Here is a 57,671-nt window from a genome sequence, read left to right as displayed (position 1 = left end):
AAGACTATTTTTAAAACAATTGCAATAACAATAACAGCCCAAAATATTCTACGGAAATTCCGGGAACCCGCCGTTTCTTGTTTTCCACCAGATCCACCGCCGAATAATTGTTCCAGCCATGTAAATTTCCCAAATCCATTTCCTCTGGAAGTCCCCATAATATCCAAAGGCACACCTAATTCAATAGCTCTTTCAGGATATTTTTCTATGTATTTTAAATATTTTTCAATTTCTTTTTTGTTTCCCGCCATTACTTTTTTCAGGTCAAATGGCAGGCTGTTCATCCATTCTTCTTCGGTTTGAGGTTTCTGTAATGCTTCGAGCATTTTTTCCTCATCCATTTCAACCGTATAACTTTTTATGGTTTGGGGGATTTTAACACCGTTCGATGGTTTTTTGATAGTTTCTTCTATTTTTCCTAGCTCCTGGATCAGCTCCAGCCAATCAATCTGTTCTGATAATTTCACCAGTCCGAATTCAGGATGCATGATGAGAAAATCTGAATCTACCGTGTCCCAATCTTCAGGGTTAACTTTTGGATAAAACGCTGTATTTTCCGGAATAAATAATCTGTTGTCTACACATTGAAAATAAGCATTTCTTCCTATTTCCTGTGGAGCATGATCGCTGAATATAAGAAAGCAGCCGTACAGTATATTGGGACTGTCAGCCGGAACAGCATAGGACTTTACCATATCCAGATTTATTCTCAGTGTTTCCATTTCCTGAAGCCATATCACAGGTGAAGAACCTTTTATTAAAAGTCCTTTTTTAGGATAGCTGTTTTTCGGGAAAGGTTTTATTCTAAGCTCCATAATCCAAAATCTGACTTATAAACGGCGTTAAGTATTGGTTATACATTTCTTCCATGGTTCTTATTTTCAATAAGGTCTGTTCCGGAAGATAATATTCCGATCCTCCGAATTCTGTATGGGTAGCCAGGGCAAGAAATCCGTATGTTGTAGTGGGCATATAAAATTCTTCTATGCCTTTATTACTGCTTCTGAATGTCAGCATTCCGCGGGAATCTGTGATGATTTCACTCCCATCCGGGAAGGTATATTTATTTTTGTTCTGCTCTGCAAAAATTTTGATCTCGAATCTGTTTTTATAAAGGCTCATGGTGTTCTCATAAACACTATTTATTTCACATCCTGAAAAAACCAGATTGTCTTTAGCGTTAATACCTATTTTATTAAAATTACCTATAATTTTTAATCCACTTCGGTTTAGCTTGGCTACTTCCGTATTCACTTTTGTGGTATTTTTATCTATATCATCATATTTATTATCAAGAGGTTCTACAGAGGTATTTCCTTCAATATTGATCTTATAAAGTAAAGGATTGTCAAACTGATGAAGATAAAAGCTTTTTCCAAAATAGATTAACGCATAGTTTTCCGGAATATTCAGCCCGGTGACATTCATCTCAGAATATTCTCTTGTATTCAGATTAAGCTTCGATACTAATTTTTTAGCAGGCTGATATTGACAGAGAATAAAATGCTGCTGTTTATTTTTGGCGAGTGCAAACTGTCCGGCTGGCTTTACGGAAATATTCTGAATCATTACTTCGCAGCCATGAAAAGTCTTATAATAATCATAGGAATGCCTGTCATAATAATTATCAGAAAGATAAGTTTTCAACAATTGTTTTTTTGAACTCAGGATAAAAAATTCACCCTCGTATAAAAACCTGGCCATCTGGTTAACAGGGACAGGAAACAGGATTGGGTAGTTCAATGGAAGATCAGTTTTCTTTCCATTCAGATTGATTTCTGCTCTTTTCTGCTGTGGCGGATTGGCCCATAATTCCTGAAGAGGAAGTTTTATTTTCTGTATATGCTTTCTTGCTCCTTTATGATGTTTATAAAAATTAATTTCCCCATCTGAAAGGGTGGTTACCAAAAACTTAAGTCTGTCTCTGTTTTGATGAACGACCTTTTGGATTTTTTCGTCTTCAAGGTTTTCCTGATGAGTTATAAAAAAGACTTCCATATCTTTTTGTGGATACTCTTCATTAAAAAATTTTTCCAATGCATCGGAAACTTCCAGCACCGGACTCACTTGATTAAGGTTTTCAATTACATTTTCCACCTGATCCAGGGAAATAGGAATTGCAGCCTGCCCCAATGCCATCACTTTACATTCCGAATGGGCCTTTGGATGCTTAATTATGGCAATCGCAGATGCAAAAGCCAGTACTTTTGGTGTTCCCCAGTTTCTTAAGGAAGTGTCAATCAGGATGATTCTTTCAAAGATATTTTCTTCAGGGGGTATTTCTCTCTGGATGTATAAGGCTTCATTATTGGCTACACGGTTTATGAATACCTCATCTTCATTGGCAAATTCTGACAGAAGCATTCTGTGAAAATCTCCCTTATTGGTCATATCAGAAATTCCACCAATGGGCTGCTCTCCCGGAGAAAGATGGCGCATAGGAATTTTTAGTCCGCTCCAAATCCTTTTGATAAGGCTTCCCACCTGGAATGTTTTAGGTTCTTCAATCAATTCCCTGATAAAATCTTTATCTGTATCCGCGGTAGCTTCTTCCTCTACCACCTCATCATCCAGTTCTGGCTCTTCAATTAACCCTTTCATGGCATCAATGATGGATTGTGCGGTTGGAAATCTATCATTAAGGTCCAGCGCTTTTAAGTCTCTGCTTAAAACACTTTGTTGAGCAGGTTGTTTTTCTGCACAGACAGACAGTTCGTGAGTTCTTTTATAATAAATTCTGAGATAAGATTCAGCATTAGCAGAAGATACTCCGTTGTGAATATCTTTAAATAAAGTCTGCAGCAGTACAATCTTATTCTGCTTTTGTTTGTAGACTTTAGGAAGTGATTTTATTTTTTCGAGAAATTCAATTGCTCTTTCTGCATTGAACTCAAAGTTTCCAATGCTGTAAATTTTTGCGGTATGTCTTAGAGGGCCGGCAAAGTCTGTATACCCTTCCTGCATTGCATATACAGCCATCAGTAAAGCTCCGAACGGCGGCCATCCCTGTGGCAGGAGTTCTTTAAGAATTTCTATCACATAAGGCCTGTAAGCAATTGCCCCCACTCCCGGGATGGAGAGGAGGTTATTTTCATGATACCCGGAATCTCCGGGAACGTCTTCATCGGTTTTCCACTCCCAGAAATAGTTTTCATAGGATTGAAAATATACCTTTAATTCCATTCTCTTGATTTTTCAGTAAGACGGAACGAACTTACGGACAAGGGACGAAAATCTGTTTTTTTAATGGCAAGGTAATTTCCGTTCTCATCCCATAACAGCCAACCATCTGATTCTTCATTATATTTTTGCTGTAAAAATGTACTCAGATTTTTAAACTCAAAATCAAAACCGGATGGCAAAAGATGTCCGTCTTTTGCCCAATATGTTTTTCCCGGCAGACTTAATAATGGGGTTCCTAAAAAAAGAGCTTTATCTTCTATCACAGTCCATTCTAATTTTTCCAGTCTGAACTTTGGCAACGCTGCAATACTCTCTTTAATGTCTTTAATTTTGCTTACCAAAGCAATGACCGGGTGTTCTTCGTTACTTTCTTTTATTCTGACCCTAACTTTTTCACTGATCCCGAAATAGTTTTGATTGGAAGCCGGAAAACTTAGGCGCAGTGCCTTATCAATCGGCATCCAAAGCAATGCTGTTCTCACTTTTTTACTGGGAACTAATGCTTCTTTTTTAAATAACAGCCCATCCCGCAGCTCATACAGCAAAAAATTGGGTAGCTGATGAAGTTCTGAAGCGCATACCTGTTCTTCCGTAAAGCCTTTAAGCCATAGAATTTCTTCGTCCGTTGAGATCTGAACATTTTTCCAGTCACGGATAGAGCCCAGATAATCTTCATCGGCCCGCGGGATTTCTGCCCAGAATTCTTTTATATTGTCTGAAGGATTTTCTGCCATAAGCTTTCAATTTCCTGTTGGATGTATTGCTTTTGTTCAGGATTTCTGATCCAGTCGCAGCGTGTCTGCAGGTATCTGAGTTTATCTTTGATTACGTTTTGCTCTTCAAAGCTTAGTGATCCCTGGTTCCATTTATCTACAAGGATTTTTACATCCTTCATCACTTCTTCCGGATTGGGAGTTTTGTTCTGCATGGCTTGTGGATGAGAGTCCGGATGATTATCTTTCTCAATGGTCCGGTTAATGATCCCTTCCAGAATTTCAATCTGTTCTTCGGTATCCCAGATATGTTTTAAAACCCAAAGATCCGAAAGAATGGCTTCATTTCTTCCACAAATAAGGGCACTTGCAGCAATGAGGTTCTGAAGTTTTACTGCTCTACGGTCCGAAATGGCAATTCCGGTATTTCGCAGGCTCATGATGGTATTCAGATAGACTTCATAAATTGGTTTTAAATCTACTGTTCTGCACAGATTCTGTAATTCTCTGATCTCATTGGCATGAATTTCCGGAAATTCTGTTTCTTCTTCGTTTTCCAGTTTTCTTCCTGCCAAAAGTACTTGCTGTAAAAGTTCAGGATTCACATAATCAACATTGATCCTTACCAGAAAACGGTCGAATAATGCATTCAATGCTTCATCTTCCGGAAGGACGTTACTCGCTCCCACGAACATTAAAGCAGGTAAATGTTTTGTTTCTTTTCCTCTTTTGAATATCTTTTCATTAAGAGCCATCAGAAGAGAATTCAAAATAGCGGAATTGGCATTGAAGATCTCATCCAGGAAAACCATGGAAGCTTCAGGCATCATCCCTTCGGTATTGGTCAAAAGTTCACCTTCTTTTAATTTTCTGATATCAAAAGGACCAAATATTTCGTTCGGCTCTGTAAAACGGGTTAAAAGATACTCGAAATTCTTCCCGTCTTTTACAGTTTTGGCCAAAGTTCTTACAATAGCTGATTTTGCAGTACCGGGAGGACCGTATAAAAAGGCATTTTCTCTTGCCAAAAGGCAGATTCCCAGTAGATCTACAACATCATTTTTACCAACAAAGGTATCTTTTACGTAGTTCAGAACTGTATTGAGTGTATTGATATGCTGCATCATTGATTTTCTTCAGTTATTATTTTTAATTCTCTCCAAAATGCTTCTTTATGCATTCCAAATTCTGCCATAAGCAGTTTATTGATGAACGGAATTTCCGCAAGTTTATAATCTTTTTTTTCAACAATTCTTTCCAGGTATAATTTCCGGTAGGTTTTGTCTTTCAGCTCTTCTTCCCAGTTTACTTTTCCCAGATCCAGATCATATCCAACTCCTGAATAATGAAATTCTGTGAGAATTTCTTCAAGTATTTTAATGAGTGGATCTTCGGGATCTGCTGAGTTCAGAGCAAAAATAATTTCCGGTAGAAATCTCAATGATAAATCAGCAGATAAGATGGAGGAAATATCTCGCGTTCCTTTAAATTCCGGAATTAAATTATCCAAATTATCAGCAGTTTTTTCCCTTACCAGATAGAGTTGAGCACTATAGTACAGCACTTTTGCAGCCCAGACCGCTGTTGTTTTATTACATGTTAGCTGATCGGACAGAAATTCCAGTCTCTCTTTTTCAAATTCTGCTTCAAAATACACTTCTGCTTCCTGCTCTTCCGTTAACGAAATAGCCCGGATATTGGAAAAAAGAGTAATGCATTCATTTTTCCTCAGCAAAAATACTGTATCTAAAAATGGTGATTTGGTTTCCATCATCTAACAAAAATAGAATTATTTCATTGAGAATAAAATTTTTAAGAAGAGGATTGATGTTAAATTATGCTGTTGATGAGAAAATGTGGTCTTTACAGATTTAAAAGTGCAAATTTCAATTAAAAACTGATGAAATTATTATGTTGGAAAATGCAAAGGCACAAGTTTTTTCTTTTCACATGTTTTAAGGCACTAGGATTTTATCTGCGATAAATTGGTTACTGCTAATAATTGCCACGAATTCTTTTTTTATTCATGTATTCGTGGTAAAAAAATAAAGCAATATCCTTACTCTTGCGCCTTAAAATGTGCATAACGTTAATCAAAATCTTTCGCCCTTGCGTTTTCCAACAAAAAAGTTTAGAGATTGCTTCGTGGCTTCGTTCCTCGCAATGACTGGCTAAGCTACTATTTCAATGATATTGTTTTCCGGATCAAGGATAACGCTTTCATAATATCCGTCGCCTGTTGTTCTTGGTTCTCCGGCAATAGTATAGCCATCTTTTCTTAAAGTTTCTGTAAGCTCATCCACTTTTTGCTTACTTCCTGCAGAAAATGCAAAATGAATGATTCCAAACTGCTGAAACTCATAAGAACTTCCATTTTCTCTAATATTCGGCATGGTCATGATTTCAAGGCGGCATCCATTCTCAAAACTGAGAAAGTAAGATTCAAAATTTCTGACGGGATTGGTGTATTTTTCATTGGAAACTGCTCCAAAATATTTTTGATAAAATGTTCTGATTTTCTCCAGATCTCTTACCCAAACGGCAATATGTTCTATTTTCATTTTTTAATTTATATGATTACTATTGCAAAAGTAGCCTGCTCAGCGATGGGATTTCCGCTCTCTGTTATTCTATCTTTGTTCTGTATTTACCTGTTTTTCCCGGAAGGAAGGCCAAGGCTGGAAGACATTAAACAAAATACTTATATACAATTATTTACTTATTATATTCTTAAATAGCAACATTCTCTTTTCACTTCTCAAATGATGGGGTCAATATAAAAGTTATTATCTTTGTGCCATTCAAAATAAAATTATGAGTATTCACATCAGTGCAAAAAAAGGAGAAATTGCTAAAGTAGTATTGCAGCCGGGGGATCCGCTTCGCGCACAGTATATTGCTGAAAATTATTTAGAAAATGCAAAACTGGTAAGTAAAACCAGAGGTATCTTTTATTATACAGGACTTTACAAGGGGAAAGAAATCACTGTAGGAGCTAGTGGAATGGGATTCCCAAGCATCGGAATCTATTCTTTTGAACTATTTACAGAATATGAAGTAGATACGATCATCAGAATCGGAACATGTGGGGCTTACAATACAGACCTTAAGCTTTTTGATATTTTAAATATTGAAAATGCTGCCAGCGAAAGTACATATGCCAAATACGCATGGGGAATTGAAGAAGACATTCTTCCTCACCAGGGAAATATCTTCAACATCATCAATGAAACTTCTAAAGAATTATCTATAGACGCTAAAGCGATCAATATCCACAGTAGTGATATCTTCTACAGAAAAGATCCTAACACTCCTGAAATTGCTACAAGATACAACTGTCCAGCAGTGGAAATGGAGGCTTTCGGACTGTTTGCAAATGCTCAGCACTTAGGTAAAAATGCAGCTACGATTCTAACGGTAACTGATATTATCCCTACTCATGAAAAGATCTCTGCTGATGAAAGAGAAACTGCTTTAAAGCCAATGATGGAGCTGGCTTTAGAATCTGCTGTCAAAAGTTTATAAAAAAAAAGAATAAAGGCAAATTTGCTTATCTTTCTACATAATTAAAAAGAGCTTTACTGATTCAGTAGAGCTCTTTTTTATATTCTGAAAAAGTTTTTAGCAGTTTCTGTAGTTTCATCCGCTACTTCAGAAATACTGATCTTCTTTAAATGGGCAATAGTCTGTGCCACATAGGGCAGAAAGGCCGGTTCATTTCTTCTGTTCTGCATTCCCCGCATATTCTTCGGCAGCATGAAAGGGGCATCTGTTTCAATCATCATCCTGTCTATCGGAACGTATCGGATAACTTCTTCTAAATGTTTAAATCTTTTTTCATCACTGATGGCTCCTGTAAAGCCTAAATAAAATCCTTTGTCCAAATATGTTTTTGCTTCATTTAACGTTCCTGTAAAACAGTGTACAACGACTTCCGGTAATTTGGAAAGATACTCATCTGTAATTTCATTGAATCTTTTAAAGGCTGATCTTTCATGGAGGAAAAGAGGTTTGTTTACTTCTATTGCCAGTTCCAATTGAGCTTTATAGCATTTTTCCTGAACGGGTCTTGGTGAAAAATCACGATCAAAATCCAATCCGCATTCTCCTACTGAAATCACTTGATCCTGCTTCAACAGTTTTTTAAGTTCATTTACACTTTCGTTATTAAAAGATTTTGCATCATGGGGATGAATTCCTGCTGTTGAAAATAAAATATCAGGATAATCTTCTGCTATTGCCGCAGATTCTCTGCTTCCGCGTATGCTCGTTCCTGTGAGGATCATATAGTCTACTCCATTATCCATAGCGCGGTTAATAATTTCTTCATGTTCATTGTAGAACTGTTTATTGGTCAGGTTAATGCCAATATCGATGTATGTGTTCATTTGTTTTAATTTTTTATACTGTTTACGGACAAAATTACCTCCTTAAAACGCAGTCTTTTTGCGCAGCAGAGGAAGTATTGGGTAATTACCCGAAATTACAATACAAAGAGTGACTCCCAAACTCCTTCTTCCAGTCTTCTATTCATTGATAAATTTTTCCAGGAAACCTATCAGCTTTTTTCCGCCGTGGCTCCAGCGGATGCCATGTCCTTCCTTTTCTCTGACTTCAAAAACGAGTTCATGTTTATAATGAAAGAAGACATTCCACCATGTCTTATTTTCAAGGATATCCTGAATTTTTTGAATCACTTTTTCCTGCTTCTGCTGGTTATTTCCTTTTACTTCGCCCCAGAAATCATCACCGTTCATTCTTCCGGTATGCTTTTCCCAGGCGCGTTGGGCAATAGTAATTTCTTCGTTAAATGGTTCTTTACAGGCTTCTATCAACACAGAGTTCAGTGGTGGCACTGCATTTTTATCCCGAATACTGGCAGAAGTAAGCCTTTGTCCTAAAACAACCAACCACTCTTCAAACGGTATGGATTCCAAATGTTTTGCTTTAACCTCATCAGTATCATTGCTGTTAAGAATGCTGTTAAACATATTAAAGATTTCACCCCTGTTGATCTCAATTTCTTCATTAAAATAAGGAAGGTTCCATTCCAGCGTTTTATCCTGAAACTTTTGAATGTTCTCAGACAGTTGTTTCAAGTGTTCTTCAGCTAAAATAGCTCCATATTCGTCTTTCCAGCTTTCGGAGATCCATGGAATATATTGTTCAAACTTATTCATCATAACATTTTACCAGGTTAACGAATAGGCTTTTGTCTTTAAGCAAATAGCCTATGAGATTAAACCATTCTTTACAATGATCCAGAATCCAGGCATCTGAAGAAATAATGACCTCTGAACTTTCTGCAAGGAATTTATCCGGACTGAACTGTAATTCAATATCCCAATTCAACTGGTTCTCAACAGCAAAATCCAGAACAATCTGTTTAATTCTTCCGCTATTGGAAACTGGCTGGTCAAAAATCCAGATCAATTTCCGAACCTCGGCTTTCTGGAAGAATTCAGCTACAAGCTCTATTGCTCTCTGAGTCTGGTTTACTCTTTTATAAGTTCCATGAACTCCTGAAAGATCCCGGAAACAGCCATCAACGCCTTCAAAAATGTAAGCTTCTGACAACAGGCTTTCTAATAAAATCAACACATTAAAACCATCAAGATAAACGGTTCTGCCTCTCAGATCTGAAATATTCTGTTCTTTCTGTTTTCTGTGCTGAATTTGTTCATCAGATGCTGAAGCTCCACGTAATGCCTGTACCTGTCGGGTTTTTAATCTGTATCTGTTCCCAACAAGATCAGATGCTGCTTTTTCTGCATATCCTCTTGTGAGTAAATACTGCATATCCTGAACAGCCAGTTTTATCTTGCTGATTTGCTTTTCCAGACCAAAGAGCATGTCATCCCCTGTATTTTTTCCGCGGTTTCTGTTATTCATACTCAAAAATAAATTTTTTAAACATAAGTACCCGCAGATTATGCAGATTACGCAAACTTTTCCATCATAACCCTTTTCGGCTGTAGACTGTAATATCATATTATTCAAATCAACGGGTACCGGTTATATTTTTTACAACAAAAGAGATATTTTATACAACAGTTTTATGATGCATTAGGGATAAGTTTGCAAAGACTTAAAAATACCCTTATGAATACACTGAAAAAATTATGTTATCTGTCTGCAGCAATACTTTTATCTGCTTCTTTCGTTTCGTGTTCCAGCGATGATAACGAGATTGTGATTGAGCAGCAGACTCCCTCACAGGTTCTGTCCTCTACTCCATGGGAAACTACAGGAGCTAAAGATAAAAACGGGGCCAATGTAGCGTTAACAGATGCCAGCGTAGCCGGATACGTAGGGTTTGCTTACTTCAAAGCAGATGGAAACTTTGCTATTTACAGTTTAACTGATGTATTGAGGTCAAGAGGAACATGGTCTGTAGATGCTCAGGGAAAAACGAGAACTATTGCAGCTTTAAACCCCGATGGAACAACGATCTTCAAACGTGATGTTGAAATTCTTGTTTTAAACAGAAATGAATTCACCTACAGAATCAGGCCTAATGCTGCTGACCCATCTATTTATTATGATATTATCCATACAAGAACGGCTCATGCAGAGCCTAAAAACGGACAACTTACCCTGGCTTCCACTCCATGGAAAACAACAGGTGCCAAAGATAATACCGGAGCCGCTGTTGCTTTGGACAATGCCAGTGTAGCAGGTTATGTAGGTTATTCTTACTTCAAAGCTAACGGAACTTTTAGAATCTTCGGACTAAATGATGTATTAAGATCTCAGGGAACATGGTCTATTTCTCCTGATGGAAAAACAAGAACTCTTGTTGCTTTAGATGCAAACGGCAATGTGATTTTTACCCGTACTGTAGAGATTCTTGTTCTGAACGAAACTACATTTACCTACAGAATTACTCCTGATGCTGCCCAGCCAACTGTATTTTACGACATCATTCATACTAAGGATTCTCACATGGAACCTCAGTAATGATTATTTTTTTTATAATAAGGAAAACCTGCTCAATATGGGCAGGTTTATTTTTATTGTTCATCCTGGAGATTGAAGAAGAAAGAGTTTCTTCATTCCTATTATTGAACTGTATTCACAGAGCTTCAGTCTCTGCTCAGAATGGCAATGGAATTGATTTTTACCAATATTCTTCCCACCATTTTTCCCAGGTAACATTTTCTAACTGATCCAGATCTACTTTTTCTCCTATGACAGGTAAAGTAATAGACTGATTATTATCTTCTGCATTTTTAGCCGCCAATTCTACAGGCTCAAACCATGCGTGCTGGGAAAGCTTAAATTTTGAATGATGTACGGGGATAAAGTTTTTTGCTTTTAATTCCTGCACTTCTGTTATTAGCTGATCTGGCAGCGTATGAATGTAGGGCCATTTTTCGTTATATTGTCCGCATTCCATTACGGCAAGATCAAAAGGTCCGTATTTTTCGCCAATTTCTGTAAAATGGTTTCCATAGCCACTGTCGCCTCCTAAAAATAAATTTTTGGTTGGTGTTTTCAGTACAAAAGAAGTCCAGAGGGAAATATTTCTGTTCAATAACCTTCCGGAAAAATGTCTTGCCGGCGTAAGGGTAATTCTGAAACCTTCTGCAATATCGATACTTTCCCACCAGTTTTTCTCGATAATTTTTTCCGGATTCCAACCCCAATATTCAAAATGCTGGCCTGTTCCCAATCCGCAAATTACCTTTCCTACCCTGTTTTTTAATTCCTGTATGGTTTTATAATCCAGATGATCCCAATGATCATGGGAAATCAAAAGGAAGTCTATATCCGGCATATGTTGCGGTTTATAGTAATCTGCTCCCGGAAATGCTTTTATAGATCCAGGCATTGGAGACGCATTTCCACTGAAAACAGGATCTATGAGAATTTTTTTACCATCAACCTGTATAAAATATGAACTGTGCCCGAACCATATCAGGACATTTTCTTCCGGAGAAAGTTTTTTTAAATCTGTGATAACAAATGGAAGGGCAGATTTCGGAGAAGTGTTTTCCACTTTACACAAACTGTTAAAAAGGGCTTTGGTCATACTTTCACCTTCCAGTAAAGCTGGAGTGGCAAGTATGTTCTGAAATCTCCCATTGGCATAGTTGGGAAGTGTACTGAAGTATTCCTTTCTTTTTTCATCAGGGAACTGCCCGAGCTGTTTTACTAAATTCATTTCTTTATTTTTTTACATTCTCAGCCTTTCTTCTTCAAGATCCAGCCTTGTTAAATAATGTCTTATATATTCTTCGTCAATATTCGGATTGCGTCTGTTTTCTTCCCTAAGCCAGATCCTTTGCTGCTCCAGGGTTTCAAAATAAATTTCTTTGGCTTCATCAGACATCTTATGCACTGAATTTTCTTTATCCTCCTGTTCCCAGCGGTCCATCAGTTTGTTGAAATATTCGTTTTCGTTTCTTCTTTCTTTATAATTTTCATTAAGATATTTCAGGGCAACACGTCTCATCTCTTTCCTTAGAAAGTATTCTGATTCTTCTTCAGAAAGATATCCGCCTCCCGTATCCGATACATTGAGTTTTGTAATAAGTGCCGGCAATGTAAGCCCTTGAATAATAAGAGTTGCTAAAATCACGATAAAGGTAATAAAGAGGATGAGATCACGATGAGGAAAAGGCTGCCCGTTTTCCATCACTACAGGAATTGATAAAGCGGCTGCTAACGAAACCACTCCACGCATTCCTGTCCAGCTCATGAGTACAGGAGCCTTCATCCCGGGATTTCTATCTGCTACATTAATGAAGTTTCTCATAATCAGGGTAACGAAGACTGCTCCAAAAGAGGATAAAAAACGTACAATAATCAAAACAGCTGTAATGAGTAAGCCATATGTGATGGCATCTGAAAGACTTATTCCTTCTTTATCTAACCCTACCATAATCTCAGGAAGATCCAATCCTATTAACAGGAACACAATTCCATTAATCAGAAATACAAAGCTTTCCCATACATTGGAACCTTTGAGCCTTGATTCTGAGGTTCTGAAAATTTCATGTCTTCTGACGGAAAGGAATAATCCGCCGCTCACTACTGCCAAAACACCAGAGGAATGAACTTCTTCTGCGGCAATATACATCACATACGGAGCCACTAAGCTGAGAATAGCATCCATATTGACATCGGTAGGGAATATTTTTTCAATTTTGAGAAAAATATATGCAAGTACAACCCCTATTGCCAATCCTCCGAATACCATCCAACCAAAGCTCACAACTGCATCCTGCCAGATAAATTGTCCGGTTGCTACAGCTACCATTGCAAATCTGAAAATAATCAGAGAAGAGGCATCATTGAATAAGCTTTCACCTTCTAAAACAGTAGACAGGTTTTTTGGAACTTTTACAAATTTTAAAATGGCACCCGCACTCACCGCATCCGGCGGAGAAACAATTCCCCCCAATACAAAACCTAATGCTAATGAAAAGCCGGGAATATAGGAGTTGGCAACAAATGCTACCGATACAGCTGTAAGAAATACCACAATAAAAGCAAAACTGGTAATGATGCGTCTCATTTTCCAGATTTCTTTCCAAGAAACCGCAAAGGCGGCTTCGTATAATAACGGCGGCAAAAAAATGATAAATATAAGTTCGGGATCAATTTTTACTGGAGGCAGGCCAGGGATAAAGCTAATGAGCAAGCCCGCAATCACCAATATAATGGGATAGGCTACTTTTAATCGATTGGCCAGCATAATGGCTCCAATGATCACCAAAACCAGTCCCAGGTAATAAATAAAATTTTCCACCATCTGTTTCTCAGTTAATTTTTAAACCAATTTATATAATTTTTAAGAAATACGATTGCTTTTTGTCTGGTTTTCAAACTTAACCGACAAATATCTATATTTCCTCTTATCGGTAGATTCTTGGGGCACTTAAGGTTTTCATGCTCGTTGTACGGACTTACAATAATGATAAAATTATATCTTTTAAGCAGTATCTTTAGGATAGATATTTAGGAAAACGGCTAGATTTACTATTTTATTATCATTATAGTAAAAAGGTCAGCACCCCGCTCTCCAATAGTAAAGATTTCTACCGAGCAGTACTTTCCGGAACATACATCTGTTCAGGATAATAAAAAAAGCCGCAGTGTTACCGCAGCTCTGTACAAAATTGAAACTAAGATATGTTCTTTAAAACTATGACATTACATGTGTTTTTTCTGTTATTGTAGTGTAAACTTCTGAGGTAATGTTGTCTACAAACCTCCATTCTGCATGGGATTCTCCTGCCGTAAATTTTACATGCAGATAGCCTCTTTTATAAAGATTGGCATACTCCAGATCATCAATTAATGATGAAAATGCCTGAGCCAATGCAATGGCCTGGCCAGGGTCTGATGTGATGCCAAGATAACCTTCAAGACCTGGTGAGGAAACAGAGCTGCATGCTAATTCGGTTCCGATGACTTTCCCCTGTGCATTGGTGAGTGTCCCCAACCATGCATTATGTGTATCTCCTGCCAATACTACTACTTTTTTACCTGCAAGGATAGAATATAGCTGCTCTCTTTCCATGAAATATCCGTCCCACGCATCCAGATTATAAGGTAAGGTAGTGGTAATTCTTGCTATTTCCTGTGGAGTAAGAGTAGGATCCTGAGCTTTGTGTCTGGCTTTTAAGACCATCAGTTGAGCAATTGTACTTTGAAGCGCCTGCATAGTAGCTGGCTGTGCACTTCCTAATTTTTTGATTTCAGCTAAAATCTGATTCAGGAGCATCAATAATTCTGCGGGTACCATCATCTTGGTCATGAGGATCTGTTGTCCCAATACTTTCCATTTAGCAGTATCGGCATTGATCTGAGATCCTAACCATGCCATCTGCTCGTTTCCGATTAATTTTCTATTTGGATCTAAAAAAGCAGTTTTAAACTTCACCTGGTCGAAGTTTCCTGCAGTATCAAGATAATCAGAATATTCTAATTGTTTATCTCTTGCAATTACTCTTGTATCCATCATATACAGAGAAACAATATTTCCGAAGCTGAAACTTCTGTAGATTTTAAGGTCTTTTCCTGTCTTAAGAGGAATATATTCACTGTATGCCTGGAAGGCTGCTTTTTTTCTTAACTCAAAATCACCTTCGTCCGGCTGATGGTTCTCTGCCCCGGATTTATAGGTATCATTTGCAAATTCGTGATCGTCCCATACACAGATAAAAGGCTTTTTCTGATGAGCCAACTGAAGATTTTTATCGCCTCTGTATTGCCTGTATCTTTCTCTGTAATCATTTAGATTCAGGATTTCCTTTGCTGGTTTGTGAGCTCTTCCAAGCTGATTGGTATAAGGGTTTGTTCCGTATTGTCCCGGAGCATATTCGTAGATGTAATCACCAAGGTGTACTACTACATCTGCTTCAGATTGGGCAACAGCTCCGTATACATTGAAAAGCCCTGCAGGAAAGTTGGAACAGGATACTACTGCCATTTTAACATCATTTACAGAATCAGTTTTAGACGGTAAGGTAATAGTTTCACCTATCACGCTAATTTCCTTAGTGGCGAGGTTATAAAATCTATAGTAATATTTGGTATTAGATGGAATATCCTGTACATCTATTGCCACTGTAAAATCATTAATCAGTGAGGCATTTGCTTTTCCTCTTCTTAAAACAGTGGAAAAGTCGCTGTTTCTACTTATTTCCCAAGTGATTTCCGCTTCTGCTCCTCCAGAATATCTTGTCCAGAGAATGACTCCTGTTGCTGTAGGGTCAAAACTTGCAACTCCGGTATCAAAACCTGATTTTTTAAGATCGTCAGGAGCCGCTCCACCTTCGGTAAAGTTATCATCACTACAACTTATAATCAAGGGAGCAATGAAAATTCCTCCAGCTGCTAACAGTGAATTTTTAAGAAATCGCCTTCTGTTAAGTAGATTGTTATTTTCCATCATTACTTTTTTCTGCAAAGCAACGGTATCCGTGGAAGAAGGCTGTTAACTGTGTTTTAATTATTTTTTATGATTTTTTAAACATACGTTTAATGCCATGTATAATAAATCTATATACAAAATATATGTTCTAATAAATAAAAAACCGCTCACATTATGTAAGCGGTTGATTTTCTGTGGTCCCACCTGGGCTCGAACCAGGGACCACCTGATTATGAGTCAGTCCAGTATGTTTATCAATTAATTTCATTTATTTTCATTTAGTTGATTATCAATATTTTAATCAGATTTCAATCTTCATTTATTTTCAATCATTTTCATCCTTTTATACGAAATGTTGCAGTATTGTTGCAGCAGAATTTAAATCTATAATTTGGTATGTAAGTATGTAAAAGTTGCAGTTTATGTAAATTAGATTCGAATCACTCTCTACAAAAACAAGCTTTCCAAAAATCAGTTATTCAAATATTCGGTTGACATATACAAACCTATTAGCAAAGTACATCAACTTTATTTCCCTCGATGGGACATAATAGATATTCCAGTAGGTTACTTTTTCAGATGTAAACTTGAATATGACAGTACTATCTGGAAGAGTTTCAGAAGTAAATTCCGGGAACCTTTCTGATAAAGCTTTATTCATCCTGTTGTAATAGTATTCTGATTTATTGTCAAACTCCAATATCACAGCTTCCAGTCTATCCCAATAAAATATAAGCTCTGTTCTATGGGGAATAAAGCCCAGAAACTTCTTGACCTCACTTCCAACCCAAAGGTAACTGATATATAAATCATTCTCCGGGATTCTGTCCGGCAGTGTTATTAAGCTAAATTCCCAATTATCATACTGATAACCTATTCTAAATGGTATTCGTGGTTTCATGATTTGATTTTAATAGTAAAAACCACCTACTTTGAGGTGGTTAATGGTTGATATTTGGTTATTTTCAGGTTCTCTGCTTCATTTATTCTCCTGATAAGTACTTTACCACGATTAACAAAGTAAAGAAGACGAAAAAGCCTGTTAAAAACGTTTTCCAGAATTCCTTATCTTTGAGAGCTATGGGCATTGGTCTATGGTCATCTAAAGGGCTTTTAAAACGGTCTCCTTCATTGATAAAACGAATAAGGCTACCAAAGAATAAGCTCAACAATACAGAAACTATGATCAATACTGGTGTTATGATTACCAGGAGTAAATATTTCATATTTGATATAGATTAATTGGTTTTACGACAAACTGCTTCAAATAGCCCTTCACTTACTGAACCTGGTACAATTCTTCTTGTAATATTCGAGAACTTTTGATCTCGATTAATAAGTTTCCCGGTAGAGTTATACTGTAATATTTCTCCTCCTGTGTAGGTTTTTCCACTGCAATCAAAGTTCATATACTCCAAATAATGCCCGGTATCGATTTTCTTTGATTTTCCATTCTTACCCTTTGTTTTAGAGGTATAGTTATACTTCACCCAAACATCTACAGACATGATGGTCTTATCAAATAGCTTCTGGGTCTTGTCAATTTTTACATAATACCTTTTACCATCTACAGATGTGGTTACATATTGAAAACCTTGGTCATCAAACGATTTATCGTATTGAGGAATATATATTGAATCAACTCCCTGTTGACTAAGTATAGGAATTGATAATAATAAAACTGTAATAAATAGTAGTTTTTTCATAAGTGCATTTAAATGTTAAATTAAAACTTGTCATATATGACATTTACATAGGCAAATATATCCAGTTTCTTTGACTTGTCAAATAAGTCAAGTTGGAAAAATCTGAGATTCAAATAATCGTAGGAAAAAGAATTAAGGAATTGAGAATACAAAAAGGTATTACTCAGGTTGAATTGGTGGGCAGAATGAGAGGTGAAATTGATCCTACTAATATTTCCAGAATGGAATCCGGCAAAACTAATATTACAATTTATCAGTTATATAGACTTAGTGAAGCCTTAGAAATTCCGATGAAAGATTTCCTAGATTTTGAACTGCCGAAAGAATAAATTTTGGCTATTAATACTAATCTTACTGAATTTCAGATACCAGGAATATAAAGAAGTTTGTAGTGTATTATGCAGGAATGCATTGAAGCAACATATTTAAAATCCATTCTCTTCATTAAAACTATAATAACCTTTCCTAGTGATAATCAAATGGTCTAAAAGTGATATATTCAATAATTCACACGCATTCTTTAAGTTCTTGGTTATTGTTTGGTCTGAACTGCTGGGATTAAGGTTTCCACTAGGATGATTATGTACCAGTATCAGTTGAGTAGCGTTGCACTTAAGAGCTACAGCCAGAATAATCCTTATGTCTACTACAGAACTGTCAATACCGCCTTTTGAGACGTTATAGATGCCTAATACGAAGTTTCCTTTATTCATCATAATTACCTTACATTCCTCCTGAAATTCAATAGTACCCATGTTCCAGTTTTCAATAATCAGATTGTAGGCTTCCTTATGGCTGTTTATTCTTATTTTTTCAAGATTACCTGTATTATATGTAACAGATATTTCCATTAATTTATTCATTATAAAATAGATTTGTTGGTGAAGAGTAAAAAAGTGACAAAGTGCCGGAATATCTGAAAACTATTTTTTTTCGATCTTCATAAATCTACTCTGGTTGATTTGAGCGGATTATGTGATTCTGAAAATTTTAAAGTTTTACAAAAATTCGGCACTTTGGCACTTTGTATGTTGAAAGAAGCTGTTATGCTTCTGTTAGTACATGTCTTCCATTTCTTGAAAAGGATTCCATATCAGTAGCAAAGCTATCGCTTACCTGCCTGTTAACAGTATTCTTTGCTCCTGGTTCCTGTGGTGAGTACACAAATCGGTGATGAAGGACAATCACTTCTCCTGTATCCTTAACTGTATATTCGTAGGGTTCACATTCCTGCTTAACGATGCTTCCCTGCATTTGTGTTCCAATAAGAGCTTGGCAAGTAAGTTCATCAAATGTCGATGAAATGGAAGCCTTCTTGGATGTTGCATAGAACTGATTTGTAGTTTGGCTCATAACCATTTCAATTCCTCCCTGAACTTCTAGTACATAGAATGCAGTTCCATCTTCTTTTTGTCTTTGTTTGTAGTTGATAATTGTTACCATTGTTTTTTGATTTTTGAGTTAGATAAAGCACCAGGAACAAAAGAACTATGAACAATAGTACATCAGCTATCACCTTGATTGTATTACTGCCTGCGAAATTTTTCTTTATTATTACTGGTGGGGCGGGTACTTCCCTGCTCAGAACTCGTGGGGGTGTATTGTATAGGCGGAATCACAAATAAATGCATATTGTTAAATTTTTTTTCTAAAAAAATTTTTCTCCATACAATGCATGTTGTAATCCCTTACGTTTATATACTGAAATACAATAAAAATTCCTGCAACATTTATCGCAGGAATCTGGTAATATTATCAGTGGACAAAAAGTGTAAACATTTTTGTCTCAAAATGGAAGCAATTCCAAAATTATTCATAATTTCTCATGAATAATAATTATTGTAATCATCTTCATCTTTTAAAGCTCGCGGTAAAAAATCACCAGCTGTCTTTTGAATATGTACCCATTGTTCATATTTCAAGATTATCTCTTTTTCAACATTATAGATTTTAAATGATAATTCTCTATTATAAATAGCAATCTCTAAAAAAGGAGATTTATTATCATTAAAAAAAACCTCTAAATAGGGATATTCTGAATTAATATCTCCAACTTCTTCTATTCTAATATCATTTTTTTTCATCTTGTAGAGAAGGTCGAACAAATTCTATAAATTGCCTTTCTATTACTCCGAATTTTTCAAAATTAATTTTTGCTTCTCTTAAACTTACAGTATTTGCTCCGCCATTATAGTCGATATCGTGAAGTTGAACCCCATCATCTTCCCAATAACAAACTGGACATATTTGAAATGTATTATCAGCTTTATATTTAAGAGTATAATATCCGCAACAAGGGCACGGGAATTCTCCATATTTGTTAGTGTCCATATAATTGTACTTGTTTTAAATAATAATCCATACCTCCTTTAGGGCGAAAAAAGGTTTTAATATATGTTAGGAACTCACCTGTGGATCTATTATATCAAATTTCTATCATTGTTTAAAAATAAAATCAACAGCTTATCATGAAGTCCACTGGGTACATTTCTAGTTCTATAATTTTATTTTTTTTGTAAAATATTTTTCATTGAATTTATGTAGAAATATGAATTAGACTGTTCATTAATATGAGATAAAATTTCACTTAAAAAGAGTATGCCATCTTTTTTATTTAATAATATATGCTCATTATGCTTATAGGAGGATATTTCAATTTCAATAAATTTCTCACCTATAAAACTGTGTAATGATGTATCATTTAGACATATCTCTCCTAGGCTCATTAATTTCTCCTTATCTAATTTTTCATTATAAATAAAAGCATCATCATTTGGTTGATTGATTGATGAAAATTTTACACAAGGATATGATTTATCTCTATTACCTATAAAACATACTTTTAGATAATCAATATTATCAATTTGCCTTTTTTCACAAGAAAACAATGAAAAGAAAATTATCAAACCAACAATGTATTTTCTGAAAATTATTATTATATTATTATTTTTCATACCGTGTTATTTAATCCAATTATATGGTTTTGTTGTTTTTCTAGTTTCAAAATTCATTAAATAAATATTTCCTCCTACAGTTTTATTAAATCCATACCAAAATGTAGAAATTTCATATGCTGTATTATTTTTTATCCCAACCAAAGATAGTTCAGCTCTCCAAAATTGTTTATAAAACCTAAAAGATCTACTAGGACTGTCGACAAAATCCAATGTATAAGGTCCTTTATTTGACATTAATTTATATTCTTCATTTGTATAATAATATGGAGATAAATCATCTTTAGCAGAACCTGTGGGGTCATTGTATTTATAAAATCTTGGCGCACTAAAAATAACAGAATCAACATGACTATTTGTTCTAATTGTTTGTACAAAGTTATAATTTGAATATTTTTTAGAGACAGCTTTGAATCTTAAGTATATTTCAAGGCCATTATCTGTTTTCTTATATTTTTGTACTTTCATTACACCAATGTATTCCCCATCTTTATCATATATCTTAAATGTTGAATCAGGTTTATGGTTTAAATAATTAAAAGCCGTTACAATCAATCCTTGCCCTGCGCCCATCCAGAAATTTCCTCCTCCCAGTACAGATCCAACCCCTCCACTTACTGCTCCATTAAATAAAGCAAAACCATCACTTCTTAGTATGCTGTTGTCTCCAAGCTTATCTGTTGCCAATCCTAATAGATCATTAGACACACTCGTAAAAGCACCACTTAAAGCACCACCCCAGAAATTTCCTCCTTGTATGAACGACATTACTCCCTGTGTTAAAGAATGGGCGCCCGCCTTGGCCACAATTGTCCAGGTAGTTCCTAAAGAGTTGGCAGCCTGACTTCCGATCTGGAAAATTTCCCCAATACCATTTGCTATTCCCGCACTGGCATACGAAATAATAAGGTTACCTGTAAAACGAGATAAATCAAAAGGAGCTTGGGTATAATACATCGTGAATATCTCTGAAACTATAGCTGCTACAGCTGGAATCCACCAAATAAACTCTCCACTTGGGTCATTGTACATCAATGGATTATTCATTACATACCCATATTTGTTATAGTTCTGGGTATTGGTCGGGTCCTGAATATTTTCATCCGCATTTAAGAACCTTCTCAATAAAGGATCATACAATCTACCATTCATGTGGATGATTCCAACCTCTACAAAATGTTCATGGCTTGTGTAGCACCTGTCTACTAATAACGAAGCATTATCAATTATATTTTTATCGGTGATAATGGCTCCGTTTCCAATTTGCAAATGAGTAAAATTACCCCATGCATCAAAATGTCTCTGCTCTAATTTATTTCCTGCTTCATCACTGATGGCTAAGATACTTCCAATATAATCTTTATGTAAAAATTTGTAAGAACCGCTGCTCTCTGTAAAGTTTTTTAAATATACAATATTTGATTCATATGGTGTTCCACCTATATAAATGATATGCTTTTCTTTTCCGGTAGTATTGTCTTTTGCAATTTCATAGCTTCCGTCTTCACTATAATATTTGGTAAACTTTCCTTCTCCATCTGTACTGAAGTTACCTCCATAAGTAACCCTTTGTCTCATGGCGGTCAAGCCATACTGAAAGGCAACATCTCCTTTTTCACCATCGATGAATACAGGATCATTGTTTTCGTTATACGTAATGCTTTGAATTAGATCATTGTTGTAGTTCTGGATTCCAGCAGCATTTAATGTCATACCAGTTGGCTGGTAGATTTTTGCAGAATTTTCAAACTTAATCTTTCCTACCTGATCGTTTTCCAGGATTCTTCCTTTTACATCATAAACGTTACGGGTTGCATTTTGTACTTTAACTCCTGTTACCGGATTAGTCCAGTTAACAAGTCTATTGTTATCATCATAATCAAATGATTCTACAATATTGAAATCACCTCCGGTTGTTCTGCTTTTTAGCTCGTTTTTAATCCCGTCAAAAGAATAAGAAAGTTGCAGGATACCTGGTTTTACCTGTGAAGAGTGGCTGACATTAGTTAAGAAACCACTTGTATCATAGGTGTTGTTAATATCCGCAGCTCCTAATTTGGCTTTCAGTACCTGGCCTTTTGCATTGGTCTCTTTGAGTTCCCACAGAACTTTTCCTGAGTTTTTATCCTTTACCTGGCTGAGTTCACCATTCCAGGCATTGTACACATTTTCTATTTGTACTTTGGTTAAAGTACCGGAAGAATATAGTTGTTTCTCATAGGATATTACCCTTGCTTTATCATCATAAGTTATCCCTTTCTGAATAAAATACTTGCCATTGCTGCTTTCAGATGCAGATAATAATCTTCCTTGTGGATCATAGGAAACATTATTACTATATGCCTGGCTTTTAGAAGTTCCTGACTTGGTAATAACTCTTCCTTTATTATCATAAGTAAAAGAAATCGTCTTATTCGTTACCTGTCCACCATCGGTAGTAGAAAGTTCTTTTTGAGAGGTTAGCTGTCCTAGATTATTATAAGTATATTCCTTCGTCCCTTTTGGGCTGATGATCTTCTTAGGCTGCCCCAAACCATCATATTCATATTTATACAATCCATTGGAAGGATCATTAAATTCTGATTTTCTTCCCCATGAATCATATTTGGTGGTAACAATATTTTCAGCATATTGAGCTTTAATTTGCTCTCCTGCAGCATTATAGGAAAACTGGATTGTTCCTCCTTTATCTATAGTTGATACTATATTTCCTAATGCATCTGCTGTTTTAGAAGTTGTCCTTTGATAACCGTTGATTTCCTTAACGGTTGTTGTTAAGCCGGTAACGGTAGTTTCTATTTTTTTACCCAGAAAGGAATGTATTGTCCCTCCCAAATCAAATGAGTTAACAAGTGATATAGATGTTATTTTAGTAGGGAAAATGGTATCATCATATTTCAATGCGTTCCACAAGCTTGGATTTTGCCCCTCAAAATAAGGCTCACTTTCAAATGTTTTTCTACCCAATACATCATACCGAGCATCCTGAGAAATAAACTGACCTTGCCCAAACGCCTTGGTGGATGTTCTGTATTCCTGCCCAAACCTGTTGGTAAACTTTTTGGTGATATCACCATCTGGATCGTACTGGATAACAATGATGTTAGAATTATTATCCCTTTCATACTGGTAGGTGGTTATCCCTGTCAGATTGGTCTTAGAAGTGAGGAGCTTACCCCAATTGTCATAAGTATTGCTAAGAGTATTTCCCAGAGGATCTGTTTGCTTCTCAATCTGGCCCTGATCATTATAGCTAATATGAGTTTCCAGTCCTAAATTATCCGTTTTCTTGACTGCAAACCTTCCTTTTGGATCATATTCTGTTTTTAAGGTTTGTGTTTGGGAATCTACACTATTGGTGGTTACTTTTTGAGTGATATTTCCAAAACCATCATATTCGTAGGTTTCCTGTAAATAGCCTGTATTATCTCTGTTCCATGTTTTGAAGCTCTTAAGCAGATTATCTTCATATATATATTCTTCCTTGGTCGATTTGGTATCCCCATAGGCTTGTACAATATCGGTTTTGATTTTTGGTTTACCGATGCTGTAGTTATTTCCCGGAGTAATATTAGGTGGATAGTATTCCAGTTCTGATCTAATAATAGAAAAGCCATCGTTAACGTTTGTTACAGACTTTTTAGGAAGATATAAATTATCATATTCTTCAACAGTATGGACTGTCTTTACATTTTTTAGAAAGTCTTTGGATGTAGTAATATATGGGTTGACAGCAAGAACAATTTTAGGTTTATCAGCATCTGTAACTGTTGTCACTACATTCCCGTTGAGAAGTTTATCTATTTTGTATTGATATTGTTTAAATGACAATAACTGGGTATTGTCTAAAGAAATATCATTCGGAAATATTTTCGTTTCGTCCGTAGTTCTTATAGACCAATCCTTATAGGGTAATCCTTCATTAGTAGGGTTTATTTCAGAGCCACTCCAGATTTTTGTGTTCTCAAAACCACTGGCAAAGAATGTTGATCTGGCTGTTTGTCTAAAGCCAATCGTCCCTTTGCCATGTAAATGCCCAATCAGGTCTCTATATCTAAATTCTTGTATTCTTTCTCCCTGAATAAGCTTGGAAACTACATTATAATTAATGCTTTCCCCGATATTTACATAAGGATATGCAATAGCATTGGTGTTATAATAAGATTTATAAACATTTTTATCATTAACTAAACTGGAATATTCAACACTTGTAGTCAATCCTCCTTGTGCAACTGATTTTATCCTTGAAATCGTATTAATTTTGCTTCCAAAATCCCAGATTATTAATTTGGTTTTATGGGTTATAACAAATTCTGTATTAAGCTGGGCTACACGGAATGTACCAAATAATGGAAGGTAATGCTCTCCATACATGGAATAATTAATGTCCTCGGAATCAGCATCACCACTTTCGGTGGCCTCTTTTGGAGCAAGGCTATAAACATTAGTAAATATAGGTTTTCCATTAGTATCTATTCCATCATTTCTCAAATAATTAAAACCATAGCTAGAATCCGGATTATTGATAGCCCATTCTCTAAACCATACTTCAGATTGGAATTGAAGAAAATCACTTTTACCGTCTTTATTTAAATCAGGAGTTGCATACGTTCTGACTGTATTTCTATATTTTGTTCCTGATCCTGTATAATCTGGTTTGTATAAGAATAGATTAGAATAATATTCTTTTTTAAAGCCAGTACCAGTAGAAATATACATCCTCCAATCTGATGAATCTTCTGCTATTGGGGCAATTATGTCTGTTTTACCATCTCCATTGAAATCTCCCATGTACAGAATATCATCCAGACTTTCTTTTGCGGTGGAAAACAATTTTATAAAATTGTTTTGACTATCTAATTCATATACTCCAATACTTCCGTCATCTTCAATCTTTAAAAAATCTGTTTTACTATTACCATTAAAATCTGCAACTTTTGGAATCTTATATTTAAGCAGCTCATTTCCAGGTGATGATTTTACATCAAGTAGTTTTGCAGTATTATTTTTAAGGTCTATATAGAAAGTATAAACACCTCTCTTTTTTATTACTTCTCTTACCTGATTTGCTCTATATATTTTATGTACGATTTTTTTTTCAACAGTATAAATAAATTCTGACAATCCATCTCCATTAAAATCGCCTTCTGTAAAAATATGATTGGAAAGATTAATACTAACATACCCCCCATTAGGAATATTATTTTCAAAGCCGTCGGTACTAGATAAACCACTATTTGATATATCAAAACTTTTATTCATTATTTCCTGCATTGAGCTGTTATTGAACGAATAACCTCTCATTTTAAAACTGCTGGTTCCTGCATTAAATGTGAAAAATATATTTTTAGAAGGAATTATCCCATTTAAATCATAATATGTTCCTTTTCCTGCTGCTGCTCCTTCGTAATTAATTGAATAAAAATCGTTACTGTTATCTAGCCTACTTAATGTTAATTTACTGAACCGTATAAAATCCAATTTTCCATCTCCATTAAAATCCCCAGGAATAACATAATTACCATAAATATCATCAAACCTTGCATCCTGTCTAAATGTATTGGAAAACGATGGATCTGTCTCATATTCAAATTTAACAGGGTTAGCTGGCTGATCATCTGTATTATACTCTGTAATGCCGTTAGCAAACTGGTAACTTGAACCATTATTAGTATATTCTACAGCATATCTTTTAAATTGTTTTCCATTTGAACTTACCTTAATTTCCTTTAGTAATCTATTTTGTATAAATTCAACTCCGTTCATGTAATTAATTTCCTTTAATGTTCTTTCATCAAAGTAGATAAACTGAATGGTGTTAAAACGAGGCTTACTTAAGACATCATTACCTCCCCAATTTATGTTTGAAATCACTGCAACATTACTGGACTGTGTATAATCATAGGTGATATAATTTCCTTTGGGATCCCTCCATTTCACAATATTATAATCTAAGGGTGTCCTTGCCGCATTGGCTCCGGATGTAGTTCCTCCATACCAGGCCTGAGAGCCGTCTTCAAAGGTTACTTCCCAGTATTCAGGTCCCTGCCATGTTTGTCCTGTAATTGCTCCAACAGATTTTATTTTAATATTGGAATATTTTTCAGTAACATATTCTGCCCCATCTTTACCATATTCACCGGATTTAAGAATTAATCTCTGCCCATTGAAGCTGTAATAATCAGAGTAGTCAAGCTGAATTTCTTTGACATCCCCATCTTTTTCAATATTCTTTCCTATTCTTGAAATAGCTGTAATACCAGATAAATTCCAGGCATAGCCAGCAATTCCATTTCCTGCGCCACTGGTATAAACAAGGTTGATCTGTGGTGCTATAGATTTTACCCCTGGTGGTAATGCAATGGGTAAAGTAAACTGCAATTGTCCGGCTCCATTTACGTCGATATTTCCTTTAGTATCATGGAAGCTTTTTCCATCAGGAGCAGTAGTTCCTGATGGGTTACTTGCTCCTGCTCCTGAATCCACAGGTCCTCCTCCTGAGCTTTCTGTAGAAGGGCCAATTTTAGCTATAAAAGGATTGGAAACATCAGATTTAGCATGAAATCCCTGCGCCAGAACCACTGTTTGTGGATCCTGAACTGTACGGGATGTGCTTTCTGCCTGATACAGTATGGTCTGTGAAAAGCCCAATACCGAGCACAAGGACAGTATAAATGGTAAAAATAATTTCATATTTGTTGTTTTTTGTAAATTGTTCTGGTTAAAAGTTTATCGTTTTGTGATATTTCTGCTGAATACCCTTCCATCTTTTAGGGTAAAGCGTAATACATATACACCCCAATCATAGCCTGTCATATTGATTTTGATCTGCTTGTTCAAATCAGGTGTATTCTGCTGCTGGAATTTCCAGTGTACAGTGCTGTGCTGATAAAGAGAGACAGATTCTATCAATCCATCTACTTGTTCTGTCCAGTCTATGGTCAAAACATCATTTACAGGAACAGGATACAGCCTTATCTGTTTCCAGAAAGTTGCTTCATCCATAATTTGAGATTGAGGAGCAGGTTCACTTTGGGCTACAGCAACAGTTTTAGCTTCTGTTTTTGTAGGCTCCTGTGCTGTTTTTCCTGCTGAATTTGTTCCTCTGTATCTTTGATTTCCTGCTTCATCGTACTTAAAATACACTTCAGTTTGGGAATAACCTAGGAAACCTATAAATAAAGAGAATATCGAAAGTAGTTTTGTTTTCATTTGTGGCTATTTAATTAATAATAATTTCTGAACTTGTTGTTTCAACTGTTCTAAATCTTCAGATTGTTGTCTAAGTTGTTCTTTCTGGGATTTGATCTGCTTATTCTGTTCAATGGAGTAAAGAGTCAGTTCTTCAATCTTTTCCAAAAGTTTTGCATCCATTTCACCAAGATTTATTCCCTCTTTCTCTACATCTTTTGCAGATGGAATATTGGGTAAATGTCCTTTTTCTGTAATATGCTGTTCAACATCTTCTAGGGGACGAAGCTTATAGTCTTTTCTGAATACATAATCTGCCCAAACATTAATTTTTACCTCAACTTCTTTAGCATATATTTTGCCGTCAAATCTTGCAATTCCGTTATTGAAAAATTTAATCCATGTACCACGAGTGCCATCATTGATACCAATGTAAGATGTACCATCATTATTATCGTTGGGAAGAGCTAGTATGATATTATGGGTTTTTCCTAAGTTTCTAAGCACTGTATCTCCAGCTTTTTCCGAGTAGCAACCATCACATCCAGCCTTAGCAATTTGAAATCTTCCTAATGAATTGGCAACTTCAACAAGAGTACTTTCACTATTATAAACTCTTAGCTCTGCCGGAGAAGCTGTATCAATATCATTCAAACCTATTCTTGCATCTCCTGCTGGCAATAAACGAAATCCCGCATTATTATTAGACTTCAACACTAAAGGTTGATTATCTGTAGTCCCGATAAAATTAGTTGCTGGATTAATCCCAGTATTTCCGTTTAAATTCCATGATTGTGCAAATGTAAATGATGACACTAATAATGTCAGCGAAAATAATTGTGTTTTCATAATTGTGTATGTATTAAATATTTATGTTTTAGGTTTTCCCACAAAAGTATATATTTTTTTTCACATGATAAAGAGTTATTTAATGGATTTAGTATGAACATTCTTAATCTTACTTTTTATCTATTCTTTAGCAGTTATAGTGCAAAGCTATCACAACAAAGCGACAAAACTTGACGTATAAAAAAATAGATTTGCTTTTTGTTTACAATGTTCTACTACTTGTATTGCATGTAAAAAAACTACCCCAATTAAGGGGCAGTCTATCTAGCTCAAAAACCAACAGTAATCAGAATTACCATTGAGCGTTTTCTGAATACCTTTGGTAAAATCAAAAGCGTTCAGATTCCTATCCAGGAAAGTATCTATATATGAAGACTTATTGGCCTGTGTGAAGAGGTTATACACTGACCATAAATTGATATTTCCATCTTCCTGCCTGCAAAAGTTCTTATCTTCGTAATAATCCTTTGCCATCGTATTAATATGGCTGTCATTGAAGTGAAGCAGAGGAATATTCTGTTTCTCTGACTTTGGTAAATGTTGATACAACCTGCTTCTACCTATAAGCTGTGCGAACTGATGTTCAGAGAGAGAATCATGGGTAAGCTCCTTCATCTCCTTTAAATGAAGCTCTGCATCATAATTCTGCATAACATCCAATGCTTTGGAATACAACTCCTGAGTACCGGATACCCTCATATCTTCCTTGAATCCATCTGTTGATACACATAAATTACAGCATACCTGATTCTGAAAACCGATGAAAAACTTCATTCGTTCCAATGTCTTCTTATTATAAAGATTCTCCAAATTATAGCTTCTGACACCACCTATTGTGAGTGATAGTCTATTTCCATTTACTATATCTGTTATACAAGGAATCCTGATAATAAATGCCATTCTTTCATAATAAATTGTTTTTTGATGATCCAATAGGTCTTTTACACTTAGGTGTATGGCATCCGGTGTCCTGCCTTTAATCTGATGTGATACCCTTATTTCTGGTTCTGTAATGCTCTGCATGGGAAATACCTTTTGTGCAGCATTCATCACCACATCAATAAATTCCTGATGAGCAATTGTTTTTTCATTATCTTTACTGAAAACCGGGATAATACAGTCATTCTTTAAATGGTAAAGATTGACCGCTTGTGTATTGGCTTCAATGAAGGGCTTGTGTTCATATTGTATCACTTCCATTGGTTTGTGTTCCTGGTGAACTTTAATTCTTTGAAGAGAACTATTAAAATCCTGATAATCATCACTTTGTTCTGATTTTACTTGTTCTTTTGATTTTGTTTCAATTGCAACAGAACCAGGAATAAAATAATCCTGATTTGAATGGTGGGCAGTATCACTATTCATCCTGCTTTCATACAAAGAAATTTCTTTGATATTATGCGCTGGTCTGAGTTCAAATGCTTCTTCTAATGTAGCTGGCCTGATTTTATTAATGGTGTCCATTGGTTGAAAAGTTTTGTGGGTTGGATAATTTGATTAAGAATGATTTTATGGCTTCATACTCAGGCTTTAATTCCTGCTGATATTCCGGGTACTGTTTGTAAATAGCCAAAAGTTCTGCAATCGTATTGCTGGTGCTGATTCTATTGAGAATACTTTCCTTACTGGTATTACTGTTAATACCATATTCTTTAGGGAAGCGCTCATTACCAGGACCAAAATAATCTGTTGAATTTGGAGGATCAATAGAAGGTTCAGAAGAGGTTGCAAAACTTGCAGTTTCTGCAATACCGGAATTACACCAGTCTAAAATCATTCTCCCTGTTTCAGAAGTGATAATAAATTCAGGTTTGTTCATAAATAACCCTGTGCGGTCCTTACTTGCCTTAGCTAAATGGTTTTCATTGACTAGCTCAAAATTTATGGTTAATTCATACTCAAAACCATCTCTAGTAATCTCTTTTGTTCCATGTTTCACTACTTGGGTTTTGCCATTGCTTCCAACATCTAAAGAATAGTCTATTTTTCTCCTGGTAGTGGTAATGATATGACAGCTTGATTGCAGGATTTTATTGATAAATGCTTGATGCCTTGGAGTAACATTAGCCCAGTCCTGAAATCTACCACCCAGTTTCTCGTGAATATCAAGACATCCACCACTACCATTCCATTCATGGCTTGCTGAATCTATGATAATGACTTCAATTCCTGATTTCTCACACAATTCAATAGCCTGAATATATCTTTCAGGAGAGTAAGGAGCTTGTAGATCAAGTACATTATAATTTCCTAAGTCTGAATAAAGAGAAGCAGAGGAGTTTTCTGTATCTATAACAGCTATTCTGCTCCAATCCTGTGTCATTCCATAGGCTAGTAGAAGTGCTGACTTCGTTTTACCGAATCCCGAAGCTCCTGATAGTCCTAATCTGAGCTTTACTTGTTGTCTTTGTGATTGTTTTAATTGCATACGTTTTAAAATTTAATGGTTAATATTCTTTGTTTAAATGTTAATTTTTTAAATGAAAAAAGGTTAATCTCATATTGAAATTAACCTTCGGCTATTATTGATTCTTTTGTATCTAATCTTATAATTCTATTAGTTTGTTTATTTCCTGGTCCAAATCTTCATTTTCAAAATCTTTAAGATAGGTCATCGTAATTTGAACGTCACTATGGCCCATCATCTCTGAAATCTTTGAAACACTTGTTCCTAAATATTTCAGTATAGTTGCAAAACTATGTCTGGCAACGTAAGAGGTAACAGATTTTTCAATACCTGCCAATTTTCCAATTTCTTTTAATTTGGAATTGTACCTGCTTAATACCTTATGTTTCCTATTAGCAATCTGGACAGGTGTCAAATCATCTTTCAGTAGAATCGGAAATACATATTGACTGTTTCTTCCCTGAGCTTTGTATAGATCTATTATCTCCTGCATGGTAGGATTAATCTCGATACTAAAACTGGCTTTAGTTTTAGACCTTACGTAATAAATCCTACCGTCCTGAATATCTGTCCATTTAAGCTTCATAATATCAATAAAGTTCATTCCCCTTGCGTAAATAGAAAACATAAAATAGTTGTATGCTTCAAGTAGATGTGGAGACTTGGATAAATCAACATCTCGGAGCTTTTTAAACTCCTCTATACTGAGCGCCTTTTTATTATTTACTGATTTGAGCTTTGAAACTTTATAAGTCTCAAATGGGTAATTTTCTTTCGTGATAAGCTTACGTTTTATAGCCTTGTTGACCAATGCTCTTAAATGTCTCATCTTAAAGCTTATTCCACCGTTACCGTTCCCTCTCTCTCTTAAACTGACTTCATACTTTTCCAGCAAAACAGGGGTAATATCCCTAAGTCTTAATTTCTTACCTCCAAAACTCACGAAGGAATCTTTGGTATCTTTATATGCCTTCGCATTTCCAATCCTTCCTGACCGAGTTAGTTCATCAATAATTTCATCAAAGAACCCAGCTACAAGGACATTCTGTTCCATTGTTCTATTCTTGAATTTATATTCAAACTCATCAAGATCGAAGTTTTTGTCCTCGTTCTGAAAGTCTCTTATAATCTTATTAGCCCTTGCCTTGAAGCTAATAAGTAGGTTATTTTCAACTTTATAGTCTGGATGCCCTTTCAGGAACTGCTCATTTTCAAAGTGTTCTTTCTTACATTTTAAGCCTAAAGCGATATTTTTTCTTTTTCTATCCTTGATAATTCTAAGGTATACTGTGTACAAATTATTAGACATAGGTCTACTGTCAAGTATAAATTTGATACTTGTGTTCATAATTTATTAATTTTAAAATTGAAGAAATAACTGCCCAATGGGACATTGGTTATATTGGGCAGTTAGATTAATTTAAATGTGTTTGAATTTGCAGAAACTGCAACTTTTACATCCTTTACATGAAATTTCTGGTTCTTCTATAAAGTCCATGTTTTACTGGAATGATGACCTTTCTTTTTTTCCATTGCCGAAGCTTATCATCTATAGTTCTTTCCGGTATATCATGTTTCTTTCCTAATTCAACAGCTTGCGCTCTGGTAAATGGATTACTTAATTCAAACAATAACTTTTCATCATTTTCTGACAATATACCGTCATCAAATGAGTTATAAGTAACCAATGAATGTTTTAAAAATGTTTTTGTTATTCTTAATGCCAACATAAAATCCAGATTGGAGCATATTAATTCTGGACAATTCATACCAGGAGCTAAAATATCATCTATATTACGTAGAGCAGTTAATATCATGGCTACTCTGAATAGAATAAGTCCATGCCTATTAAGGTTAGAGATAAAGGACTGCGGATGAGAATCTAATATCACTCCATGCATAGCAGTAAGTGCTTTGAGAAATTTTCCCACTTGATTTTTAGTGAATTTAAACTCGATTTCTTGTCTACCAGGATGTGACAACGCTGCATAGAGATCAAACACTTTTTTCGCTTCTTCTTCAAATACAGCATTATTGTTCCTGGTACCTGTCGAGAAAACATTCTTAAACTGACTGATTTCATCAAACGTATAAACTATAAATCTCGAATACAAACCATTTTCCTTAGACTGAATCAATGTTTTTAATTGCTCTGGTGTCCCACTCATCACTAAAGACAACTTCGGTTCTTTAATATCTTCAAATATCTTCTCTATTTTTCTACTTATAGATATAGGTTCGTGATGGAAGCACTTTCTCAATATATCAGAATAATTACTCCAGTCATTATTAAGCATATTGCTCATAGTATCCGCCTCCGATTCCATAATAAGTAATCCATATTTAGACGATCCCATATAGGTATACATTTCAGCAGTGGAAATATTTGCAGGCATTGTTTTAATCTCTATTGATGGGCATGGAACGTCATCCTTATCTTTAGAATCTTTCTTTTTCTCTTTACACTCTTTTTCTGCCTTAATACTATTTTTCAATGTCTGATCATGAATTCTATCAATTAAAATCCTTGATTTATTCATTACTCCTTTGCCTGATGCTGCCGGAGCACTAATCAGTACATACAGATTAGGATAAATCTTATCTCCATCATAGGTCCCATAAATATTGGGCAAACAAGTGCTCAATACTCCCAGAGCTGATGTTAATACAATATCTCTTTCACGTCCTGTAAATGGCTTCGTAATATTTTGTAATATTTGAGGTAAACGATAATATACTCCTCCTTCTATTAAATCATTGGTGATACCACCATTTATTTTAATTTTTTCCATATTTAAACGCCTTATCATTACCAATTACTTAATTTAACAGATGCATCGTCCTTAATTTCCATTCTATCATCATATGGATAATACTTAGAATTAACAAGATGGTCGTGGATAATTCCGTTTGTGAAAAAAGCTAAATAATTTAGCAATAAAAATTCCAACTGATTATCGTAACTATTACTGAAAATGGGAGTTATAATATCAATTGAATCAGTATAACAAATAATACTTACTCCACGATAGGTCTTATCTTTTATTTCATAGTTAAACATATTATCTTCAAACTCTACAATTGTAAGATTCTTTATTATCTTCAGAATTCTTTTGTTAAACTCTGAAACATCTATACTTCTTTCAAAATATATTGAATATACATTACAATAATTACACATATCTTTTCTCATTTCTTATTTTTGTTAATAATTCTTCTTCTAAACTCGCTACACTTTTGTTCTCATTTTGAAGCATCCAGCTATCCAAATCTGTTTTCTTGAAATAGATCTTTCCGCCATTGGGTTTGAAATACCGGATTGCTCTCTGTGAGGTTTGCTTATAAAGGAAGCTTTTTGATACATCCAAGTATCCGAGAGCTTCTTTAAAGCTTAAGATTTCCTTTTCAACCATTATAGGCTGTAGAGGAAAATTCTGATTTAAATTATTTTTTTGCATCTGAAATTAATTTTATAGAAGCCCTGAGCTCATTCAATTTGGACTTCAAATTTTCGATGCAAAGAAAAGTAAGGAATACCCTTATAATCAATAGAATTACCCTGACATCAGAGTATATCAGGGTATATTAGTGTATGTTTATAGAATTATAGTTGAGAAATAATATCGTCTATAAGTTCTTGCTGTGATGATTTATTACCAGACATACCGTACTTGGCTGAAGACAGTTGCTTTGAAGTAAATTCTGATCCGTCTTTATTTCTGAATAGAGCAGGGAGATAATAATTCTCATCATTAAGATAAGAAGCTTCAATACGTCTGTTATCTATTAATTGCCTGAAAAAGTACACCAGTAAAGGCTTATTTGTTGTATTATTTTTAGGGCTTTTTGCGATCCAGTGGATTCCTTTATCTATTTTCTGACCTGTAAATGCTTTGATAAAATCTTCTTTAGTACAATAAATGAGAGAATGATCAATTAATAGGGAATACAGCGTTTCTAGTTTAGAGATTACGTTTTCTCCTTCTTTTACAATAAAATGAAGAGGAGGGAAACTGGGAAATTGTTCCTTTTCTTGAAAAACAAGCTCTTCTATGTTTTGAAAAGCTATTGTTCTATATTGATCCAGAAACGTGTACTTATCAATTAAGGCTTTTGTGAAGATTTCTGTTAGTTGGATATTAAGGCTGTTTAGGTAAATCAGAACTTTATTTTTGCTTAGTTTTCGTTGAAGTTCAAGAGCTTTATTTACATTACTAAACCCCTTATTTAACAGATTGAGAACCATATTTCCGGCTTCTTCACTAAAAGCAAAGGTTTGTACAGGGTTTTCATCATCTGTATAGTAGTCTTTTAGTATGGAAACCTGCATTTTTTCTTTATCAATACCATTAGGTACAATCCTTGGTGCAATCGAATCAAGTTTAAAAGAATTGTAAAAACTATTTAAGTTGGCATCTATCTTTTGAAGATAAAGCTCAAGGTTTTTGAATGGATATAGCAGTTCATTATTCACAACATAAAAATAATAAAATGTTGCAGTATTGTTGCAGTCAAAAAATAAAAAAAGCACCTACATTTCTGTAAGTGCTTGATTTTAAGAGTGGTCCCACCTGGGCTCGAACCAGGGACCACCTGATTATGAGTCAGGTGCTCTAACCAACTGAGCTATAGGACCTCAAAACTTGGTTAAATTTTGTGTTTGCAAAAATAGTAAAATTTCTTTCACTACAAAATTTTTTATTGCTTTTCTTGGCAAAGTTCTACCAGCACGCCGTTTGTAGATTTTGGATGAAGGAACACAACTAATTTGTTATCAGCACCTTCTTTCGGTTCTTCAGAGATAAATTGAAATCCTTCTTTTTTTAATCTTTTTACTTCCTCCAGAATATTTTCTACCCCAAATGCTAAATGATGGATCCCTTCACCCTTTTTTTCAATGAATTTTGAGATCGGACTTTCAGGATTACTCGCTTCAAGAAGTTCAATTTTACTTTCTCCGGTTTCATAGAAAGAAGTTATCACTCCTTCCCTTTCTACAGTTTCCTGCTTATAGGATTCTTTTCCTAATAATTTAGCAAAAAGTTCGTCAGAAACACCTAAAGACTTTACGGCAATACCGATATGTTCTAGCTTCATAAATACTAATAAATATAATTAATTCGTAAATTTGATACGATCGCTGAATTTCAAAGTATCAATTCAAACAAAAGTACTAAATTTGCATAAATTATGGAAAGTAACAGACAAAGAAAAGTAGCACAGATCATTCAGGAGGACTTCGCAGAACTTTTCCGCAAGCAGGCTGCTGAAAGCAAACAAAGTATATTGGTATCCGTTTCAGATGTAAAAGTAACGGCAGATTTAGGTATTGCGAAGATTTATTTAAGCATCTTCCCTCAGGAATACCGTACAGCAGTAATGAAGGAGATTGAAGAAAACAAACCTCAGTACAGAAATTTCATCGGCCAGAAAATGGCAAAACAGGTACGTATCATTCCGCAGCTTAACTTTTACTTAGATACAGCTCTTGATGACGTAGAAAGATTAGAAAGAGAATTAAGAGGCGAAGGCGACAACCCTGTTCTATAGACCTTGAAGAATATTGCATTTTACATAGCATCCAGATACCTTTTGGCAAAAAAAGGCAGTACCGCTGTAACATTTATTACATGGCTGGCAGTAGGTGCCATGACGGTTGCTGTGGCTGCAATGTTCGTTATTATTTCAGTATTCTCAGGACTTGAAGATCTGAACAAGGACTTAATCTCTAATCTTCATGCAGACCTGACCTTAAAAAGCACATCAGGCAAAACCATTAAAAACCTGGATCAGGTTAATAAGATTTTAAACAGTAATAAGGAAATTAGCAGCTATTCCCGGGTTATTGAAGAAAAAGTATATATCAGTTTCAATGGAAAAGGTGATATTGCTTATTTACGAGGCGTTGATTCTGCATATATAAAAGTAAATCCCATCAATAAAGAGATATTTTATGGAACTTATCCAAGTTTCAAATACTCGAATGAAGTTTTGATGGAAAACAGTCTTGATAACCGATTATCAATTCCTGTAGATTCTTCCAATCATTATGCAACCGTTTTCATGCCAAAGCCGGGAACCGGAATCATCAGTAAAGAAGAAGATATTTATAATAAAAGAGATATTCTGGTAACGGGCGTTTTCCCTGGAAAAGATCAACTGGACAATTACATTATTTCTCCTATTGAACTTACTGAAGAATTATTAAGCCTTCCGAAAAATTCAGCTTATCAGATTGTTATTAAATTAAAAAATCCTGAAAATGCTGATGTTGTAAAACAAAACCTGCTGTCTTCTCTTGGTAAAAATATTGAAATCAAGACGAAGGAAGAGGAAAATGCAGCATTCTGGAAGATGATTAATACTGAAAAATTATTCATCTACCTTATTTTCGCACTGGTTATTTTCATTACTACTTTCAACCTCGCCGGAGCAATTATTATTTTACAGCTTGACAAGAAAGAACAGGCTAAATCTCTTATTTCATTAGGCTTTCCTCTAAGCCATTTGAGAATGACCTATTTCTATACCGGAATTCTTATTGTTATTTCCGGAGTAATTACCGGTTTAATCTTCGGAACAGCCTTGTGCTATTTCCAGCTTTACACAGAATTTTTCAGAGCAAATGAAGTATTGCCGTTCCCTGTAAAAATCGTTGGTAAAAACTATCTTATCGTTGCTCTTACTGCATCAGTATTCGGAATTGCCATCTCATGGTTCTTCTCAAAAATCAGCAAAGAGTATATTACTAAAAATTAATATATTAACTTTATATATTTAACCGAAATAAACTTTTAGGGTTTCATTTTTTTGTACCTTTACGCCCCAATTTTAAAAAAATGAAACGAATTTTATCTTTTTTTCTACTAAGCATTGCATTTGCTAATGCATTTGCTCAAGCACCTGCTGGTTATTATAATGCAGCAAACGGTTTTACAGGTGCCGCTCTTAAAACAGCCCTTAAAGGAATCATAGAAAACGGACATGTGGACCATGGATATGACGGATTATGGACTGCTTACAATACTACAGATATTGACACTTCTTATGAAAATGACGGTACCGTTTTAGATATTTACTCCGAAAATCCTATAGGCCCGGATCCATATAATTATACACCGGGTTTAAAAAAATGTGGAAACTATTCCAATGAAGGTGACTGCTATAATCGTGAACATATCGTTCCTCAGAGTTTATTTGGACAACAATCACCAATGGTGGCAGATGTTCACTTTATTCGTGCTACTGACGGAAAAGTAAATGGCATGAGATCAAATTACCCATTCGGTAAAGTAGGGTCTACTAGTTTTCTTTCTAAAAATGGTTCCAAACTGGGGAACTCAGTATCTGCAGGCTATGGAGGAACCGTATTTGAACCTATTGATGCCTTCAAAGGAGATGTGGCCAGAATGATCTTTTATTTTGTAACAAGATATGAAGATAGACTTTCTACGTTCACTACTGGTAATATACTTGGAGGATCTGCTTTTCCAGGTCTTCAGCCTTGGGAACTTCAACAACTTTTACAATGGCATGCTATGGATCCTGTATCTGCTGCAGAAATTGCGAGAAATAATGCATCCTATGCATTCCAGGGAAACAGGAATCCCTTCATTGATAACCCTTCTTATGTTGATTTAATCTGGGGATCACCAGTTGTAGACAACCAAGCCCCTACAGCTCCTACAAATCTTGTTGCTAACAATCCTACTGCTAACACAATGGGCCTAAGCTGGACTGCTGCAACAGATAATGTTGGGGTAACAGCCTATGATATTTATGTAGGTACTACATTAAAAACCACTGTTTCAGGAACATCAACAACAGCTACTGTAACAGGATTATCTCCGCTTACTTCATATAACTTCTATGTAATAGCTAAAGATGCATTTGGCAATGCCTCTCCGCAAAGTAATGTAGCATCAGGAACTACCCTTGACGGACCTGTAGGAGGTGGAAGCTGTGGAACTGAAAACTTTAACAATGTACCTGGTACAGATAATGGCTATATTGAAAGAGTTTGGACTAATAATGGTATCACCTGGACCGCAACAAACGCAAAAGTGGATGAACCAATCAATACTACAAGAGCAATCACTTTGAGAACCGGAGACCTTACAAGTTCTTCCATTGCAGGTGGTATAAAAAGTTTAACGCTGACTACTCAAAGAAAACTCTCAGGCTCAAATGGCAATTTAAATGTCATCATTAACGGAACTACTGTAGGTACTATTCCATATACTTCTGCAGCTACAACTACAACACTTGATAATATTAACATCAGTGGGGATATAATTATCAAAATTACAAGCACAACTTCAAACAGACCTACACTGGATGATTTAAGCTGGACATGCTATAGCGGATCATTAGCAACTTCTGAAATTAAAAAAGACAAGCCTGAATTTACAATCTACCCTAACCCGGTAAGAAACAATGAACTGCATGTAAAAGGGGAAAACCTTAGCAAAATCTCAAAAGCTGAGATCTATGATCTTTCAGGAAAAGTAATTGAAACGCTTGCCAATCCTTTCAAAAGCGCCAATAAAATTAACCTTAAAGGTTTATTGAAAGGAACTTACATCTTAAAAACAGATAATTTCTCTACTAAATTTATCGTAGAATAATTAATATAAAATATTTCAAACTAAAGGCCGGATTTTTCCGGTCTTTTTTTATAATTTTGATGTATGGATTCCAATAAAAAATTAGGATTGATAGGACGAAATATTTCCTATTCCTTTTCTAAAAAATTCTTCGAAAATAAGTTTCAAAAGCTTATGCTTAAAGGGTTCTCCTATGATATTTTTGATTTAAACGAAATCAATGAAGTAGAAAACCTTTTTTCTTCACCTGAATTATTAGGCTTCAACGTTACCATTCCCTATAAAGAGCAGATCATCAATTATCTTGATGAATTAAGTGATGAGGCTGAAAAAATTGGCGCTGTAAACTGTGTTTTAATTCAAAACGGTAAAAAAACCGGATATAATACAGATGCTTTCGGTTTTGAAAAGACCCTTCTTCTTCACAAAAAACCATCACAGGATAAAGCACTGATCTTAGGAAACGGAGGAGCTGCAAAAGCAGTAAAGTATGTTTTAGACAAACATAATATCCAATCCCAAACCATTTCAAGAAGTACCGAAATCAATTTTGAAAATCTGGATAAGGAAACTGTACAGGAGCATAAGATTATTATTCAATGTACTCCAGTAGGGACCTTCCCGAATGTTGAAGACTGCCTGGCTTTTCCTTTCGATGCGCTTTCCCCGGAACATTTAGTTATCGATTTAATTTACAACCCAAACTATACACAGTTTATCATCAATGCTTCCGAAAAAGGAGCAAAAACAGTAAACGGTTATTATATGCTTGAGCAGCAAGCAGAAAAAGCTTGGGAAATTTGGAATTTTCAAAAAAAATAACATAAATTAGTACTTTAATTGGCCTCACAGCTATATTTAAAGGATATTAACGCCACTCACATAAAAGATTTGCTATGACTACAGAAAACAATCTTTCTGAAAACGAAGAAAAGAAAAATCCTAACGAAGTATCTCAGGAAACATCGGAAAACACCGTTTCTCATGATGCCAATCCCCATGAAGATGATGCTGAACACCTGGAAGAACATGAAGATGTTGAGATCTCTCTGGCTGATGCCCTGAAAGAAATGGAAAAGCTCATCAATGCACCCGATGCAGGTGAGAATTCCAAAAAATTCAATCAGCTGAAAGAAAAAGCAAGTCATCACATCCATGATGAAGTGGAAGACAAAAAACATGAGTTTGTAGAAGCAGGAAATGCTCCGGAAAATTTCAGTTACGAGCATCCTTCACAAGCGAAATTCTCTGCATTAATCAATATTTTTAAAGAGAAGCATGACGAATTCCAGAAAGGACAGGAAGAAGAACAGAAAAAGAATTTGGAACACCGTCAGACCATTATTGAAAGATTAAAAAATTTATATACCAATTCAGAACCGGGGACCAATCTTTTTAAATCCATCCGTGAAATAAAAGAAGAATGGTCAAAGGCCGGACAGGTTGCAAAATCAGAATTTAAAATTCTTAACAATAATTATTTTCACCATCTGAACCAGTTTTATCAGATGCTGGATCTGAATAAAGAATTTTTGGAGCAGGAATACAGCCACAATCTTGAAAAAAGACAGCACATCATCGCCCGAGCTCAGGAACTGGAGAATGAACCTGTTATTCAGAAAGCTTTAAATGAACTTCAGTATCTTCATAAACTCTGGAAAGAAGAAGCAGAGCCTGTAGCTGAAGAGTTCCGTGAGAAAACATGGGAAGAGTTTAAGGAAATTTCCAATAAAATTCACGAAAGAAAATCTGAGCTTTCCGCATCTATTGAAAAAGAACAGGCTGCCAATCTTGAGAAAAAAAATCAGATCATCGCTGAGATCAAGAAACTTTCAGAACCTTCTGAAACGCCTAATCACAATTACTGGCAGAATGCCATTAAAATAGTTGAAGACCTGCGTTCAGATTTCTTAAAAACAGGAAGTGTTCCCAGAAAACTGTCTAACCAGAACTGGAATGATTTCAAAACAACATTAAGAGGATTTAATACAACAAAAAATAATTATTATAAATCTTTAAAAGGTTCCCAACAGGCTAATCTGGAAGAAAAGCTAAAGCTGATCCAGACCGCTCAGGACAATCAGAATAATGAAGAATGGGATATTGCTGTTCCACTGTTCAAAAAGCTTCAGGAAGACTGGAAAAAGATCGGACACGTTCCAAAGAGCATGACCAACAAAATTTGGGATGAGTTCCGTGATGCCTGTAACGCCTTCTTTAACAATTACAGAGAAAAGAGTAATACTTCTACTGATAACTGGAAAGAAAATTACAAAAATAAGAAAGCCCTTCTTGATGAATTGAAAATGGTTTCCAATGAAGAAGGAAGTATTGAAAAAATTGAAGCCATTAAAACAGCATGGAATAATATTGGAAAAGTTCCAAGAGATAAGATCTCCATCAACTCTGAGTTCAATAAGACTTTAAGAGAAAAATTGAAGATCAATAAAATCAATGAGCTGGAATTGAAAGAGGAAGGATTATCAGAAAATCAGCTTACTGATAAAGCAAGAAAGATCAAAAACCAGATTTCCGATCTTGAAGCTGAAATTGTTAAGCTAGAAAACAACCTTTCATTCTTCAATAAACCATCAAGAGAGAATCCTCTATTAAGGGATACTTATAACACCATTGATGAAAAGAAAGCTCATCTGGAAACGTTAAAGCAGAATCTTCACAATATTATTGCAGGAGAATAAATCTTAACACAATAAATAAAGGCGGAGCAAAGCAATTTGTCTTCGCTTTTTCTTTTTATAAATATGAATAACGACGAACTTTATATTAAACGATGTATTGAACTGGCCCAGAAAGCTCTGGGTAAAACCTACCCCAACCCACTTGTAGGAAGTGTGATTGTTTACAAAGGTGAAATCATTGGTGAGGGCTACCATCATAAAGCAGGAGAAAACCATGCAGAGATCAATGCCATTAATTCTGTGAAAGACAAAACTCTGATTCCAGAATCAACAATCTATGTTTCTCTGGAGCCTTGTGCACACTACGGTAAAACTCCCCCATGCGCTTTAAAAATTAAAGAATTAGGTTTCAAAAAAGTAGTTATCGGTGCTATGGATTCCCATGATAAAGTAAACGGAAAAGGGAAAAAGATCATTCAGGATGCAGGAATAGAGGCTGTTTCCGGAATTCTTGAAAATAAATGTATTGAACTGAACAAAAGATTTTTTACCTACCACGAAAAGAAAAGGCCTTACATCATTTTAAAATGGGCAGAATCCGGTGATGGATTTCTGGATAAAGATTTTAAACCAACTGCTGTCTCCAATGCGTTAGTTAATCAGTTTGTTCATCAGTTAAGAGCAAACGAGCATGCTATTTTGGTAGGAACACAAACTGCTTTAAATGATAATCCCAGCCTTACTGTAAGAAATGTTGAGGGAATAAACCCAATCAGAATTTTAATTGATTTTGACCTGAAAGTTCCGGATGACTTTAAGATTTACAACAATGAAGCCAGAACATTAGTTCTAAACAGTAGTAAAGAAGGAGCGCAAGAACATATTCAATTCATTAAAATCAAAAAAGAGAATTTCTTATCTGATTTGATGGAAATATTATACAATGAACAAATTCAGTCTATTATCATAGAAGGAGGCCGCTTTACCTTACAGCAATTTATTGACGCAGATCTTTGGGACGAAGTTATCATTATTAAAAATGAAAACCTGGAACTAAGGAACGGTACAAAAGCCCCGGAATTCAATCATAGCGTTAACAAAACTGAAAGCTATAGGGATAATACTATTTCTTTTTATAAATCAAAATAACCTCATTTATCCCATTAACATGGAGTAATTTATTACCTTAATAATATCTGCCACACCTTGGCGGAGCTACAGTTTCTCTTGCTAAATAAAAATATTGTAATAAACAACAAAAGAGCAGTTTTGCTCTTTTGCTTTTTATATAAGACACAGCATATTAAAAATTTAGTAGCCTAATTAACTTTATATTGAATTCATATATTTGCAAAAACTAATAACCTTTATATGAATAAATATTTTACGTTTTTACTATTGGGATTTATATCTTTTTTTGATGCTCAGGAATGGAAATTTTTAACCCCCGTAAAATCTTTTTCCATCATTACTAATCTCGAAGTTACGCCCGATCAAACATTATATATGCTTGATCAGTCTCAATATGGAGTGGTAGCATCTTCAAAGGATGGTGGACATACATGGAGAAAACTCTTCAGAAATGAAATATACAGAGATATTCAAATGCTCAACAACAATATAGGATTTATATTAACCCAAACCGGAATTTATAAAACCACAGATGGATTTAATACTTCTGTTTCTAAATCAGCAAATGCTGCTTTTTTAAGAAGTTTTTATTTTGTAAATGAATCTGTAGGTTTTCTTGGCGGTAATTCGGGTGTTATATACAAAACATTAAATTCAGGGAATTCATTCTCTTTTGTTTCATTACCTGAACAAAGTAACATCAATGATATCTTTTTTATAGATGAAAATATCGGATTTGTATGCGCCGCTAATGGAAAAGTCTATAAAACAACAAACCAGGGAGCAAACTGGACCGTTACAAGTCTAAGCTCAACCAGTATTAATAAAATTCTTTTTATTAATAACACAGATGCTTTTATTGTAGGAAATAACGGTAAACTTTTTAAAACAAATGATCAAGGTGTAAATTGGTCTCCAGTAACTATTTCAGCAACTTATAATTTGAATGATATAAAATTTTACTCCAGCCAGCTTTATATTGTTGGTGATGACAATAGAATTTATAAGTCTTCAGATTTGGGACAAACCTGGACGAATCAAAGATTAATTAATACGTATCCTTACTTCAACCTTAATTCGATTGGTATTTTAAATGGTAATATGATCGTTGGAGGAGAATCAAACATTTATAAATCTGCAGACACAACAAACTGGAGTATTTTGGTTCCCGGAATTTATCCTTCCGAATTAAAAAGTATTTCTTTTGCAAATGACAATCAAGGAACTATCACAGGAAGCGGATCTACCGGATTCTACAGTGTTGTTTACCGTACAACAGACGGTGGTCACAATTGGATCAATCAAATGACAACATTTACATTGAATGCTTATAAAGGTGTACAATTAAAAGAAAATGGAAAAGGCATTCTTGTTGGCAACGGAAATTATGCTTTAACATCAAATTTTGGTCAGACATGGAGCAGTTTCAGTTCAACCAATCCAGCAACATACCCTTCTGCATTTTGGATTAAAAATAATGGTGATATTTTATTAGGCACTGCATCACCTTATGTAAGTCCGCCAAATGGAATACATTTCATATCACCACCTTCCACAGCTTCCCAATTTACAGACATGGGAAAAATAGAAAGTATTCAGTTCTATAACGATATGATTGGCTATGCAGGCGGCTCGCAAAAATTGTATAAAACTACGGACGGAGGAATTACCTGGACTTCTGTTTTCGAAGCAACAGGTTATTTAAATTCCGTAAATGTAATTAGCGCTACTAAAATAACTATATCTGCAAACTACGGAAAAACATACACGAGCAATAATTCAGGAGCAACATGGGTAGATACTACAAATTCTAATTCTTCTAAGTTTTATTTTCTCAATGAAAATCTAGGCTTTTATTATGATTCTAATAATGACCTCTACAGAACCACAGACGGAGGCGCTACCTCACAACTTGTAGTTTCCAGTGCAAGCAATTATGATTTAAGTCTTGCCAATATTAATGCTTATAAATATTTCAATAATAAAGTTATCGCTGTAGGAAATTATTCGGATATCTATATCGTTGACTTTTCAAATCTATCTTTAGCAACTAATGAAAATGATATTGTAAACAAAAATAATTCACAATTATTAATATATCCTAATCCAGCAAGTTCTTCTATTTTTTTTAAAACAAATGTTGTTTTAGATAAAGTTCAGCTTTATGATACAAATGGAAAAAAAGTTCTATGTAGCAAGGAAAATAATGGCATCAATATATCACATTTACCACAAGGAGTTTACTTTGTGAAGTTTGAATCCAATGGTAAATGGCTCACTCAAAAGATCATTAAAAAGTAAAATACATTAATAAGCCATCAATTCAGATGGCTTATTTTTTTTATATTGCTGAAATTTACAAAGCAATTAATATTTTTGTAGGATTCAAAGAAGGAATACAAATGCAGTTCGAATATAAAACCATAGAAAAACCCATAGAAAACACTTTATTAAAAGAGAAAGGAAGCAAGTTTATCGGATTTGCCTTTCCGGTTACCAATGAAAAGGAGCTAAAAGCTGCATTGGAAAAAATCAGGGAAGAGCATCCTAAGGCAACACATCATTGTTATGCTTTCAGAATGGGTTTAAATGGTGAAAATTACAGAGCTAATGATGATGGAGAACCTTCAGGAAGCGCCGGTCTTCCTATTTACAATCAACTCTTAGCCAATGAAATCACCAATGTTCTTGTTATTTCAGTACGTTATTACGGAGGAACTAAATTAGGCGTTTCCGGTCTGGTAAAAGCATATAAGGAATCTGCAAAGATCACATTGGAAGAAGCCAATATCGTTACAAGAGAGCTGGAAACTGAAATTGAGATCCGGTTCAACTTCAATCAGCAGAATATTATTTTTACCCTGCTTTCAAAATTTGATGCCAAGGTTATCAACTTCGATGCGAATGAAAACTGCATACTTAAAGCCTCATTAAAACTGGCACAAAAAGAAAGCATCTCAGAAAAATTATCTGAGATGCAATATGTTTCATTTGAATTTACTGATTAATCCCTTCTTCCACCGAGAAGCAGAGATCCCCAGTAAAGAAGCTGGGCTAAAGACCCTAAAGCGGCTACTACATAAGTTCTTGCTGCCCACTTTAAGCTATCCTGAACGCCAACAAACTCTTCAGCAGTTACAGTACCTGTATCTTTAAGCCATTTCATGGCTCTGTTACTGGCGTCATATTCTACCGGTAATGTTACAAAAGCAAACAGTGTAGTCACTGCAAACATCGCCACACCAATCGCCAGAATGGCTGTATTTCCGTTAGGGTTTTCTACTGTTCTGGTTGCCGCCATTATCGCAATACCTGCAATAAGAACAAACTGCATCAGATTGGAACTTATATTAACAACAGGAACTAATTTTGAACGTAAATTCAACATTGAGTATCCTACCGCATGCTGAACGGCATGTCCACATTCGTGAGCTGCAACAGCGGCTGCGGCTGCATTTCTCTGCATGTAAACACCTTCAGAAAGATTTACTGTTTTATCTGCCGGATTATAGTGGTCCGTAAGCTGTCCGGGAACTGATATTACCTGAACATCATTAATCCCGTTATCTCTCAACATTTTTTCCGCCACCTCTTTCCCCGAAAGACCATTTCGAAGATGTACGTTGGAATAATATTCAAATTTTGATTTCAATCTGGAAGAAACCCACCAGCTCACCAGCATTGAAATACCAATAATGATATAATAACCCATCATTTTTATTTAGATTTTGTGTTCAATTTTTAAGCATAATGATATAAAAACTGTGCCAAAGTATACGATTTTATTATTTATATTTGTCCTCAAATTACTCTCAAAAAACATGTCAACAGTTTCAATTATTGAAGTAAAAACTCCCGATCAGCTCAAGCAATTCGTAAGGTTTCCTATGGATCTGTACAAAAACAATCCGTACTACGTTCCATCTTTTATCAATGATGAAATCAACATCTGGAATGCTGATGAAAATCCTGCGCTTCAATATTCTGAAGCAAAACAGTATTTGGCTTACAGAAATGACAAAATTGTAGGAAGAATTGCTGTTCTTATCAACCACAAAGAGGAAAAAGAATTAGGGATACGAAAAGTACGTTTTGGATGGATAGATTTTATTGATGACGAGGAGGTTTCCAAGGCTCTGCTTCAAAAAGCAATTGACTACGCCAAAGAAAAAAATATTGATAAGATTGAAGGCCCAATGGGGTTCACCAATCTTGACAAAGCAGGAATGCTGATTAAAGGCTTTGATCAGCTGGCAACTATGATCGGAATTTACAATCATGATTATTACCCAAGACATCTTGAAAAACTGGGATTGGTAAAAGAAAAAGAATGGGTAGAATTTGAGATTAAATTTCCTGATTCTTTACCTGAAAAAATCCATAAATTTAATCAGCTGATTTCTGAGAAATACAAGTTGAAGGTTTTAAGATTTAAAACTAAAGAAGAAATTCTTCAGTATGTAGATGCTATGTTTGATCTTTTGGATGAAACTTACAAACATCTTTCTACCTACACTCCTATTTCTGATGAACAGCGTAAAACCTATAAAGAAAAGTACTTCAAACTTATTGATAAAGACTTTATTGTTTGTATTGCTGACGAGAACAACAGCCTTATTTCCTTTGCGATCACGATGCCTTCTTATTCAAAAGCATTGCAAAAATCCGGAGGAAAACTACTTCCGTTCGGATGGTGGCATTTTTTAAGAGCCGGAAAGAAAAATGACAGGGCTAACTTCTATCTCATCGGTATTCATCCTGACTACCAGAGAAGAGGTGTTACCTCCATCATTTTCAAAGAAATCTTTGATACCTTCAAGAAGAAAGGAGTAAAAACACTGGAAACAAATCCTGAACTGGAAGAAAACAAAAGTATTCAACTTCTATGGCAGGACTATAATCCTGTGAATCACAAGAGAAGAAGAACATACTCACTTGAAATAAATGATAAATGATGAGTGATGAGTAGTTCTATTTACTCATCCACACTAAGACTCTCTCACCCCAAACACTTTCTCTTATGAAGCCACAACTTATCATTTTTGCTGTTTTAATCGCAGGATTTATCGCTTACAATTTCTTTTTTCAATCACAGGATGGCAGAACAAATACTGTCATAAACATTATTTTTGCGAGTATTCTTTTTGGATATATTGCATTGATGGCTTATTCTCTTCTTAAAAAAATGAAGAAATAATTTGTTATTTTTATTGATTCTAAATTGTAGCTTTTCTCTATTTTCACCTTACTTTTAAGCTGATAAATTTCATGCTTTCTTGTTTATTCGTTAAATTTGCAAATTGAGATAATAATGCAAAAATGAATTTACCTGAAAGTTATATTCCAATCCTCATCCAGGCAGGTGTAGCAGTAGGATTTGTCGCTGTTTCATTACTTGGAGCACATTTCTTAGGTCCACAACAGAAAAAAGGAAATTCTGTTAAAAACCAGAGCTGGGAATGTGGGGTTCCTGTAGAAGGAAATGCTAGAACACCATTTTCTATCAAATACTTCCTGACTGCGGTATTGTTCGTACTATTCGATATTGAAATCGTATTCTTTTATCCTTATGCGGTAAACTTCAGAGAATTCGGTATGGAAGGATTCCTTGCTGTGCTTACGTTCGTTGCAATCTTCTTCGTAGCGTTTTTCTATGTTTGGAAACGTGGTGCATTAGATTGGGATAAATAAATTTTAATTAAAAGATTGAATGTATTTAAGTAATTTAAAGATTTTCAAGATCTTATTTTTTTAATCTTTAAATATTTTTTAATCTTTAAATATTTACTAAAATGTCAGATAAAAAACCAGTAATAAGAACAGATGCACCTGCTCCCGAAGGATATGAAGGAGAAGGGTTTTTCGCAACAAAACTGAGCAGTGTAATCGGAATGGCAAGAAAATTTTCACTTTGGCCATTACCATTTGCAACCTCTTGTTGTGGTATTGAGTTTATGGCGACCCTGAACCCTACTTACGATGCTTCAAGGTTTGGTATGGAAAGAAACTCTTTCTCTCCAAGGCAAGCAGATATGCTAATGGTTTGCGGAACTATATCAAAGAAATTAGGACCAGTCCTGAAAGAAGTATACACTCAGATGGCTGAGCCAAAATGGGTGGTAGCAGTAGGAGCTTGTGCTTCCAGCGGTGGTATTTTTGATACGTATTCTGTACTTCAGGGAATTGATAAGATTATTCCGGTAGACGTTTACGTTCCCGGATGCCCTCCAAGACCAGAACAGATTATTGAAGGAGTAATGCAGGTACAGGCTCTTGCAGAAAGCGAAAGCATCAGAAGAAGAGACATGCCTGAATATCAGAAATTATTAGATTCTTACAACATAAGCAACTAAACGGAAATGACAAACGAATTTGTATTAGAAGCCATCACCAGAGAATTTCCGGAATCTGTTATTTCAAGTTCAGAACCTTATGGAATGCTGACGATTGAAGTGAAGAAAGAAGATATCAAGAAAATCATTCACTATCTTAAAGACTCAACACTGGAAATCAACTTCCTTACAGATATATGCGGAATCCATTATCCTGAATTCCCTGAAAAGGAAATAGGTGTTGTATATCATCTGCATAACATGATGGCCAACTTCAGATTACGTCTGAAGATCTTCATGTCCAGAGAAAACATCGAAGTAGACTCTCTTACGGATCTATATGCCGGTGCTAACTGGATGGAAAGAGAAACGTATGACTTTTATGGGATTAAATTTAAAGGGCACCCGGATCTTAGACCTATTTTGAATATGGAAGATCTTGGATACCACCCAATGTTGAAGGAATATCGCCTTGAAGACGGTACAAGAACCGATAAGGATGATAATATGTTCGGAAGATAAAAAATAATGCAATAAGCAGTAAGCAGTAAGCAATAAGCTTAAAGCCTAGAGCCTATAGCCTAAAGCATTTAAATTATGAAAGATAACTCATTATCTAATATACTAAACCAATACGAAAGTAAGGAACAGATTGACGGACAGCTATACACCCTCAATTTAGGGCCTACCCACCCTGCCACTCACGGGATTTTCCAGAATATCTTAACGATGGACGGAGAAAGAATCCTTCACGCAGAGCAAACAGTAGGATATATCCACAGAGCATTTGAGAAAATTTCTGAAAGAAGAAACTATGCTCAGATCACTACCCTTACTGACCGTATGAATTACTGTTCTGCACCCATCAACAACCTTGGTTGGCACATGACCGTGGAAAAACTGATTGGTGTTGAAGTTCCAAAGCGTGTAGACTATATGCGTGTTATCCTGATGGAGCTTGCAAGAATCGGTGATCACCTGATCTGTAACGGGGTAACCGGGATGGACTCAGGAGCAATTACAGGTCTTACTTATATGTTCATCGAAAGAGAACGTATTTATGATATGTATGAGCAGATCTGTGGAGCAAGGATGACTACTAATATGGGAAGAATTGGAGGATTTGAAAGAGATTTCACACCTAAATTCCATGAGTTAATCAAGGATTTCCTGAAAACTTTCCCACCAAGATTCAAAGAATTCTGTACTCTATTAGAAAGAAACAGAATTTTCATGGACAGAACCATCGGTACAGGAGCTATTTCTGCCGAAAGAGCATTAAGCTACGGTTTCACAGGTCCTAACTTACGTGCAGCAGGAGTAGATTACGATGTGAGAGTTGCACAACCTTATTCTTCATACCAGGACTTCGACTTCATTATTCCTGTAGGAACTTCAGGAGATACTTACGACCGTTTCATGGTGCGTCAGCAGGAAGTCTGGGAATCAATCAAAATTATCAAACAAGCATACGAAAACCTTCCGGAAGGACCATTCCACGCAGATGTTCCTGATTTCTATCTTCCTGAAAAGGCAGATGTATATCAGAAAATGGAAGCTTTGATCTACCACTTCAAAATTGTAATGGGAGAAACTGATGTACCGAAAGGAGAAGTTTACCATGCAGTAGAAGGCGGAAACGGAGAATTAGGTTTCTATCTTGTGAGTGACGGAGGAAGAAGTCCTTACAGACTTCACTTCAGAAGACCATGTTTCATCTACTATCAGGCATACCCTGAAATGATTACAGGTTCTGTAATTTCAGATGCCATTGTAACGATGTGTAGTATGAATATTATTGCGGGAGAATTAGACGCATAATATAACAGACAAAAAGATAAAAGAAGAAAGAATAAAGACTTTCTTCAAATTAAATAAAAATGAATTTAGATCACGAATCAAAAGGTCTTTTCTCTTGGTTCTTTGTTCTTTAATCTATATAACAAAATGAGCGAAACAATAGCTTTTAAACCGGAAAGTTTAGCACAGGTACACAAAATTATCGCAAGATACCCTGAAGGAAGACAGAAATCTGCTCTTCTTCCTGTACTTCACTTGGCACAGAAAGAATTCGGAGGATGGTTAGATGTTCCTGTAATGGATTATGTTGCCGGACTATTAAGTATCAAACCTATCGAAGTATATGAAGTGGCTACTTTCTATACCATGTTCAATATGAAACCGGTAGGTAAATATGTTTTGGAGGTTTGCAGAACTGGACCTTGTATGGTTTGTGGAAGCGAAAAAATCCTGGATCATATCAGAACGAAACTGAACATTAAAGATGGAGAAACTACGGAAGATGGTATGTTCACCTTAAAGCCTGCTGAATGTCTTGGAGCATGTGGTTATGCACCCATGATGCAGTTAGGAAAGTTCTTTCATGAAAATTTAACGATAGAAAAAGTAGACGAAATCCTTGAGCTTTGCAGACAGGGGCAGGTTGCTTTAGACTAATAGAAATTTTAAATTCTAAATTTTAGACTTTAAATTATTCACTTAACGTTTAATCATAATTAATGCAGGAAGCCAAAGGCAGATTGCAATAAGCAAATAACAATGAGTAAAAAACTTTTACTTAAAGACGCACATATAGAAGGTATCCGCTACTTTGAAACTTACCGTAAGCAGGGAGGTTACACAGCAGCTGAAAAAGCCTTGAAAATGACTCCTGACGAAATTCTTGAAGAAGTAAAAACTTCAGGACTAAGAGGTCGTGGTGGAGCTGGATTCCCAACAGGGATGAAATGGAGCTTTCTGGCAAAACCTGAAGGCGTTCCAAGACACCTTGTGGTAAATGCTGATGAATCTGAGCCTGGAACATTCAAGGACAGGTATCTGATGGAGTTTCTTCCTCACCTATTGATTGAAGGAATGCTAATTTCATCTTACTGTTTAGGCTCTAATACTTCTTATATCTACATCCGTGGAGAATACTCATGGATTCCTGATATCCTTGAAGAAGCTATTGAAGAAGCTAAGGCAGCAGGATTTTTAGGTAAGAATATTTTAGGAACTGGTTTCGATCTTGAAATCTATGTACAGAGAGGTGGTGGAGCTTATATCTGCGGTGAAGAAACCGCATTGCTTGAATCCCTTGAAGGAAAAAGAGGTAACCCAAGATTAAAACCGCCATTCCCGGCTGTAAAAGGTCTTTGGGAAAGACCAACAGTAGTAAACAACGTTGAGTCTATTGCAGCAATAGTTCCAATCATTGATATTACAGGCGCTGAGTATGCTAAAATCGGAGTTGGAAGATCTACAGGTACAAAATTAATTTCTGCTTGTGGAAATATCAACAAACCGGGTGTATACGAAATCGATATGACCATCACAGTAGAAGAATTCATCTACTCTGATGAATATTGCGGTGGTATTAAAGACGGTAAAAGATTAAAGGCTTGTATTCCCGGAGGAAGTTCTGTTCCTATTGTTCCAGCAAACCTATTGTTGAGAACAGTGAATGGAGAGCCAAGATATATGAACTATGAATCATTAGCTGATGGTGGTTTTGCTACCGGAACAATGATGGGTTCAGGAGGTTTTATCGTTTTGGATGAAGACCAGTGTATTGTAGAACACACCATGACCTTGGCAAGATTCTACAACCACGAAAGCTGTGGACAATGTACACCTTGCCGTGAAGGTACAGGATGGATGTACAAAATCCTTAAGAAAATTGAAAAAGGAGAAGGTAAAATGGAAGATATCGATCTGCTTTGGGATATCCAGAGAAAAATCGAAGGAAATACTATTTGTCCGTTGGGTGATGCAGCAGCTTGGCCGGTTGCAGCAGCAATCCGTCACTTCAGAGATGAATTTGAGTGGCACGTGAAAAACCCTGAGTTATCTCAGACTCAAAACTATGGATTGGCACATTATGCAGATCCTATCCCGGCCGTTGAAAAGAATGCATAGGTGAAATGAAAAAATTGTTTGTTGTCGGCTTAATGATGTCGAGTTTTGTTTTTGGACAGAAAAAAGATTCTTTAACAGTAGAAAATAATGCGGACCTGTTTAAAGCTCCTGTATATAAAAAGCCAGAACCTTTAAGCAAAAAAGGTCAGATGTTTGTTTTTTATGGTTGGAACAGAGCAGCGTACAGTAATTCTGATATTCGTTTTAAAGGAAATGGATATGACTTTCAACTGAATAACGTAACAGCTCAGGACAGACCAACAAAATTTGGACTTGTTTATTTTGATCCAAGCTGGTTTACAGTAACACAGTATAATTTCAGAATTGGATATTTTATTAAAGATAATTTAGCGCTTGTTTTAGGGATAGACCACATGAAGTATGTGATGGACCAAGATCAAACCGTTAACTTTAAAGGACATATTTCAGATCCTGAATATGCTGCGATGGTACAGAACGGGCAGGTGAACCTTGCAGATGAGAAGTTCCTTACTTTTGAACACACAGACGGACTTAATTATGAAAACTTAGGTCTTGAAAAATACCAAAGCATTATCAACAAAAAAAATGTTGATCTGGTTTGGTCTTACGGTGCCGGAATCGGAGTAATGTTCCCAAAAAGTAATGTTAAGCTTTTTGGAAATGAAAGAAGCGACCGTTTCCACGTTGCAGGTATGGGAACTGATGTTAGAGCCAGTCTTAACTTGGTACTGTGGAACCATGTGATGGTAAGAGTAGAAGGAAAAGCCGGTTATATCAATATGTGGGATATTAAAACTACATTAAATAACAAGCCAGACAAAGCACAGCAGGATTTTGTTTTCGGACAGTTGATGGCTGGAATTGGATATACATTTAATACTAAGAAATATAAATAACAAAGCCTATTGCTTAACGCATAAAGCTTAAAGCATACAATATGAGCGAAGAAGTTAAAAAATTCAAAATAACTATAGACGGACAGACTACTGAAGTTTTGCCTGGTACTTCTATTTTGGAAGCAGCCAGACAAATTGGTGGTAAATCTGTACCTCCTGCTATGTGTTACTACAGCAAATTAGAGACCAGTGGAGGAAGATGCAGAACCTGTCTTGTGGAAGTTTCTAAAGGATCTGAAGCAGATCCGCGTCCTATGCCTAAATTGGTAGCAAGTTGCAGAACGAATGTAATGGACGGTATGGAAGTTAAAAACCTTACTTCTGAGAAAGCTCAGGAAGGAAGAAAAGCGGTTACCGAGTTCCTATTGGTAAATCACCCGCTGGACTGCCCTATCTGTGACCAGGCAGGAGAATGTCACCTTCAGGACTTAGGATATGAACATGGTGTAGAAAGTACAAGAACAGAATTCGAAAGAAATACTTACGAAGCTGATGATCTTGGGCCACACATCAAATTGAACATGAACCGTTGTATTCTTTGTGCAAGATGTGTATTAGCAGCCAACCAGCTGACAGGTGAAAGAGAACATGGTATTCTTTTCAGAGGAGATCATGCCGAAATTTCAACGTATTTAAATAAAGCTTTGGATAATGACTTCATCGGAAACGTTATTGACGTTTGTCCTGTAGGAGCATTAACAGACAGAACAGCCCGTTTTGCCAGCAGAGTATGGTTTACAAAACCAATGAATGCTTCCTGCAAATGTGATAAATGTTCAGGAAAAACTGTAGTCTGGATGAAAGGTGACGAAATTGTAAGAGTTACTGCAAGAAAAGACCAGTGGGGTGAAGTTGAAGAATTTATCTGCGATACATGTCGTTTTGAAAGAAAATCTTTATCAGACTGGAATATCGAAGGTCCTAGACATATCGACAGACATTCTGTAATTTCATTGAACCACTACGAAAAGCCTAAAGATGAGCTAAGAGTTTTAGACAATCCGATGGCTAAGGAGATCAGTGAAAAAGACGAAAAATAAAATAGATGAATGCTAGAAGCTGGAAGTTTTACTTATAAAGACTTGCTCTCCACTTTTAACTTGAATCGTTTTAAAAACATATAAAAATTTGATAATGTGATGAAGAGTTGATGCCACGATGTGCTAAACCTCCAGCTTTCAGCTCCCATCTTCAAACATTTAAAATAAAATGGATTTACTTACATTTAAACTTATACTTGTACTAGCGCTTTTCCTGCTTTCATTAACGATTGCAGCCTACTCTACCTGGGCAGAAAGAAAAGTGGCCTCTATCATGCAGGATAGAATTGGTCCTAACAGAGCCGGACCTTTCGGATTGCTGCAACCTCTTGCTGATGGTGGAAAATTCTTCTTCAAAGAAGACTTTACGCCTGCCAATGCTGAAAAGTTCCTTTTCGTATTGGGACCGGCTTTAGTAATGTTTATTTCATTAATCACAGGAGCCGTTATTCCTTGGGGTAAAAGTTTAAATATTGCAGGTACTTCTTTTGATCTTCAGGTAGCTAATATTGACGTTGGTGTACTTTTCATCATCGGAATGGCTTCAATTGGTGTTTACGGAATTATGATCGGAGGTTGGGCTTCGAACAATAAATATTCATTATTAGGTGCTATCCGTGCTTCTTCTCAGATGATCTCTTATGAACTGGCAATGGGATTAGCGCTTCTTTCTATCATTATGATGTCTGGAAGCCTGGATTTAAAAGTAATTACTGAAAGCCAGACTACCGGGAAATTATGGGGAGTTATCCCTTGGGTTTCCGGAATGAACTGGAATATTTTTTACCAGCCAATTGCCTTCCTTGTATTCTTTGTAGCAGCTTTAGCAGAAACGAACAGACACCCTTTCGATTTACCTGAGTGTGAATCTGAATTGGTAACAGGATACTCTACAGAATACTCTTCCATGAAATTAGGTTTATATATGTTCGGAGAATATGTGAACATGTTTATCTCTAATGCCTTCATGGTGGTTCTGTTCTTCGGAGGATACAACTATCCTGGTATTGAATGGGTAACGCAGAACTGGGGAGAAAACACAGCAGGAATTTTAAGTATTGTTGCGTTCCTTACAAAAACAGTAATCGGAATTCTGATCTTCATGTGGATCAGATGGACCCTTCCAAGATTCAGATATGACCAGTTAATGCACTTAGGATGGAAAACATTAATCCCAATGGCATTGGTAAATCTATTAATTACAGGAGCTGTAATTTTAGCATTTGCAAACTAAGAGATAAGAATATATTTTTAATGCTGAATACAGGTTCAGCCTAAAAAAATTAAATAAATGAAACTTACAAACAGATCAAAAGTTGTTTCCAATAAAGAAATGACCCTTGCTGAAAAAATCTACCTTCCTGCGATCTTTACAGGGATGGGGATTACATTTAAGCATGCTGTAAGAACCGTGATAAAGGGTGCTCCCGCAGTATATTCGTATCCGGAAGTACAGAAGCCAAGAACCACTATCTGGAGGGGCCAGCACGTTTTGAAAAGAGACGAAGAAGGCAGAGAAAGATGTACTGCCTGCGGACTTTGTGCAGTAGCTTGTCCTGCAGAAGCCATTACGATGACTGCTGCTGAGAGAACTAAAGAGGAGAAACATCTTTACAGAGAAGAAAAGTATGCTTCAGTATATGAAATCAATATGCTGAGATGTATTTTCTGCGGTATGTGCGAAGAAGCTTGTCCTAAATCGGCGATCTATCTTACAGACAGACTGGTAGATGTAGAAACCAACAGAGGCTCTTTCATTTACGGTAAAGATAAATTAGTTGAAAAAATAAATGAAAGGATTGACATCACCACAAGACAATCCGAGAAACAAAAAAATGCGGTAAAATAATGGATCAGTTTTTATTTTTCTTGGTGGCGTTTTTAGCAGTGGCAAGTGCGGTATACTTCGTATTCGCAAAAAATCCCTTATATGCTATTTTGTCATTAATTGTTACGATGTTTTCCATTGCCGGAATGTACATTCTTCTGAATGCTCAGTTCCTGGCAATTATCCAGATTATAGTGTACGCAGGTGCCATCATGGTACTTTTCCTTTACATCTTAATGATGCTTAACCTTAATAAAGCAGACGAAAGTAAGAAAGGTAATACTTTAAAATTTATTGGAGTTTTTACTGCAGGTCTTCTTTTGGTAGGAGTTTTAGGAGTATTCAGAGGAGTTCAGCAAAACCATATCGTTGTTGAGAATGTAGACAAAGGTGTTGGTCTTACAAAAAA

Annotated in this window: 56 protein-coding genes and 1 tRNA gene (2 of these 57 cut by a window edge); 24 read left to right on the top strand and 33 right to left on the bottom strand. The window is 35.6% G+C overall.

The window, feature by feature from the left end; all coding sequences use genetic code 11:
* From EG339_RS09475 to EG339_RS09450, 6 genes are all read right to left on the bottom strand, one after another.
* A protein-coding gene (locus tag EG339_RS09475; protein ID WP_123869972.1) for an APC family permease crosses the window boundary here: on the bottom strand, nt 1-815 show its beginning. It extends 883 nt beyond the left edge of the window; 815 of the gene's 1,698 nt are visible here — the first part of the coding sequence; the start codon lies at nt 813-815; the stop codon falls past the left edge of the window.
* On the bottom strand, nt 805-3,183 hold the full coding sequence (locus EG339_RS09470) for a hypothetical protein (RefSeq protein WP_123869971.1): 2,379 nt from the start codon (nt 3,181-3,183) through the stop codon (nt 805-807). Before EG339_RS09470 ends, EG339_RS09475 begins: the two co-directional genes overlap by 11 nt.
* The gene (locus EG339_RS09465; protein WP_123869970.1) at nt 3,174-3,917 is read right to left on the bottom strand and encodes a hypothetical protein; all 744 of its coding nucleotides are present in this window, start codon (nt 3,915-3,917) and stop codon (nt 3,174-3,176) included. Before EG339_RS09465 ends, EG339_RS09470 begins: the two co-directional genes overlap by 10 nt.
* On the bottom strand, nt 3,890-5,023 hold the full coding sequence (locus EG339_RS09460; protein WP_123869969.1) for an AAA family ATPase: 1,134 nt from the start codon (nt 5,021-5,023) through the stop codon (nt 3,890-3,892). The genes EG339_RS09465 and EG339_RS09460 overlap by 28 nt, the downstream gene beginning before the upstream one ends.
* Entirely contained in the window at nt 5,020-5,670 is a 651-nt protein-coding gene (locus tag EG339_RS09455; protein WP_228459733.1) for a hypothetical protein, read from the bottom strand. The genes EG339_RS09460 and EG339_RS09455 overlap by 4 nt, the downstream gene beginning before the upstream one ends.
* A 397-nt stretch (nt 5,671-6,067) precedes the next feature.
* Nucleotides 6,068-6,457, bottom strand: coding sequence for a VOC family protein (locus EG339_RS09450; RefSeq protein ID WP_123869968.1), 390 nt, complete (start codon nt 6,455-6,457; stop codon nt 6,068-6,070).
* 253 nt (nt 6,458-6,710) lie between these two features.
* On the opposite strand from EG339_RS09450, the gene deoD reads away from it, so the two are divergent.
* Nucleotides 6,711-7,421, top strand: coding sequence for a purine-nucleoside phosphorylase (gene deoD, locus EG339_RS09445; RefSeq protein WP_123869967.1), 711 nt, complete (start codon nt 6,711-6,713; stop codon nt 7,419-7,421).
* A 77-nt stretch (nt 7,422-7,498) separates the two neighbouring features.
* Here deoD and EG339_RS09440 read toward each other — a convergent pair whose 3' ends face one another.
* From EG339_RS09440 to EG339_RS09430, 3 genes are all read right to left on the bottom strand, one after another.
* The gene (locus tag EG339_RS09440; protein WP_123869966.1) at nt 7,499-8,284 is read right to left on the bottom strand and encodes a TatD family hydrolase; all 786 of its coding nucleotides are present in this window, start codon (nt 8,282-8,284) and stop codon (nt 7,499-7,501) included.
* 138 nt (nt 8,285-8,422) lie between these two features.
* Complete coding sequence (locus EG339_RS09435) at nt 8,423-9,079, bottom strand: hypothetical protein (RefSeq protein WP_228459732.1); 657 nt, start codon at nt 9,077-9,079, stop codon at nt 8,423-8,425.
* Entirely contained in the window at nt 9,069-9,788 is a 720-nt protein-coding gene (locus EG339_RS09430; protein WP_123869965.1) for a DUF434 domain-containing protein, read from the bottom strand. The genes EG339_RS09435 and EG339_RS09430 overlap by 11 nt, the downstream gene beginning before the upstream one ends.
* A 210-nt stretch (nt 9,789-9,998) precedes the next feature.
* On the opposite strand from EG339_RS09430, the gene EG339_RS09425 reads away from it, so the two are divergent.
* Nucleotides 9,999-10,856, top strand: coding sequence for a DUF4822 domain-containing protein (locus tag EG339_RS09425; RefSeq protein ID WP_123869964.1), 858 nt, complete (start codon nt 9,999-10,001; stop codon nt 10,854-10,856).
* Between the two features lie 160 nt (nt 10,857-11,016).
* Here the strand turns inward: EG339_RS09425 and EG339_RS09420 are convergent, their stop codons facing one another.
* The 6 genes from EG339_RS09420 to EG339_RS09395 all read right to left on the bottom strand — a co-directional run bounded on the left by EG339_RS09420 (nt 11,017) and on the right by EG339_RS09395 (nt 17,489).
* Nucleotides 11,017-12,063: an MBL fold metallo-hydrolase gene (locus tag EG339_RS09420; RefSeq protein WP_123869963.1), complete on the bottom strand. Its 1,047-nt coding sequence runs from the start codon at nt 12,061-12,063 to the stop codon at nt 11,017-11,019.
* 12 nt (nt 12,064-12,075) lie between these two features.
* On the bottom strand, nt 12,076-13,656 hold the full coding sequence (locus EG339_RS09415) for a Na+/H+ antiporter (RefSeq protein WP_123869962.1): 1,581 nt from the start codon (nt 13,654-13,656) through the stop codon (nt 12,076-12,078).
* 393 nt (nt 13,657-14,049) lie between these two features.
* The gene (locus EG339_RS09410) at nt 14,050-15,804 is read right to left on the bottom strand and encodes an alkaline phosphatase D family protein (protein ID WP_123869961.1); all 1,755 of its coding nucleotides are present in this window, start codon (nt 15,802-15,804) and stop codon (nt 14,050-14,052) included.
* Nucleotides 15,805-16,258: 454 nt separating this feature from the next.
* Nucleotides 16,259-16,684, bottom strand: a complete 426-nt coding sequence (locus EG339_RS09405; RefSeq protein WP_123869960.1) for a hypothetical protein — start codon at nt 16,682-16,684, stop codon at nt 16,259-16,261.
* Nucleotides 16,685-16,766: 82 nt separating this feature from the next.
* Nucleotides 16,767-17,009, bottom strand: a complete 243-nt coding sequence (locus EG339_RS09400; protein ID WP_123869959.1) for a hypothetical protein — start codon at nt 17,007-17,009, stop codon at nt 16,767-16,769.
* A 12-nt stretch (nt 17,010-17,021) separates the two neighbouring features.
* Nucleotides 17,022-17,489, bottom strand: coding sequence for a surface-adhesin E family protein (locus tag EG339_RS09395; protein ID WP_123869958.1), 468 nt, complete (start codon nt 17,487-17,489; stop codon nt 17,022-17,024).
* 92 nt (nt 17,490-17,581) lie between these two features.
* Between EG339_RS09395 and EG339_RS09390 the strand changes: the two genes are divergently transcribed.
* A complete protein-coding gene (locus EG339_RS09390) occupies nt 17,582-17,818 on the top strand; it encodes a helix-turn-helix domain-containing protein (protein WP_123869957.1) in 237 nt (78 codons plus the stop codon).
* Between the two features lie 96 nt (nt 17,819-17,914).
* Here the strand turns inward: EG339_RS09390 and EG339_RS09385 are convergent, their stop codons facing one another.
* The 17 genes from EG339_RS09385 to mce form a co-directional block, all read right to left on the bottom strand.
* Nucleotides 17,915-18,352, bottom strand: coding sequence for a JAB domain-containing protein (locus tag EG339_RS09385; RefSeq protein ID WP_123869956.1), 438 nt, complete (start codon nt 18,350-18,352; stop codon nt 17,915-17,917).
* Between the two features lie 181 nt (nt 18,353-18,533).
* The gene (locus EG339_RS09380; protein WP_123869955.1) at nt 18,534-18,932 is read right to left on the bottom strand and encodes a hypothetical protein; all 399 of its coding nucleotides are present in this window, start codon (nt 18,930-18,932) and stop codon (nt 18,534-18,536) included.
* Between the two features lie 380 nt (nt 18,933-19,312).
* Complete coding sequence (locus EG339_RS09375; RefSeq protein WP_123869954.1) at nt 19,313-19,573, bottom strand: hypothetical protein; 261 nt, start codon at nt 19,571-19,573, stop codon at nt 19,313-19,315.
* Entirely contained in the window at nt 19,560-19,820 is a 261-nt protein-coding gene (locus tag EG339_RS09370; RefSeq protein ID WP_123869953.1) for a CPCC family cysteine-rich protein, read from the bottom strand. The genes EG339_RS09375 and EG339_RS09370 overlap by 14 nt, the downstream gene beginning before the upstream one ends.
* Nucleotides 19,821-19,993: 173 nt before the next feature.
* Nucleotides 19,994-20,443 carry a hypothetical protein gene (locus EG339_RS09365; RefSeq protein ID WP_123869952.1) on the bottom strand — a complete coding sequence of 150 codons (450 nt, stop codon included), beginning with the start codon at nt 20,441-20,443 and terminating at the stop codon, nt 19,994-19,996.
* A gap of 6 nt (nt 20,444-20,449) precedes the next feature.
* Nucleotides 20,450-27,136 carry a SpvB/TcaC N-terminal domain-containing protein gene (locus EG339_RS09360; protein ID WP_123869951.1) on the bottom strand — a complete coding sequence of 2,229 codons (6,687 nt, stop codon included), beginning with the start codon at nt 27,134-27,136 and terminating at the stop codon, nt 20,450-20,452.
* 36 nt (nt 27,137-27,172) lie between these two features.
* A complete protein-coding gene (locus EG339_RS09355) occupies nt 27,173-27,655 on the bottom strand; it encodes a hypothetical protein (protein WP_123869950.1) in 483 nt (160 codons plus the stop codon).
* 6 nt (nt 27,656-27,661) lie between these two features.
* Complete coding sequence (locus EG339_RS09350) at nt 27,662-28,483, bottom strand: cell wall anchor protein (RefSeq protein ID WP_123869949.1); 822 nt, start codon at nt 28,481-28,483, stop codon at nt 27,662-27,664.
* A gap of 264 nt (nt 28,484-28,747) precedes the next feature.
* Nucleotides 28,748-29,947: a DUF3871 family protein gene (locus EG339_RS09345; protein ID WP_123869948.1), complete on the bottom strand. Its 1,200-nt coding sequence runs from the start codon at nt 29,945-29,947 to the stop codon at nt 28,748-28,750.
* Nucleotides 29,934-30,911 (bottom strand): AAA family ATPase, encoded by a 978-nt coding sequence (locus EG339_RS09340; protein ID WP_123869947.1) that lies wholly within the window; start codon nt 30,909-30,911, stop codon nt 29,934-29,936. Before EG339_RS09340 ends, EG339_RS09345 begins: the two co-directional genes overlap by 14 nt.
* A 118-nt stretch (nt 30,912-31,029) precedes the next feature.
* The gene (locus EG339_RS09335; RefSeq protein ID WP_123869946.1) at nt 31,030-32,238 is read right to left on the bottom strand and encodes a site-specific integrase; all 1,209 of its coding nucleotides are present in this window, start codon (nt 32,236-32,238) and stop codon (nt 31,030-31,032) included.
* 115 nt (nt 32,239-32,353) lie between these two features.
* On the bottom strand, nt 32,354-33,682 hold the full coding sequence (locus tag EG339_RS09330; protein WP_164466427.1) for a DUF3987 domain-containing protein: 1,329 nt from the start codon (nt 33,680-33,682) through the stop codon (nt 32,354-32,356).
* A gap of 17 nt (nt 33,683-33,699) precedes the next feature.
* Nucleotides 33,700-34,083 (bottom strand): hypothetical protein, encoded by a 384-nt coding sequence (locus EG339_RS09325; protein WP_123869944.1) that lies wholly within the window; start codon nt 34,081-34,083, stop codon nt 33,700-33,702.
* A complete protein-coding gene (locus tag EG339_RS09320; RefSeq protein ID WP_123869943.1) occupies nt 34,064-34,348 on the bottom strand; it encodes a helix-turn-helix domain-containing protein in 285 nt (94 codons plus the stop codon). Before EG339_RS09320 ends, EG339_RS09325 begins: the two co-directional genes overlap by 20 nt.
* A gap of 146 nt (nt 34,349-34,494) precedes the next feature.
* Nucleotides 34,495-35,364 carry a hypothetical protein gene (locus tag EG339_RS09315; protein ID WP_123869942.1) on the bottom strand — a complete coding sequence of 290 codons (870 nt, stop codon included), beginning with the start codon at nt 35,362-35,364 and terminating at the stop codon, nt 34,495-34,497.
* An 88-nt stretch (nt 35,365-35,452) separates the two neighbouring features.
* Nucleotides 35,453-35,526, bottom strand: a tRNA-Ile gene (locus EG339_RS09310).
* Between the two features lie 62 nt (nt 35,527-35,588).
* Nucleotides 35,589-35,987, bottom strand: coding sequence for a methylmalonyl-CoA epimerase (mce, locus tag EG339_RS09305; RefSeq protein ID WP_123869941.1), 399 nt, complete (start codon nt 35,985-35,987; stop codon nt 35,589-35,591).
* A 93-nt stretch (nt 35,988-36,080) separates the two neighbouring features.
* Here mce and rbfA point away from each other — a divergent pair, with 93 nt between their 5' ends.
* The 8 genes from rbfA to EG339_RS09265 all read left to right on the top strand — a co-directional run bounded on the left by rbfA (nt 36,081) and on the right by EG339_RS09265 (nt 46,274).
* Nucleotides 36,081-36,440 carry a 30S ribosome-binding factor RbfA gene (gene rbfA / locus EG339_RS09300; protein WP_066698391.1) on the top strand — a complete coding sequence of 120 codons (360 nt, stop codon included), beginning with the start codon at nt 36,081-36,083 and terminating at the stop codon, nt 36,438-36,440.
* A 3-nt stretch (nt 36,441-36,443) separates the two neighbouring features.
* Nucleotides 36,444-37,649 (top strand): ABC transporter permease, encoded by a 1,206-nt coding sequence (locus tag EG339_RS09295; RefSeq protein ID WP_123869940.1) that lies wholly within the window; start codon nt 36,444-36,446, stop codon nt 37,647-37,649.
* Nucleotides 37,650-37,729: 80 nt separating this feature from the next.
* Nucleotides 37,730-39,517, top strand: coding sequence for an endonuclease (locus EG339_RS09290; protein WP_123869939.1), 1,788 nt, complete (start codon nt 37,730-37,732; stop codon nt 39,515-39,517).
* A gap of 63 nt (nt 39,518-39,580) precedes the next feature.
* Entirely contained in the window at nt 39,581-40,318 is a 738-nt protein-coding gene (locus tag EG339_RS09285; protein WP_123869938.1) for a shikimate dehydrogenase family protein, read from the top strand.
* A 74-nt stretch (nt 40,319-40,392) separates the two neighbouring features.
* The gene (locus EG339_RS09280) at nt 40,393-42,195 is read left to right on the top strand and encodes a DUF349 domain-containing protein (protein ID WP_123869937.1); all 1,803 of its coding nucleotides are present in this window, start codon (nt 40,393-40,395) and stop codon (nt 42,193-42,195) included.
* 63 nt (nt 42,196-42,258) lie between these two features.
* Nucleotides 42,259-43,284, top strand: a complete 1,026-nt coding sequence (gene ribD, locus EG339_RS09275; RefSeq protein WP_123869936.1) for a bifunctional diaminohydroxyphosphoribosylaminopyrimidine deaminase/5-amino-6-(5-phosphoribosylamino)uracil reductase RibD — start codon at nt 42,259-42,261, stop codon at nt 43,282-43,284.
* Between the two features lie 222 nt (nt 43,285-43,506).
* Nucleotides 43,507-45,567: a YCF48-related protein gene (locus EG339_RS09270; RefSeq protein ID WP_123869935.1), complete on the top strand. Its 2,061-nt coding sequence runs from the start codon at nt 43,507-43,509 to the stop codon at nt 45,565-45,567.
* A gap of 101 nt (nt 45,568-45,668) precedes the next feature.
* Nucleotides 45,669-46,274, top strand: coding sequence for an IMPACT family protein (locus EG339_RS09265; protein ID WP_123872644.1), 606 nt, complete (start codon nt 45,669-45,671; stop codon nt 46,272-46,274).
* Here the strand turns inward: EG339_RS09265 and EG339_RS09260 are convergent.
* Nucleotides 46,271-46,981 carry a zinc metallopeptidase gene (locus EG339_RS09260; RefSeq protein WP_185146526.1) on the bottom strand — a complete coding sequence of 237 codons (711 nt, stop codon included), beginning with the start codon at nt 46,979-46,981 and terminating at the stop codon, nt 46,271-46,273. The genes EG339_RS09265 and EG339_RS09260 overlap by 4 nt on opposite strands.
* A gap of 106 nt (nt 46,982-47,087) precedes the next feature.
* Here EG339_RS09260 and EG339_RS09255 point away from each other — a divergent pair, with 106 nt between their 5' ends.
* From EG339_RS09255 to EG339_RS09200, 13 genes are all read left to right on the top strand, one after another.
* Nucleotides 47,088-48,221: a GNAT family N-acetyltransferase gene (locus EG339_RS09255; protein WP_123869934.1), complete on the top strand. Its 1,134-nt coding sequence runs from the start codon at nt 47,088-47,090 to the stop codon at nt 48,219-48,221.
* Nucleotides 48,222-48,286: 65 nt separating this feature from the next.
* Entirely contained in the window at nt 48,287-48,463 is a 177-nt protein-coding gene (locus EG339_RS24225; protein ID WP_164465436.1) for a hypothetical protein, read from the top strand.
* Nucleotides 48,464-48,585: 122 nt separating this feature from the next.
* A complete protein-coding gene (locus EG339_RS09250; protein WP_034693436.1) occupies nt 48,586-48,957 on the top strand; it encodes an NADH-quinone oxidoreductase subunit A in 372 nt (123 codons plus the stop codon).
* A 101-nt stretch (nt 48,958-49,058) separates the two neighbouring features.
* Nucleotides 49,059-49,619: an NADH-quinone oxidoreductase subunit B gene (locus EG339_RS09245; RefSeq protein WP_002983540.1), complete on the top strand. Its 561-nt coding sequence runs from the start codon at nt 49,059-49,061 to the stop codon at nt 49,617-49,619.
* 6 nt (nt 49,620-49,625) lie between these two features.
* Nucleotides 49,626-50,120 carry an NADH-quinone oxidoreductase subunit C gene (locus EG339_RS09240; protein WP_123869933.1) on the top strand — a complete coding sequence of 165 codons (495 nt, stop codon included), beginning with the start codon at nt 49,626-49,628 and terminating at the stop codon, nt 50,118-50,120.
* Between the two features lie 75 nt (nt 50,121-50,195).
* The gene (nuoD, locus tag EG339_RS09235; RefSeq protein ID WP_053328073.1) at nt 50,196-51,419 is read left to right on the top strand and encodes an NADH dehydrogenase (quinone) subunit D; all 1,224 of its coding nucleotides are present in this window, start codon (nt 50,196-50,198) and stop codon (nt 51,417-51,419) included.
* Between the two features lie 126 nt (nt 51,420-51,545).
* Nucleotides 51,546-52,055 carry an NADH-quinone oxidoreductase subunit NuoE family protein gene (locus EG339_RS09230; RefSeq protein ID WP_027373523.1) on the top strand — a complete coding sequence of 170 codons (510 nt, stop codon included), beginning with the start codon at nt 51,546-51,548 and terminating at the stop codon, nt 52,053-52,055.
* A 102-nt stretch (nt 52,056-52,157) separates the two neighbouring features.
* Nucleotides 52,158-53,516 carry an NADH-quinone oxidoreductase subunit NuoF gene (nuoF, locus tag EG339_RS09225; RefSeq protein ID WP_065400510.1) on the top strand — a complete coding sequence of 453 codons (1,359 nt, stop codon included), beginning with the start codon at nt 52,158-52,160 and terminating at the stop codon, nt 53,514-53,516.
* A 5-nt stretch (nt 53,517-53,521) separates the two neighbouring features.
* Nucleotides 53,522-54,394, top strand: coding sequence for a hypothetical protein (locus tag EG339_RS09220; RefSeq protein ID WP_123869932.1), 873 nt, complete (start codon nt 53,522-53,524; stop codon nt 54,392-54,394).
* Between the two features lie 41 nt (nt 54,395-54,435).
* The gene (locus EG339_RS09215; protein WP_123869931.1) at nt 54,436-55,434 is read left to right on the top strand and encodes an NADH-quinone oxidoreductase subunit G; all 999 of its coding nucleotides are present in this window, start codon (nt 54,436-54,438) and stop codon (nt 55,432-55,434) included.
* A gap of 169 nt (nt 55,435-55,603) precedes the next feature.
* Nucleotides 55,604-56,668 (top strand): NADH-quinone oxidoreductase subunit NuoH, encoded by a 1,065-nt coding sequence (gene nuoH, locus EG339_RS09210; RefSeq protein WP_123869930.1) that lies wholly within the window; start codon nt 55,604-55,606, stop codon nt 56,666-56,668.
* A gap of 57 nt (nt 56,669-56,725) precedes the next feature.
* Nucleotides 56,726-57,283, top strand: a complete 558-nt coding sequence (locus tag EG339_RS09205; protein WP_002983553.1) for a NuoI/complex I 23 kDa subunit family protein — start codon at nt 56,726-56,728, stop codon at nt 57,281-57,283.
* Nucleotides 57,283-57,671, top strand: partial view of an NADH-quinone oxidoreductase subunit J family protein gene (locus EG339_RS09200; protein WP_123869929.1) — the 5' portion only. The gene runs 109 nt beyond the window's last position; only the first 389 of its 498 coding nucleotides appear in the window; the start codon lies at nt 57,283-57,285; its stop codon lies off the right edge, out of view. Before EG339_RS09205 ends, EG339_RS09200 begins: the two co-directional genes overlap by 1 nt.

The sequence above is a fragment of the Chryseobacterium bernardetii genome, from assembly GCF_003815975.1.
In the GTDB taxonomy this organism is placed as follows: Bacteria; Bacteroidota; Bacteroidia; order Flavobacteriales; family Weeksellaceae; genus Chryseobacterium; species Chryseobacterium bernardetii.
Note: the sequence above shows the minus strand (reverse complement) of the source record. Positions and strands in the feature narration are given on the sequence as shown.

Excerpts from the sequence above, each read along its gene's own strand:
- EG339_RS09440 (WP_123869966.1), bottom strand. The coding sequence starts at position 8,284 with ATGAACACATACATCGATATTGGCATTAACCTGACCAATAAACAGTTC.
- EG339_RS09435 (WP_228459732.1), bottom strand. The coding sequence starts at position 9,079 with ATGATGAATAAGTTTGAACAATATATTCCATGGATCTCCGAAAGCTGG.
- EG339_RS09345 (WP_123869948.1), bottom strand. The coding sequence starts at position 29,947 with ATGGACACCATTAATAAAATCAGGCCAGCTACATTAGAAGAAGCATTT.
- EG339_RS09330 (WP_164466427.1), bottom strand. The coding sequence starts at position 33,682 with ATGGAAAAAATTAAAATAAATGGTGGTATCACCAATGATTTAATAGAA.
- EG339_RS09335 (WP_123869946.1), bottom strand. The coding sequence starts at position 32,238 with ATGAACACAAGTATCAAATTTATACTTGACAGTAGACCTATGTCTAAT.
- EG339_RS09265 (WP_123872644.1), top strand. The coding sequence starts at position 45,669 with ATGCAGTTCGAATATAAAACCATAGAAAAACCCATAGAAAACACTTTA.
- EG339_RS09465 (WP_123869970.1), bottom strand. The coding sequence starts at position 3,917 with ATGGCAGAAAATCCTTCAGACAATATAAAAGAATTCTGGGCAGAAATC.
- EG339_RS09450 (WP_123869968.1), bottom strand. The coding sequence starts at position 6,457 with ATGAAAATAGAACATATTGCCGTTTGGGTAAGAGATCTGGAGAAAATC.
- EG339_RS09405 (WP_123869960.1), bottom strand. The coding sequence starts at position 16,684 with ATGAAACCACGAATACCATTTAGAATAGGTTATCAGTATGATAATTGG.
- nuoF (WP_065400510.1), top strand. The coding sequence starts at position 52,158 with ATGAGTAAAAAACTTTTACTTAAAGACGCACATATAGAAGGTATCCGC.
- EG339_RS09355 (WP_123869950.1), bottom strand. The coding sequence starts at position 27,655 with ATGAAAACAAAACTACTTTCGATATTCTCTTTATTTATAGGTTTCCTA.
- EG339_RS09240 (WP_123869933.1), top strand. The coding sequence starts at position 49,626 with ATGACAAACGAATTTGTATTAGAAGCCATCACCAGAGAATTTCCGGAA.
- rbfA (WP_066698391.1), top strand. The coding sequence starts at position 36,081 with ATGGAAAGTAACAGACAAAGAAAAGTAGCACAGATCATTCAGGAGGAC.
- EG339_RS09370 (WP_123869953.1), bottom strand. The coding sequence starts at position 19,820 with ATGGACACTAACAAATATGGAGAATTCCCGTGCCCTTGTTGCGGATAT.
- EG339_RS09420 (WP_123869963.1), bottom strand. The coding sequence starts at position 12,063 with ATGAATTTAGTAAAACAGCTCGGGCAGTTCCCTGATGAAAAAAGAAAG.
- EG339_RS09280 (WP_123869937.1), top strand. The coding sequence starts at position 40,393 with ATGACTACAGAAAACAATCTTTCTGAAAACGAAGAAAAGAAAAATCCT.
- EG339_RS09340 (WP_123869947.1), bottom strand. The coding sequence starts at position 30,911 with ATGCAATTAAAACAATCACAAAGACAACAAGTAAAGCTCAGATTAGGA.
- EG339_RS09285 (WP_123869938.1), top strand. The coding sequence starts at position 39,581 with ATGGATTCCAATAAAAAATTAGGATTGATAGGACGAAATATTTCCTAT.
- EG339_RS09215 (WP_123869931.1), top strand. The coding sequence starts at position 54,436 with ATGAGCGAAGAAGTTAAAAAATTCAAAATAACTATAGACGGACAGACT.
- nuoD (WP_053328073.1), top strand. The coding sequence starts at position 50,196 with ATGAAAGATAACTCATTATCTAATATACTAAACCAATACGAAAGTAAG.
- EG339_RS09415 (WP_123869962.1), bottom strand. The coding sequence starts at position 13,656 with ATGGTGGAAAATTTTATTTATTACCTGGGACTGGTTTTGGTGATCATT.
- EG339_RS09320 (WP_123869943.1), bottom strand. The coding sequence starts at position 34,348 with ATGCAAAAAAATAATTTAAATCAGAATTTTCCTCTACAGCCTATAATG.
- deoD (WP_123869967.1), top strand. The coding sequence starts at position 6,711 with ATGAGTATTCACATCAGTGCAAAAAAAGGAGAAATTGCTAAAGTAGTA.
- EG339_RS09470 (WP_123869971.1), bottom strand. The coding sequence starts at position 3,183 with ATGGAATTAAAGGTATATTTTCAATCCTATGAAAACTATTTCTGGGAG.
- EG339_RS09290 (WP_123869939.1), top strand. The coding sequence starts at position 37,730 with ATGAAACGAATTTTATCTTTTTTTCTACTAAGCATTGCATTTGCTAAT.
- EG339_RS09325 (WP_123869944.1), bottom strand. The coding sequence starts at position 34,083 with ATGAGAAAAGATATGTGTAATTATTGTAATGTATATTCAATATATTTT.
- EG339_RS09460 (WP_123869969.1), bottom strand. The coding sequence starts at position 5,023 with ATGATGCAGCATATCAATACACTCAATACAGTTCTGAACTACGTAAAA.
- EG339_RS09260 (WP_185146526.1), bottom strand. The coding sequence starts at position 46,981 with ATGATGGGTTATTATATCATTATTGGTATTTCAATGCTGGTGAGCTGG.
- EG339_RS09255 (WP_123869934.1), top strand. The coding sequence starts at position 47,088 with ATGTCAACAGTTTCAATTATTGAAGTAAAAACTCCCGATCAGCTCAAG.
- ribD (WP_123869936.1), top strand. The coding sequence starts at position 42,259 with ATGAATAACGACGAACTTTATATTAAACGATGTATTGAACTGGCCCAG.
- EG339_RS09395 (WP_123869958.1), bottom strand. The coding sequence starts at position 17,489 with ATGAAAAAACTACTATTTATTACAGTTTTATTATTATCAATTCCTATA.
- EG339_RS09400 (WP_123869959.1), bottom strand. The coding sequence starts at position 17,009 with ATGAAATATTTACTCCTGGTAATCATAACACCAGTATTGATCATAGTT.
- EG339_RS24225 (WP_164465436.1), top strand. The coding sequence starts at position 48,287 with ATGAAGCCACAACTTATCATTTTTGCTGTTTTAATCGCAGGATTTATC.
- nuoH (WP_123869930.1), top strand. The coding sequence starts at position 55,604 with ATGGATTTACTTACATTTAAACTTATACTTGTACTAGCGCTTTTCCTG.
- EG339_RS09410 (WP_123869961.1), bottom strand. The coding sequence starts at position 15,804 with ATGATGGAAAATAACAATCTACTTAACAGAAGGCGATTTCTTAAAAAT.
- EG339_RS09230 (WP_027373523.1), top strand. The coding sequence starts at position 51,546 with ATGAGCGAAACAATAGCTTTTAAACCGGAAAGTTTAGCACAGGTACAC.
- EG339_RS09375 (WP_123869954.1), bottom strand. The coding sequence starts at position 19,573 with ATGAAAAAAAATGATATTAGAATAGAAGAAGTTGGAGATATTAATTCA.
- EG339_RS09250 (WP_034693436.1), top strand. The coding sequence starts at position 48,586 with ATGAATTTACCTGAAAGTTATATTCCAATCCTCATCCAGGCAGGTGTA.
- mce (WP_123869941.1), bottom strand. The coding sequence starts at position 35,987 with ATGAAGCTAGAACATATCGGTATTGCCGTAAAGTCTTTAGGTGTTTCT.
- EG339_RS09205 (WP_002983553.1), top strand. The coding sequence starts at position 56,726 with ATGAAACTTACAAACAGATCAAAAGTTGTTTCCAATAAAGAAATGACC.
- EG339_RS09430 (WP_123869965.1), bottom strand. The coding sequence starts at position 9,788 with ATGAATAACAGAAACCGCGGAAAAAATACAGGGGATGACATGCTCTTT.
- EG339_RS09365 (WP_123869952.1), bottom strand. The coding sequence starts at position 20,443 with ATGAAAAATAATAATATAATAATAATTTTCAGAAAATACATTGTTGGT.
- EG339_RS09270 (WP_123869935.1), top strand. The coding sequence starts at position 43,507 with ATGAATAAATATTTTACGTTTTTACTATTGGGATTTATATCTTTTTTT.
- EG339_RS09245 (WP_002983540.1), top strand. The coding sequence starts at position 49,059 with ATGTCAGATAAAAAACCAGTAATAAGAACAGATGCACCTGCTCCCGAA.
- EG339_RS09350 (WP_123869949.1), bottom strand. The coding sequence starts at position 28,483 with ATGAAAACACAATTATTTTCGCTGACATTATTAGTGTCATCATTTACA.
- EG339_RS09385 (WP_123869956.1), bottom strand. The coding sequence starts at position 18,352 with ATGAATAAATTAATGGAAATATCTGTTACATATAATACAGGTAATCTT.
- EG339_RS09455 (WP_228459733.1), bottom strand. The coding sequence starts at position 5,670 with ATGATGGAAACCAAATCACCATTTTTAGATACAGTATTTTTGCTGAGG.
- EG339_RS09360 (WP_123869951.1), bottom strand. The coding sequence starts at position 27,136 with ATGAAATTATTTTTACCATTTATACTGTCCTTGTGCTCGGTATTGGGC.
- EG339_RS09220 (WP_123869932.1), top strand. The coding sequence starts at position 53,522 with ATGAAAAAATTGTTTGTTGTCGGCTTAATGATGTCGAGTTTTGTTTTT.
- EG339_RS09380 (WP_123869955.1), bottom strand. The coding sequence starts at position 18,932 with ATGGTAACAATTATCAACTACAAACAAAGACAAAAAGAAGATGGAACT.
- EG339_RS09425 (WP_123869964.1), top strand. The coding sequence starts at position 9,999 with ATGAATACACTGAAAAAATTATGTTATCTGTCTGCAGCAATACTTTTA.